The sequence below is a fragment of the Paenibacillus sp. 7541 genome, assembly GCF_002276395.1.
GTDB classification, from domain to species: domain Bacteria; phylum Bacillota; class Bacilli; order Paenibacillales; family Paenibacillaceae; genus Paenibacillus_AQ; species Paenibacillus_AQ campinasensis.
The window spans coordinates 115,344-160,670 of the sequence record NZ_NQLZ01000026.1 but is presented as its reverse complement, the minus strand read 5'-3'; the positions used below and the strand labels follow the sequence as shown (position 1 = coordinate 160,670).

48 protein-coding genes and 1 pseudogene (1 of these 49 cut by a window edge) are annotated in these 45,327 nt (G+C 52.3%); 7 read left to right on the top strand and 42 right to left on the bottom strand.

Annotated elements, in window-relative coordinates; all coding sequences use genetic code 11:
- Positions 1-360 precede the first annotated feature (360 nt).
- Positions 361-1,236, bottom strand: coding sequence for a nucleotidyltransferase-like protein (locus CHH75_RS16755; RefSeq protein WP_095266631.1), 876 nt, complete (start codon positions 1,234-1,236; stop codon positions 361-363).
- 181 nt (positions 1,237-1,417) lie between these two features.
- On the opposite strand from CHH75_RS16755, the gene CHH75_RS16750 reads away from it, so the two are divergent.
- Positions 1,418-1,804: a YgzB family protein gene (locus CHH75_RS16750; protein WP_095266630.1), complete on the top strand. Its 387-nt coding sequence runs from the start codon at positions 1,418-1,420 to the stop codon at positions 1,802-1,804.
- 208 nt (positions 1,805-2,012) lie between these two features.
- Here the strand turns inward: CHH75_RS16750 and CHH75_RS16745 are convergent, their stop codons facing one another.
- From CHH75_RS16745 to uptA, 20 genes and pseudogenes are all read right to left on the bottom strand, one after another.
- On the bottom strand, positions 2,013-3,674 hold the full coding sequence (locus CHH75_RS16745; RefSeq protein WP_255223049.1) for a glycosyl hydrolase family 18 protein: 1,662 nt from the start codon (positions 3,672-3,674) through the stop codon (positions 2,013-2,015).
- A 122-nt stretch (positions 3,675-3,796) separates the two neighbouring features.
- Positions 3,797-4,216, bottom strand: coding sequence for a Fur family transcriptional regulator (locus CHH75_RS16740; RefSeq protein ID WP_095266628.1), 420 nt, complete (start codon positions 4,214-4,216; stop codon positions 3,797-3,799).
- A gap of 100 nt (positions 4,217-4,316) precedes the next feature.
- A complete protein-coding gene (locus CHH75_RS16735; RefSeq protein ID WP_095266627.1) occupies positions 4,317-5,636 on the bottom strand; it encodes a DUF4097 family beta strand repeat-containing protein in 1,320 nt (439 codons plus the stop codon).
- A 16-nt stretch (positions 5,637-5,652) separates the two neighbouring features.
- The gene (locus CHH75_RS16730; RefSeq protein WP_255223048.1) at positions 5,653-6,261 is read right to left on the bottom strand and encodes a hypothetical protein; all 609 of its coding nucleotides are present in this window, start codon (positions 6,259-6,261) and stop codon (positions 5,653-5,655) included.
- A gap of 256 nt (positions 6,262-6,517) precedes the next feature.
- A complete protein-coding gene (locus tag CHH75_RS16725; RefSeq protein ID WP_095266626.1) occupies positions 6,518-7,231 on the bottom strand; it encodes an MgtC/SapB family protein in 714 nt (237 codons plus the stop codon).
- A gap of 49 nt (positions 7,232-7,280) precedes the next feature.
- On the bottom strand, positions 7,281-7,751 hold the full coding sequence (locus tag CHH75_RS16720; protein ID WP_095266625.1) for a GNAT family N-acetyltransferase: 471 nt from the start codon (positions 7,749-7,751) through the stop codon (positions 7,281-7,283).
- 102 nt (positions 7,752-7,853) lie between these two features.
- A complete protein-coding gene (gene gatB / locus CHH75_RS16715; protein WP_095266624.1) occupies positions 7,854-9,296 on the bottom strand; it encodes an Asp-tRNA(Asn)/Glu-tRNA(Gln) amidotransferase subunit GatB in 1,443 nt (480 codons plus the stop codon).
- Positions 9,297-9,326: 30 nt separating this feature from the next.
- Positions 9,327-10,784, bottom strand: a complete 1,458-nt coding sequence (gene gatA, locus CHH75_RS16710) for an Asp-tRNA(Asn)/Glu-tRNA(Gln) amidotransferase subunit GatA (protein ID WP_095398706.1) — start codon at positions 10,782-10,784, stop codon at positions 9,327-9,329.
- Positions 10,785-10,802: 18 nt separating this feature from the next.
- Entirely contained in the window at positions 10,803-11,090 is a 288-nt protein-coding gene (gene gatC, locus CHH75_RS16705; RefSeq protein ID WP_095266622.1) for an Asp-tRNA(Asn)/Glu-tRNA(Gln) amidotransferase subunit GatC, read from the bottom strand.
- A gap of 188 nt (positions 11,091-11,278) precedes the next feature.
- Positions 11,279-11,656, bottom strand: coding sequence for an ATPase (locus CHH75_RS16700; RefSeq protein WP_095266621.1), 378 nt, complete (start codon positions 11,654-11,656; stop codon positions 11,279-11,281).
- 97 nt (positions 11,657-11,753) lie between these two features.
- Positions 11,754-12,530: an ABC transporter permease subunit gene (locus tag CHH75_RS16695; RefSeq protein WP_095398705.1), complete on the bottom strand. Its 777-nt coding sequence runs from the start codon at positions 12,528-12,530 to the stop codon at positions 11,754-11,756.
- Positions 12,527-13,450 (bottom strand): ABC transporter ATP-binding protein, encoded by a 924-nt coding sequence (locus tag CHH75_RS16690; RefSeq protein WP_095398704.1) that lies wholly within the window; start codon positions 13,448-13,450, stop codon positions 12,527-12,529. The genes CHH75_RS16695 and CHH75_RS16690 overlap by 4 nt, the downstream gene beginning before the upstream one ends.
- A complete protein-coding gene (locus CHH75_RS16685) occupies positions 13,447-13,647 on the bottom strand; it encodes a PLDc N-terminal domain-containing protein (protein ID WP_095266618.1) in 201 nt (66 codons plus the stop codon). The genes CHH75_RS16690 and CHH75_RS16685 overlap by 4 nt, the downstream gene beginning before the upstream one ends.
- Before the next feature lie 52 nt (positions 13,648-13,699).
- Complete coding sequence (locus tag CHH75_RS16680; protein ID WP_095398703.1) at positions 13,700-13,903, bottom strand: hypothetical protein; 204 nt, start codon at positions 13,901-13,903, stop codon at positions 13,700-13,702.
- Positions 13,896-14,237 carry a YxlC family protein gene (locus tag CHH75_RS16675; protein ID WP_095266616.1) on the bottom strand — a complete coding sequence of 114 codons (342 nt, stop codon included), beginning with the start codon at positions 14,235-14,237 and terminating at the stop codon, positions 13,896-13,898. The genes CHH75_RS16680 and CHH75_RS16675 overlap by 8 nt, the downstream gene beginning before the upstream one ends.
- A complete protein-coding gene (sigY, locus tag CHH75_RS16670) occupies positions 14,221-14,766 on the bottom strand; it encodes an RNA polymerase sigma factor SigY (RefSeq protein ID WP_095398713.1) in 546 nt (181 codons plus the stop codon). Before sigY ends, CHH75_RS16675 begins: the two co-directional genes overlap by 17 nt.
- Before the next feature lie 613 nt (positions 14,767-15,379).
- Positions 15,380-15,586, bottom strand: coding sequence for a hypothetical protein (locus CHH75_RS16660; protein ID WP_095266614.1), 207 nt, complete (start codon positions 15,584-15,586; stop codon positions 15,380-15,382).
- Positions 15,587-15,832: 246 nt separating this feature from the next.
- A pseudogene (locus CHH75_RS16655) lies at positions 15,833-16,470 on the bottom strand (MBL fold metallo-hydrolase).
- A 2-nt stretch (positions 16,471-16,472) separates the two neighbouring features.
- Entirely contained in the window at positions 16,473-17,039 is a 567-nt protein-coding gene (locus tag CHH75_RS16650) for a thioredoxin family protein (protein WP_413773615.1), read from the bottom strand.
- A 3-nt stretch (positions 17,040-17,042) separates the two neighbouring features.
- Entirely contained in the window at positions 17,043-17,651 is a 609-nt protein-coding gene (gene uptA, locus CHH75_RS16645; RefSeq protein ID WP_095398701.1) for an undecaprenyl phosphate transporter UptA, read from the bottom strand.
- A 360-nt stretch (positions 17,652-18,011) separates the two neighbouring features.
- Here uptA and CHH75_RS16640 point away from each other — a divergent pair, with 360 nt between their 5' ends.
- Complete coding sequence (locus CHH75_RS16640) at positions 18,012-18,326, top strand: hypothetical protein (protein ID WP_095266610.1); 315 nt, start codon at positions 18,012-18,014, stop codon at positions 18,324-18,326.
- Here the strand turns inward: CHH75_RS16640 and CHH75_RS16635 are convergent.
- The 5 genes from CHH75_RS16635 to yyaC form a co-directional block, all read right to left on the bottom strand.
- Positions 18,300-20,630 (bottom strand): O-antigen ligase family protein, encoded by a 2,331-nt coding sequence (locus CHH75_RS16635; protein WP_095398700.1) that lies wholly within the window; start codon positions 20,628-20,630, stop codon positions 18,300-18,302. The genes CHH75_RS16640 and CHH75_RS16635 overlap by 27 nt on opposite strands.
- A gap of 1,328 nt (positions 20,631-21,958) precedes the next feature.
- Entirely contained in the window at positions 21,959-23,149 is a 1,191-nt protein-coding gene (locus CHH75_RS16630) for a class I SAM-dependent methyltransferase (RefSeq protein ID WP_176475597.1), read from the bottom strand.
- A gap of 220 nt (positions 23,150-23,369) precedes the next feature.
- Complete coding sequence (locus CHH75_RS16625; RefSeq protein WP_255223047.1) at positions 23,370-24,176, bottom strand: DUF6483 family protein; 807 nt, start codon at positions 24,174-24,176, stop codon at positions 23,370-23,372.
- Between the two features lie 340 nt (positions 24,177-24,516).
- Entirely contained in the window at positions 24,517-25,311 is a 795-nt protein-coding gene (locus CHH75_RS16620) for an alpha/beta fold hydrolase (RefSeq protein ID WP_095398699.1), read from the bottom strand.
- 71 nt (positions 25,312-25,382) lie between these two features.
- Complete coding sequence (yyaC, locus tag CHH75_RS16615) at positions 25,383-25,922, bottom strand: spore protease YyaC (RefSeq protein WP_095266601.1); 540 nt, start codon at positions 25,920-25,922, stop codon at positions 25,383-25,385.
- A gap of 176 nt (positions 25,923-26,098) precedes the next feature.
- Here yyaC and CHH75_RS16610 point away from each other — a divergent pair, with 176 nt between their 5' ends.
- Positions 26,099-26,320 (top strand): DUF1128 domain-containing protein, encoded by a 222-nt coding sequence (locus tag CHH75_RS16610; protein ID WP_095266600.1) that lies wholly within the window; start codon positions 26,099-26,101, stop codon positions 26,318-26,320.
- Between the two features lie 178 nt (positions 26,321-26,498).
- Here CHH75_RS16610 and CHH75_RS16605 read toward each other — a convergent pair whose 3' ends face one another.
- Positions 26,499-27,218: a pirin family protein gene (locus CHH75_RS16605; protein WP_095398698.1), complete on the bottom strand. Its 720-nt coding sequence runs from the start codon at positions 27,216-27,218 to the stop codon at positions 26,499-26,501.
- Between the two features lie 266 nt (positions 27,219-27,484).
- Here CHH75_RS16605 and CHH75_RS16600 point away from each other — a divergent pair, with 266 nt between their 5' ends.
- From CHH75_RS16600 to CHH75_RS25335, 3 genes are all read left to right on the top strand, one after another.
- Complete coding sequence (locus CHH75_RS16600; protein WP_095266598.1) at positions 27,485-27,742, top strand: GlsB/YeaQ/YmgE family stress response membrane protein; 258 nt, start codon at positions 27,485-27,487, stop codon at positions 27,740-27,742.
- A gap of 68 nt (positions 27,743-27,810) precedes the next feature.
- On the top strand, positions 27,811-28,218 hold the full coding sequence (locus tag CHH75_RS16595) for a YtxH domain-containing protein (RefSeq protein ID WP_095266597.1): 408 nt from the start codon (positions 27,811-27,813) through the stop codon (positions 28,216-28,218).
- Between the two features lie 123 nt (positions 28,219-28,341).
- Positions 28,342-28,791, top strand: coding sequence for a DUF5665 domain-containing protein (locus CHH75_RS25335; protein WP_244908246.1), 450 nt, complete (start codon positions 28,342-28,344; stop codon positions 28,789-28,791).
- Positions 28,792-28,886: 95 nt separating this feature from the next.
- On the opposite strand, the gene CHH75_RS16585 is transcribed toward CHH75_RS25335, so the two are convergent.
- From CHH75_RS16585 to CHH75_RS16520, 14 genes are all read right to left on the bottom strand, one after another.
- Positions 28,887-29,867: a magnesium transporter CorA family protein gene (locus CHH75_RS16585; RefSeq protein ID WP_095266596.1), complete on the bottom strand. Its 981-nt coding sequence runs from the start codon at positions 29,865-29,867 to the stop codon at positions 28,887-28,889.
- Between the two features lie 141 nt (positions 29,868-30,008).
- Entirely contained in the window at positions 30,009-30,779 is a 771-nt protein-coding gene (locus CHH75_RS16580; protein WP_095266595.1) for a sigma-70 family RNA polymerase sigma factor, read from the bottom strand.
- Positions 30,776-31,225 (bottom strand): anti-sigma B factor RsbW, encoded by a 450-nt coding sequence (rsbW, locus tag CHH75_RS16575; RefSeq protein WP_095266594.1) that lies wholly within the window; start codon positions 31,223-31,225, stop codon positions 30,776-30,778. The genes CHH75_RS16580 and rsbW overlap by 4 nt, the downstream gene beginning before the upstream one ends.
- Positions 31,226-31,241: 16 nt before the next feature.
- Positions 31,242-31,580 (bottom strand): STAS domain-containing protein, encoded by a 339-nt coding sequence (locus CHH75_RS16570; protein ID WP_095266593.1) that lies wholly within the window; start codon positions 31,578-31,580, stop codon positions 31,242-31,244.
- Positions 31,581-31,683: 103 nt separating this feature from the next.
- A complete protein-coding gene (locus tag CHH75_RS16565; protein WP_095266592.1) occupies positions 31,684-33,366 on the bottom strand; it encodes a response regulator in 1,683 nt (560 codons plus the stop codon).
- Positions 33,367-33,385: 19 nt separating this feature from the next.
- Positions 33,386-34,252 (bottom strand): CheR family methyltransferase, encoded by an 867-nt coding sequence (locus CHH75_RS16560; RefSeq protein ID WP_095266591.1) that lies wholly within the window; start codon positions 34,250-34,252, stop codon positions 33,386-33,388.
- A gap of 64 nt (positions 34,253-34,316) precedes the next feature.
- Positions 34,317-37,994 carry a response regulator gene (locus CHH75_RS16555; protein WP_095398697.1) on the bottom strand — a complete coding sequence of 1,226 codons (3,678 nt, stop codon included), beginning with the start codon at positions 37,992-37,994 and terminating at the stop codon, positions 34,317-34,319.
- Between the two features lie 18 nt (positions 37,995-38,012).
- Positions 38,013-39,167, bottom strand: coding sequence for a PP2C family protein-serine/threonine phosphatase (locus CHH75_RS16550; protein WP_095266589.1), 1,155 nt, complete (start codon positions 39,165-39,167; stop codon positions 38,013-38,015).
- 267 nt (positions 39,168-39,434) lie between these two features.
- Positions 39,435-39,782, bottom strand: coding sequence for a YflT domain-containing protein (locus tag CHH75_RS16545; RefSeq protein ID WP_095266588.1), 348 nt, complete (start codon positions 39,780-39,782; stop codon positions 39,435-39,437).
- A gap of 95 nt (positions 39,783-39,877) precedes the next feature.
- The gene (locus tag CHH75_RS16540; RefSeq protein WP_095266587.1) at positions 39,878-40,408 is read right to left on the bottom strand and encodes a hypothetical protein; all 531 of its coding nucleotides are present in this window, start codon (positions 40,406-40,408) and stop codon (positions 39,878-39,880) included.
- Positions 40,409-40,496: 88 nt separating this feature from the next.
- Positions 40,497-41,018: a DUF948 domain-containing protein gene (locus tag CHH75_RS16535; RefSeq protein WP_095266586.1), complete on the bottom strand. Its 522-nt coding sequence runs from the start codon at positions 41,016-41,018 to the stop codon at positions 40,497-40,499.
- A 158-nt stretch (positions 41,019-41,176) separates the two neighbouring features.
- On the bottom strand, positions 41,177-42,679 hold the full coding sequence (locus CHH75_RS16530; protein ID WP_095266585.1) for a DHA2 family efflux MFS transporter permease subunit: 1,503 nt from the start codon (positions 42,677-42,679) through the stop codon (positions 41,177-41,179).
- A gap of 93 nt (positions 42,680-42,772) precedes the next feature.
- Positions 42,773-43,228, bottom strand: coding sequence for a MarR family winged helix-turn-helix transcriptional regulator (locus tag CHH75_RS16525; RefSeq protein WP_095266584.1), 456 nt, complete (start codon positions 43,226-43,228; stop codon positions 42,773-42,775).
- A 263-nt stretch (positions 43,229-43,491) separates the two neighbouring features.
- Positions 43,492-44,070: a hypothetical protein gene (locus tag CHH75_RS16520; protein ID WP_095266583.1), complete on the bottom strand. Its 579-nt coding sequence runs from the start codon at positions 44,068-44,070 to the stop codon at positions 43,492-43,494.
- Between the two features lie 192 nt (positions 44,071-44,262).
- On the opposite strand from CHH75_RS16520, the gene CHH75_RS16515 reads away from it, so the two are divergent.
- Positions 44,263-44,610: a hypothetical protein gene (locus CHH75_RS16515; RefSeq protein ID WP_095266582.1), complete on the top strand. Its 348-nt coding sequence runs from the start codon at positions 44,263-44,265 to the stop codon at positions 44,608-44,610.
- A gap of 88 nt (positions 44,611-44,698) precedes the next feature.
- Here CHH75_RS16515 and CHH75_RS16510 read toward each other — a convergent pair whose 3' ends face one another.
- Positions 44,699-45,327 carry the 3' portion of a cation diffusion facilitator family transporter gene (locus CHH75_RS16510; RefSeq protein WP_176475596.1) on the bottom strand. The gene runs 283 nt beyond the window's last position, so only the last 629 of its 912 coding nucleotides appear in the window; its start codon lies beyond the right edge, outside the window; it ends in the stop codon at positions 44,699-44,701.

Sequence of the window (45,327 nt, the reverse complement as noted above, 5' to 3'; positions counted from 1 at the left end):
ATTCATAACCCCCCGCCGAAGCGGTTCGTTTTACCCACTCGTTGTTCAGTTTTCAAAGATCAACTTCATTCAAAGTCGTCTGCGCTGCATTTCAGCGGCGACTTTTATAATATATCATATCGCCCATCTTTTCGTCAAGAACTTTTTTTAGATAATTTCATGTTTCGACATGATCTTGATTCCAATGTTTAGGTCCCTTTCGAAAGGGGCGAGTTATAATTTATCACAAAATTCAGCGCCTCGTCAACACTCTTGCTTAAATATTTTCCTCACGTAACCTAACAACTCATTAACACCATACGTCGAATGTTGAGAGCTGTCCAGAGCCGAAAAAAGAAGAAGAACCTCAGCTCCTCTCCTTTATTCGGCATAATAACGAACAGGCTCATGATACGCGCGTGCTTCCTTCCAAACCGCCGCTTCCTTCACAATCGACCGATAAATCAGTTGCCGCAGCACAATCGGCATCACAGACCTCAGCGCTTCCAGCTCAGGATGAAGCATCAGCTCCTGCATCGTCCAGGGGCTTCGCCTGCTTCGAAGCAGCCTTAACAAAGGCGCGGCGCAGTGCTCCAATTTGGATACCATCGAGAAATCACACGCCAGAAGCACCAGCTCAATCCGTTGTCCCAGCGTCTCGTTACTGGCCGTCAATTCCTCGTACAGTTTGCGGACAGGAGTGTTCAGCCCCGTGACCTGATCCCAGACGGCAGTGTTCGGATGAATCCCTCTTTCAAGCAGTTCAAGCTCCGCCCAATGATGCAGCCCTTCCAATGTGCAGAAATATGCATCAAGCAGGCGCTCTTCCTTCATCAGCATTTTGGCATCCACATATTTTTGCAGAAAATTCGCGTACCCTATAAACAGCTTTCGCTCCCGGATCGGTTCTTCAAACGTTAAAAAATCTCGCCGCATGCTGTATAGGCGGTCATCGCTGTCCTTGATAATATCCCCTTCAAGCAGACATTTTAACAATACTTTATGCGTTCCGTTCAGAAGTTCCTTCCGGAAATCTTCCATGGCAACGTTCATGATCTGACAGTGCTCGCCTCTTACCATGAAATGCTGAATATAAGGCTCATCCACTTCACCCTCATACACAACAACAATGTTCGTCTGAAAATCATCGATGATCGATCCGTACACAGCTTGATCTTTGTTGCGGTAGGCTATCGCTCCGATTGCATCCTTATCAACCGAATTTCCATAGTATAAAGAAAAGTTGGTTAATTCCACGTTTCCCTCCATACGGTCCTTGGCGAATTTTCGCCAATTCAGTTATAATATAATTCTACATGTCAATGTAAGTTCCTTCTTCGTAACGGGAAGAAAACATCGCTTCCCTCACTCATGTTCGCTGAGCTCAGGAAGGGCTTTCAATTATACCAAAAAATCGAGTGACAGGAGCTTCTTACCGATGATCTTTAAAAATGCTAAAATCAACGCTTTCCGCACTTGGGGCTTGCTGCTGACCATGCTGGGCATGGGACTCATGGTTCTGGGAACGGCCGGCATCGTCTTTTGGGGACAAGCTGGCAAAATATTTGCCGGCATCGGACTTGTTATTGGCCTTATCTTCATGATGGGTAGTTTAGGCGTTTACTTTTGGGCAGGCATGCTCTCGACGACCGCCGTGCAAATCCAATGTCCCGAATGCGACAAACTGACCAAGATGCTGGGTAAAACCGACCGCTGCATGTTCTGTCATACCATTCTGACACTGGATCCATCCCAGGCAAATGTGACAGCCGAGGAGCTTCGCTCCGCTGACAATCATTCAGATTCCACAACGACTCACACTTAATCTCTCGTGTACCCTGTCAGGACGACGGGCGGAAGTGCGATCGACTCCGTGGAGATGTTTTCTCCGCCTTCAGCCGTCACAGTGACAAACTGTGAACATAAGCACCTGATCCGCTTTAATCACACAGCAAGGACCCGGCACTTCCCACAGTGCCGGGTCCTTTTTTCACAACAATATAAGAAATTGGATAAATACCACGTTAGGGCGTTTACTCATGAACCGACTTCAGAACATCCCATGCCTCCGGCAGGGCAAAGCTTCGGTTCCAGGTAGCAATGCCACCGAGTTCCAGCCTTTGAGCGAGATCAACACGCGACTGAAGGGACAGCTCATCCTCAAGCCATATTCTCATCGTGTCATCCCCGTCCTTGTACTCCACATAATTCTGACCTGCACGTTCGTCCAGAACACCCTCCAGCTTCTGCTCCTTCACAATTTCCTGCGCTCGCCGCATACCGACGGCACTGGACGATACTTTCGGCTCATCTCCGCCCGTCTCGGTCCATACCCTCGTATACAGTGGAATGCCAAGCACCAGCTTCGACGGCGGCACGCCATCCTCCTCTATAATGCGCCGGACTGAAACTTCCGTCCAGGGTAGTGACGCTACCGATCCGGCCCGAGGGCTGGAGGCCCAGTGTTCATCATATGCCATGACCATCATATAATCGACAGCCTCCCCCAGACGACTGCGATCCAGGAACACCGACCACATCTCGCTGTTGGACTTCGGAGTAACATCAATCGATAGAATGAGTCCGTTGGCTTTGGCATAAGGTCTGAACTCCCGCACGAATTGAACAACATGATCCTTGTCGGCTGTATACACATTTTCAAAATCAATATTGATTCCATCCAGCCTGTACTGCTTCGCATAAGCTATCATCTGCTGAATGATATGGGACCTGCGGTTATACGACGATAGCGCCTCGGTGGTCAGATCCGGATCAAAGCTGTTATCCAGCAAGCCCCACACTTCATATCCCCTCTGGTGGGCCCATGCAACATAAGCCGGAGCCGCTTTGGATTTCACCTCACCGGTACCGCTCGTTATGCTGAACCATGTCGGGCTGACCACATTCACACCGGGCATCGGGCCGATGTCTGCAGTGTTCGGATTGCGGCTGTACACCGCCTCCCATACCAGATTGACCTGCTTGTCCTTCCACTCCAGCTCCGCCCTTGAAGGAGTGAAGGCCTGAACAGGGATATCTTTAACGCCGCCCAGCTCGACCTGATCCTGCTTCACGTAGCCGGTATAACCGTTATCCGCCTGAACGTAGAACCATTCCCCCTCTTCTCTCCAAACCCTGAGCCGCTCTCCGGCTTTCATATCCAGTACAATCGGCGCTTTGTGAGAGCCTGATTCCCTGACCGCGATCGTTCCGTCGCGCTTCGCCGGAGCTGCTTCTGCCAGCTGAATCGAATCCCCTGCCCGCATTAAAATGACGGCGCCCGTGCTTCTGTCCTCATGGACCGCAATACCGAGATACTGCTGCAGCGGCTCCACAGGAATATACGGCGTTCCCTCGATCACTTCCGGGGCGTGTTTCAGGGTCAACGCCTTCCCGTCCAGTTCCGCATCCTCACGCTCCGCCCCCATTCGCATAACATGGTCGGGCGTCGTAATGATAACCGAAGCTGTCTCCTCCTCATACCAGATATGCGGATCAACCGCCTCCTGCACGGCAGGCAGAGGAAGCTTCAACGCTTCACCCTCTCCTAGCGCCGCATGGGACATCATCTCCCCCTGCACAAAAATCGGCTTCTCCATCCCCTTCCAGTCAGGGGTTATATGGGTGCGGTTTGGCAACCTTTCTGATACCGTCCACCCGATTAATACAGCAAGTATAATGACTACGATGTTCATAAAACCTCTTCCGCGACGTCGCTTCCTTCGTGCCAAACGAATTCCCCCCATTGCACCAGCTGTGAAAATAAAAAAACGTGTGGAATGTCATTCCGCACGTTTTTTTACTGTATAACCGGTATCTATTTGCAGGATTTGCATAACCCGTATAACTCCATCCTCAAGCCTTTGATTTCAAACCCCGTGCTTTTTTCAGCCTGACGCTGCACATCTTCCAGCGAAGAATAGCTGAAATCCTCAATTTTGCCGCACTGTTCGCAGATCACATGATAGTGCTCCGATACATTGGCGTCAAAGCGACTGGAATTATCGCCATAGGTCAGTTCCCGCACCATTCCAGCTTCAATGAACATTTTCAAATTGTTGTACACAGTAGCTACGCTCATACTTGGGAATTTGGGTTCCAGAGCCCGATAGATTTCATCGGCTGTCGGGTGCCCCATCGATTCTATTAAGTAAGATAAAATCGCATGACGTTGCGGCGTTATACGGACACCGGTCGTTTTTAGTTGCTCCAGCGCATGCTGTACGGACGTTGCCATGGTTGCCCACCGCCTTCATGTTAACTCTTTGCATTCCATTGTAAAACTTCCTTCAGAAATTTGTCAATGCAGGTGGAGGACCCGTCTGCCTGCTTCCTTGTCAATGCGGATGGGGGACCTGTCCGCCCGTTTCCGGCTTCTCCAGCGCATCCGGAAAACTGCGATAGACATTCAGACTGCTATTGCCCTCAATATGAATCACATGCTCGCCTGTTCCCGATTCACCGGTAATTGTTTTTTGCTCGATGCTCAGATTTGGAAGAGTCGTCCGGATCTCTCCATAGCTGATCACACCATCGAGCTTGTAATCAGCGCCAAGCGGTATGTGAAGGTTCAGCTCACCAACCGCGCTGTACACATTCCAGTCTCCACCGACCGTCGAGGAGCGAATCACAATCCCGCCATTGAGCGACTCGGCGTTCAGGTCCGCACGGACGCCGCTCACAACAATATTGCCATTGCGGGTATTCACTTGAATATCGTCGGTTGTTCTTTTGACAATCATGTGGCCGACCTGAGTTGTCAGCTGAACGGCTCCGAATATATCAACAGCCGTCATATCTCCCCGGTTTGTGGACAGTTTGACATCACCGAGTACACCCCGGACGGTCACCGCCCCGTTCAAGGTTTGTCCGGTTACGTTCCCGCCGATATTTTCAAGATAGATCGGCCCGTTCCCGCTCTCAACCGTAACGTACTCATTCGCCTGCACATCCGTCATGGCGACCGCTCCGTTCATCGTCCGGATCTCCATATCCATACGCCGCTCTTCCGGCACGGTGATGGTTACATTCATGCGCGGCTGCCTTTTGCCCGATTGTCCGTATGGTTTGCCCTGCGAGCGAATGACCAGCGTGTTGCCCGCGTCTGCCTCCATCGTGGACTGTTCGTTAATCAGCTCGGCCATGCCTGGCTCTTCCCGATCCACCCATACTTCCGTCTCTACAATGACATCATCCACATCCTCGCGATGGATCGATATATCGCCATTCACATGGTCAACCACCATTTTGGTTGTATCCTCCGTGACTGGCAGGTAAAGGGGCGGCTTTTCAAACCGGTTATCCGCGGCTTCACTATAATCAACGGCAGCCACGGTTAGATTCAAACTTACCCTGTTCCACAAATACAGGAAATGGTCATGCTGGGACACAACAAAGACGGAGGCCGAAACGAGCACCGCAAGCGTAATCCCGCGAATATCCGGCCGAAACCTGAAATCTTTGCGCTCTCCCCTCCGCTTAGAGAACATGTAGCGAAGCAAATATTCCACGCCCCATAGGACCAGAAGCAGCGGCCACCATTTCAGAAGAAGAAAAATCGCATCCGTGCCGCCCCATTCATCAATAAGGAGCAGAGCTCCTGTACTGATAAGCAGGAGAGCAGCCGTGTAGCGTCCAACTCTAATTTTATGCTTCAAAGGACTCCTCTCCCTGTTATATTTTTGGCTCCCGTTTAGAGGTTCGCAGGAGCTCACGTATAAATGCCCCGACGCCGATCAGAATCAGAACAACAGCGGCAATGACCGCTCCATAATCCCTGATACCAGTCTGAAGCCACACCGGTTTCTGGTGAAACAGGATCAGGAGCACGCCCGAGACGACCAGCAATAACCCGAAAGCCGCTCCCTGCTCGCCATGAAAAGGATTCTTGCTCCCCTTGCCAGGCGTCTGACTGAACTCGACCTCTTCGCGCTTGCGGCGGGATAACATATATTCAGCCGCCTGCAGCGCGTCATAGACATTATAGAAATAACCCACAGGAATCAGCAGTCCCAGTAAAATCAGCAGCGGTACATTGATCTGCATACCGATGGACGAAAAATATAACAGCGCAGAAATATCAAGCAGCAGCAGCATAATAAAGGTAATGCCTTTTCGATACAGGCCCAGATATAGATGACCCAGGCCTGGCAGAATCGCCGATAACAACAGTGCGTATAATTTACGCTTGCGCCGCCGCAGTCCAAGAGAGCGTCTGGCTCCCGAACTTCCAAGCAAGCTCTGGCCCGCTCTCGCACGCTGTTCTGGCTGCGGGTTGCTCATCGCTCCTCCCCCTTTCACCGTACAAAGGATTTCAGAGAATTTAGTATCATCAATGGCTGGTTGCCGTGTGCTGTAAAAAGCTTCGTTTTCTTTGATAGTACCCTAACCTCTGGTCAAAGTAACTGGCAAAAAACTGGATGATCCTCCTCCTACCATAGAATGCAGGAATAGCGAATCCCGCAAAACAGAACAAACAAAAAGGCTGTGCGGATGAATGATCCGGCACAACCTGAGGAACCTATTTCATGATGCCGAGTTATTCAACCGACACCATGGATACCTGTCCCAGCCCCTGAATCTGGCGGGTGATGTTCACAGGATCGAACTTTCGATCTGTAAGAACATGCACCATTATTTCCACCCCCGGCACCGCCGGCTGAGGCTCGCCATAGGGAACAGAGCTTCGCTCATTCACGACCAGCTTGGAAATGGCACAGCCCTCTTCCTTCAGCAGCGCTGACAGATGATCCAGCAAGCCCGGCGAATTGGCTGCATATAGCGTAATCAGATGCATTTTACTCCCGCGAATATACCGTTGTTCCAGCTTATTAAAGACAACCAGATTCAGCAGAATCAGCAGCGTAGACACAATGGCTGCAAAATAAAACCCTGCCCCAACAGCCAATCCGACCGCACCAACGACCCAGATCGAAGCCGCTGTCGTCAAACCCGTAATCGATTTCCCCGTGAACAGAATTGTCCCCGCACCGAGAAAGCCGATGCCCGTAATCACGGCCGTCGCCAGACGGGCCGGATCAATTCGTACATTAAACTCTCTTACAAAATCCGAAAAACCGTACACGGACAGCAGCATGATCAGTGCCGAACCCAGGCAGACCAGAATATGCGTCCGAAGGCCTGCGGCATGATTCGTACGCTCCCGCTCAAAGCCGATCAGCCCTCCAAGCAGCATAGCCAGCAGCAGCCGCAATAAAATATGGACATTATCAATCACCCAAGGATTGCTCAATCACTCATCGCCTCCCCGTCTATGAACCAACCTGACCCAAAGACCTAAACTAACCTCTATATCGGTCAGGCTTCAGGTGGAATTCAGTCAACTCCACCCCGGGAGCGACTTCAAACGCATGATCCCTAACAAAACCGAACTTCTCATACAGCGCCACCGCCGGTGAATTGCGCGTGCCCGTCGCCACGATAAACAATGGTGTTTCTCTATAAGTGTCCAACACATGCTCGATTAGCGAAGCGGCAATCCCTTTGCGAAAATGACCGGGATGCACCATCATACGCGATATCGTGACCTGATCCTCTCCCGGTTCAACGGCTATAGCACCGAGCAGATCCCCCTCTTCATCCATGTAACCATAGAAGGTTTCCCCGCTGCTCCGTATCGTATCAAAGGTATCCATCAGCGGAGGAATCTCCGAGAATCCAATCAGCTTCGCCTCAATCGGGTAGGCCATATGCTGAAGGCTCCAAATCTGCTGCACGGTTCCGTCATCACCGAGCGTCAACATCGTGATCATGTTAATCCACCTCCATTCAAGCGTTTCGATTAAAAAAGGAACCTGCCCATCACGGGCAAGTCCCTTTCCTCTAAAGGCAAACCGGTTCAGGGTCACAACGGGCTATTCACCGTTCAGCACTTCAACCAACAGCTTATTGACAAGCGCCGGATTCGCCTTCCCTTTGCTCTCTTTCATCACTTGTCCGACAAGGAAGCCGATCGCTTTCTGTTTGCCGGCCTTGTAGTCCTCCACAGACTGCGGGTTGTTCGCCACAACCTGCTCGACGATGCTCTTGATCGCACCTTCGTCACTGATCTGCACAAGACCTTTTTCCTCTACAATTTGCTGCGGATTCTTGCCGCTTTCCAGCATTTCCTTGAAGACGGTCTTGGCGATTTTACTGCTGATCGTGCCCTTCTCAATCAGGCCGATCATTTCGCCAAGTCCTTGACCGGTGATCTTCACATCAGACAGTTCCAGATTGTTGGAGTTCAGATATCCAAGCAAATCTCCCATAATCCAGTTGGCTACCGCCTTGGCATCCTTCGTATAGTTCAAGCTGTCCTCGAAGAAGTCTGCCAGCACCTTCGAAGAGGTGATCACGCCGGCATCATACTCCGGCAAGCCGTATTCGGAGGTGTACCGGGCCTTGCGGGCATCCGGAAGCTCGGGGATTGTTGCCCGGACCGCTTCCTTCCATTCTTCGCTGATATGAACCGTCACCAGATCCGGGTCCGGGAAATAACGGTAGTCATGCGCCTCTTCCTTGCCGCGCATCGAGAACGTTTTGCCCTGCGCCTCGTCCCAGCGGCGGGTCTCCTGGACAATGACGCCACCTTCGTCCAGAACCTCAGCCTGGCGGTATTGCTCATACTCCAGTCCGCGCTGCACACCGCGGAAGGAGTTCATATTCTTCAGCTCGGCCTTCGTGCCGAATTCCTTCTGTCCCCAAGGGCGAAGGCTGATGTTGGCATCGCAGCGCAGCGAGCCTTCCTCCATCTTCACATCGGACACTTCGCAATACTGCATGATGGCACGCATCTTCTCCAGATACGCCTTGGCTTCCTCTGGGGAGGAAATTTCCGGCTCGGAGACGATTTCGATCAGAGGCGTGCCGACACGGTTAAAGTCCACGAGAGACGCATATCCTCCGTCCACATGCGTCAGCTTGCCGGCATCTTCTTCCAGATGCAGACGTGTAATGCCGATGCGCTTCGTTTTGCCATCCACTTCGATATCAATCCAGCCGTTCAGCCCGATAGGCTGATCGTACTGTGAAATCTGATATGCTTTAGGAGAATCCGGGTAAAAATAGTTTTTGCGGTCGAATTTGCTCACGTCTCCAATGGTGCAGTTCAGCGCCATTGCCGCTTTCATGGCATACTCAACCGCCTGGCGGTTGAGCACCGGAAGCACGCCCGGATGCCCGAGACAGATAGGACATGTATGTGTATTCGGCGGCGCGCCGAACGAGGTGGAGCAGCCGCAAAATATTTTCGAGTTGGTATGAAGCTCAACATGCACTTCCAAACCGATGACCGTTTCATATTTTGATGTAGACATATTTCGTTTCCCTCCTTCTCTGCCGCCGTGTTACAGCTCCGGGCGCCGTTTATGATGTTCAGTATGCTGCTCGAACGCATGCGCCACGCGCAGTACCGTCGACTCGTCAAAGGCTTTTCCGATCACCTGCATGCCTACCGGAAGACCTTCGGCAAACCCGCATGGCACGCTGATCGCCGGCACTCCGGCCAGGCTGACCGGAATCGTCAATATATCATTCAAGTACATCGTAAGCGGATCATCTACCTGGGAACCGAGCTTGAATGCGGTCGTTGGCGCGGTCGGTCCGATAATGACATCATACTGCTCAAACACCTTGTCAAAATCCTGCTTGATCAGCGTGCGCGCCTTCTGCGCCTTCAAATAATAAGCGTCATAATATCCCGAGCTGAGCGCATATGTGCCCAGCATAATCCGCCGCTTCACCTCATCGCCAAAGCCCTTGCTCCGCGACTCATGGTACAGATCAATCAGGCTGCCCGCGTTATCCGCACGCACGCCATAACGCACCCCGTCAAAGCGGGCCAGGTTCGAGGACGCCTCCGAAGAAGCGAGCAGATAGTAAGTGGCCACCGCATATTCAGTATGCGGCAGGGACACCTCTTCCCAGACTGCGCCCAGGCTCTCAAGCACCTTCAAGGCGTTCAATACAGTCTCCCGCACTTCCGGCGCAACGCCCTCGCCCAAATATTCCTTCGGCACCGCAATGCGCAGACCCGACACATCCCCGGTCAATGCGCTGACATAATCCGGCACATCGACTTTGGCCGAGGTGGAGTCCATCTGGTCATAACCGGCAATGGCCTGAAGAACGTAAGCGGAGTCCTCTACATTCTTCGTAAGCGGTCCGATCTGATCCAGCGACGAAGCAAAGGCCACCAGCCCGAAGCGGGACACAAGCCCGTATGTCGGCTTCAGTCCGACAACGCCGCAGTAGGAAGCCGGCTGGCGAATGGAACCGCCCGTGTCCGAGCCCAGCGTGAAGTAGGCCTCTCCTGCAGCAACCGCCGCAGCCGAGCCCCCGCTGGAGCCTCCCGGAACGCGCTCTAGATCCCAAGGGTTGCGGACCGGATAGAAGCTGGAATTTTCATTCGAGCCGCCCATGGCGAATTCATCCATGTTCAGCTTACCGATCGTCACCGAATCAGCCTCACGCAATTTGTGCACAACCGTCGCGTCGTATACAGGCGTGAAGTTGGACAGAAACTGGCTGGCGCAAGTTGTGCGAAGCCCTTCAGTCACAATATTGTCCTTGATACCGGTCGGAAGTCCAAACAGAAGTCCGCGCGTCTGCCCGGCGGTCAGCTTCTCGTCCAGACGTTTGGCCACAGCGCGTGCGCCTTCCTCATCCAGCGTGATGAACGCCCGCACCTTCTCCTCGCGCTCGTGAATGCTGGCAAATGATTGATCCACCAGCTCCGAAACGGACAGCTCTTTATTGTGGAGCTTGTTATGTATCTCCGTTAACTTGTAATCAAACAGGCTCAAGTGTCTTCCCCCCTCTGTCTATTCCAGTACAGCCGGAACTTTGAATTGGTCGTCTTCTTCGTCAGGCGCATTCAGCAGCACCTTCTCAATCGGCAGACTTTCACGAACCTCGTCATCTCTCATCACATTGTTCAGGTGAAGGACATGCGTCGTTGGCTCGACACCTTCCGTATCCAGCTCATTGAGCTTCTCGGCATATTGTAAAATCGCGTTCAGTTGGCCGGTAAACATCTCTTCTTCCTCCGGCGTCAAGTTCAGACGGGCCAGCTTGGCGACATGCTGAACATCCTTGGCAGTAATGCTCATCGCTTTACTTCCTCCTTTAATGCCCTTTTCCTGTGCAGGGGCAAAGTCTCTCGATAACTTTCCTCATTATATTGTAGAAGGGTGGACAATTCAATCCGAAGCGCCCGCCCGCTTCGCGGGCTTCATAAGGCTTGCAGCTCCCTGCAGCTCCCGTCTCTACAAAAAAGAGTCGGCCAAGGCCGACTCTGCTAAATCCAAGCACGAAGATTCACTTGTTTGATAAAGTCCGCTTGGGACATCTGTTCCTTCGACTCTTCCTCTTCTTCACTTTGCTTGTCGCCGTTCATCACCTGATGAAACAGCTTCTCATTATATGTCGACAGGGCGAAATCGATGAGCGCTTCCCGCTCGATCCGCTCGGCTTCCTGCTTCAACACGACTGATTCCAGCTCCACATCGCTTGCCGGAACAAAGAAATTACGGTTGAGATTCGGAATCCGAATAACGTAATCAAACGCATTGTCCGGATTTCGGTCATAAGCGATCAAATATCCGTATTGACCGATTGGAAGATTTTGCTCAAAGGCGTCCGCGACGATTGTGATCTTTTCCCCTAAACGCAGCATCGTCTACCTCCTGAGTTGTCTATCCTTATCTCTATAGTCTACTAAAAAAAGATAGAGATGTCTATGCTCAAAAGGAAATCCATCCATCCCGGGCATGTTAGGCCTGTGCAGACAATGGACGACGTCTTAACAGCACGCTTGCCGCGACGGTGGACAAGATGATCAGCAGCACTGCCGCCAGAGCAGGTGCAAATGTAGGGCTGCTCTCGCCTGTTAATATGGCTGTTGCGATTGCGCTCAGCCTCCCCGGGCTCCATGGCAGCTGCGAAGGCAGCAAGGAAGCGAGCAGCGTAAGCGCCGCCGCGATGCCAAGCGACAGGAACGCCGCGGCTGGACCGCGAAGCACAGCGCCAAGCGGGAGCAGCAGCGTCACGATCCAGGCCAGCCACACGGCATATACCGCGCCGGCACCTGCTAGCGTCCCCCACTCCAGCGGTCCGATCAGCTGATACGTATAATAGACCGCCCCGGCATAACCAAGTGCAAAGGACAGCAGCAGCAAGCTCATCATCGCGGCCCACTTCGCTGTCATCATGGTCAGAACCGAAGACGAACGCGACAATATCATCTCTGTCGTACCGGATGTTCGTTCCCCTGCGACGATGTTCATCGCAGACAATACGAGCACCAGCAGCCCGATCGTACTGAACTGGCTGAGCGTGGAAGCGATAATCTCCTCGGGCGGCGGGGTCGTGATTAGCGCTGCGGCCTCTGGCGGAAGCTCGCCGGAGGCGCGCAGAATATCAGGCAAGTAATACATCATGACCGGCTGCATCACTCCTAGCAGCAGAAATACAGCCGGTACCCAGATCCATTTGTACGAACGGGCCGCTTCGATTACTTCTTTATGGAAAAACACCCAGAACAATCTCATCCCCCCACCACCTTCATGAACATATCCTCCAGAGAGGACGTGCCGGCTTCGATGCGCTGAAACCGAATCCGGCTATCGGACAGCTCGCGCATCAACGCATCTCTCGCCTGATCCAGATCACGAACGGCCAACGCTGCGGTCCGGCTCCGGATGTCCGCTGACTCCACGAAGGGTATCCCCGGCAGCGTGCGAAGCCACGCCTCCTCGCGTGCTCCCGGCTCCACCTCAAGCAGCAGCACAGGCTGACGATATTTCTCCCGCAGCTCAGTCCAACTGCCCTGCTCGGCAATCCGCCCCTCCACCATCACTACCATCCGGTCACACACTTCCTCCGCATCATGAAGCACATGGGTAGAGAACAGAATCGTCACCTCTCCCCGAAGGCGGGACAGCAGATCCATCACCTCGCGGCGGCCGATCGGATCAAGCGCAGACACCGGCTCATCCAGCATGATCAGCGATGGCTCGTGTACGAGCGACTGCGCGATACCAAGCCGCTGCTTCATCCCGCCGGAGTAACCTGCAATCCGGCGTTTGGCTGCTTCCCGTAGCCCGACGGTATCCAGCACCTCCAGACTGCGCTTCCTCGCCTGTGCACCACTCAATCCTGACAGCTTCGCGCTGAAGATCAAATACTCCATTCCGGTCATCCACCCGTAAAACTTCGGGTATTGCGGAAGATAACCGATCCGCTTCTGCCAGTCGCGGCCCGATTTGCCGCCGTCCTCATATTGAATTTCGCCCCCGCTCGGCGACAGAAGTCCGGCCAGCATGCGCAGCGTGGTTGTCTTGCCTGCGCCATTGGGACCCAGCAGAGCGGTGCAGCTGCCGCGCTCAAGCTCGAATGAAATGCCCTTCACGGGAGTGATGCTGCCGATGCTTTTGGACAGATTACGAATATACAGCAAGGAGTTGGTCATGCATCCCGCCTCCCGCCAACGAAATAAGCGATGCTGCCTGCAAGATTCCCTGCGATAATGACCAACACCCACATCCATTTCGGTCCGCGCACCGCTTCAGTCGCTGTCCTCGCCAGCGAGATCAGCGCCGTCACCGCAAGCACCGCTTGCAAAGCCAGAATCGGCCATACGATGCCCCAATTGATCTCAAAATTCATTCCGAATCCCCTCTTCCCCTAGGAATTAACCTGCTGCCATCCACTTCGCCCTTCAGCGGCGACGATGCCGAATGACCAGCAGCCAGTATAGGAGCGACGGCAAAGGAAGCGTGGTTGAGCCCCATATCCCCCAAAACCAAGCCCACTTGCCCAGCCCCTTTCTGCGAGCATCCAGAAACAGGAGGATGCCTTGAGTCAGAACAAGCAATATTAACAGGACGACCAGCCAAACCGGCTGTGTGCTTATATCATTCATGGAACCCCTTCTTCCCTGCGGTTCTCAGTTCCTTGGAGCTCGCCAGCACCGTTACACCAGCCAGCATTCCGATGACATGAATCAGGATCAGCACCGCTGGCACAGCCAGTGCGGCCATTAATATACCGCCTACAATGAGCAGCGCCGTCAGCACGAAGAGCATCAGCTCATATTTCATCCGCCGCCGCTGGCGACGCTGTGTGTGTGCTGCAAGCATTTGAAACTCCTCAACAGAAGGAGAGCGGCCCTCGCCCAGCGCCTGGTCCAAGCGCTGAAGATCCCGAGTCCATTCCTCCGGCCATTGTTCATCCCCATGATCAGGTCTGTTCGTCATGTGCGTTCAGCTCCTTTCGCAAATGTTTGATGCCATACGCAGTCCGCGATTTCACCGTGCCAGCCGGAATACCGAGCATGCTCCCGATTTCCTCATAGCTGTATCCGTAGTAATGCTTCAGCAGAATCGCGATGCGATGCTCGTCGGATAATTGAGCCAGCCCGTCCAGCAAATCGGTCCACTGCTCTCCCTGCCGCTCCATTTGCCAGCGCAGCTGTGTGACCGATCGCCGCTGCTCATTCTCCAGCCACTTCGTCTCCCGCTTATTCCTTCGGGTCCGGTCAATATATAGCCTCGTTGCTATGGTGATCATCCAAGAGGAAAAGGATGAAGTTCCGTTGTACCGCGCTATGTTCTCCATACATCGAATCACGGTGTCCTGGGCCGTATCCTCTGCCACACTGTGATTCATCGTGATCTTTAGCAAATACTTATATAGAAAGCTGTAATGGTGCTTAAACAGCGCCCCCATTGCATTCGTATCGCCTTGCTGTGCTTTGCGTATCCAGTCCTCTTCTTCCAGGATCATGGCGAGACCATCACCTTCTTTCATCTTCGGTCGTAATACGTCCGGCATGCGGGAATCGTTCAACGGGCCGTGAAAAAAATATACGAAATCCAAATCAGGCACCAAATCCCGCGATAGGAGGCACTATTTAGTGAACGAAACCTAAACCTAGTGTTGCTTCGTCGAACCGAAGGGATACTTGCTGTCTATCATGATAATCGGGGGGAAGGATGAGGAACAGCGAAGCGATAAAGATATGCAAACATGGAGCGAGCAGGACTGCGGCTTAGACATAATCACGGGAAGGCAGGCTTTAAGATCTGGGATGGTTTGGATTGGCGGGGCATAGCGGCTTTTGTTGGGTTGGATCGGGATGTGGTATTGGAGTGGATTGGAGCGCGTGTATTTGGAGGCTGCACACAGAGGTTTCCATGGGGATTACAATTAGGGATTACAATGGGGATTGCAATGGGGGCTACATACGAGGGCTGACATATAGAGGCTGATATAGGGCTGTTTGGTACAAAAAATGAACTTGCTGACATTGCTGCGATCAGGTGGAACTCCCGGTTCATCGAAACTCATACTGACACCAAGAGCTTAGAGGCACCGGAAACCTTGCCGCTCTCACCTGTTATTCAAGCCTTATCCACTGCAGACGCACATGCCATGGCTGGCAGGCAACGGCCTCTCCCTTCACCAGCCGGTCCCATACAACAGATGACGCTCCGCGGTGTTCAAGCCCTTGCCTGTCATACTGCTGGTTATCCTGCTCCTGCCGCGAATCTTCCTGTCCTCTGGCTGCACAGCTGTCCCAAAATGATAACTCATCTTTCCTCACTGCGACTCCTCCTCATCCGTTCCATGCATAAACGCCATAAACGCCGATCGCATACTCACCAAGAAGTCAGGACACACGCTAGTACTGCACGTATGCATGTATAAAAAGCCCCTGAAAAATAAAAGAACGCAAACCGGGATCTAAGCCTCAGTCTGCGTGCTTCGCAAAGGTAACATTTAATTAATCGTATTGTATCAATCTTGTATATGTTTGTCTATATAGTTTCGCGATTTTTGTCGGAAAATTTTATCGGTTGGCCGGGACATAAGGATTGCGCTGCTTCTCATAGCCGATAGCCGTGCGCGGACCATGCCCAGGATACACCGTCACCTCGTCCGGGAACGTATACAGCTTGTTCTGAATGGAATCGAACAGATCCCGCTCCCGGCCGCCCGGAAGATCAGTGCGGCCAACGCCCAGACGGAACAGCACATCCCGGAGAACAAGTCCGTACCGCACAAAAAGCTGACGCTTCCCGGTGAATGCCCTGGCGTATGATATACCTTGAAGCGATGCCCGACCAGCTCCAGCTCCATCCCCTCTGCCAGCTCATACTCCGCCGGCTCGGTGGACAGCGGCGGGCTTGCCTGCGGCCACATCAGGGAACCGTTCAGCTTCGGATCGGTCAGCCAGTCGCTTTCCAGTCCGTGTAAATATACCGGGCAGCCCTTAAGCTTGCGAATCTCATCCACGCCGCCCATATGATCAAAATGCGCATGTGTCAGCAAAATCGCTTCCACTTCCAAATCGGCAACTCGTTTAACGAGCGCTCCCGGGTTCATGCCAGGATCGATAATCACCGCTTTGTTCTTGTCTTCCCCGGTCAGCAAATATGCGTTCGTCTGCAAGGGCCCAAGTGAAAAAGTCTCAATATGCAGCGCCATGATCAGAACCCCGACATCAGTTCACGCAGTTCTCTGACAATGACCGCATGAACCTCGTACCCTTCCCCATATGCCTTGAGGATGTTCTGGCGCGTGGCGGCAAGCTTGTCCTGATAATCCGGCGCTTCGCGATCCGGGTTCTCCTGCTTGAACTCAACCATATATTTCTGCACATGCGCCGGACGCGGGCCCCATTTGCCCAGCACATGTCCGCCGGTATCCGCCACAATCACGACAGGAACCGAGCGGCCGCCCATCGTCAGGAACTGGTCCATGAAGTCCAGATGCTGCTCCAGAATGAACACCTCCGGCTCGATTCCGGCTGTCTCCATCACCCGGAATACCACCGGCACGTTACGGGCGACATCCCCGCACCAATCCGCCGCGAGAATCAGAACCCGCAGATCATCGCGAAAATTAAGACTCTCAAAAAACGCCCGGTCCTCCGGGTTGTCCCACGTAAACTGCTCGAATGCCGTTCGGAATACGTCCTGGTTCTTCTCCATCCCGTCCATGAACTGCTTCGGGGATATCCCTTTGCCAAAATACTGCGCAACATTAACACTCATCAACTATGACCTCACCTTCGTAGACTTCATCCACTTCACTATAAAATAAACAATCATGACTCCGACGGCAACGAGTAAAATTTCCTGGATGTACGGACCTGCTGCCTCGTCAATTCGCTCCCACTGATCGCCAAGCACATAACCCAGGTACAGAAACAAAGCTGTCCAAGGGATGACCGCCAGCGTCGTGAGCAGCGTGAACCGGCCAACACTCATCTTCGAAATGCCTGCCGGAATGGAGATGGCATGTCTCACAATCGGCACAAAACGGGCCGTGAAAATGACCCCTGTCCCGTACTTGTTAAACCATTCCTCGGCATAGTCGATATGATGCTTCCGGATCAATATGTACTTTCCGTATTTCTCGAGGAACGGCCGACCGCCGTAACGTCCGATCCAATAAATAAAGAGCTGGGCCAGCACACCGCCCGCCGTACCAAAAATCATGGCCCCCAAAAAATGAATGTCTCCCTCGGAAACCAGGTACCCGCCGTATGCGAGCACGATTTCGCTTGGTATGACCTCCATCATCAAGCCAAGCATAATGCCGAAATAACCAAGATCCTGAATCCATTCAAATAACCGTCCGACCCACTCGTAAAAGAACTCCACGCCCTCACCTCATCCTCGTGCGCTGATTTCTTTTACTAGCCTATTCTAACATACCCGCGGACATGCCTTCTAGCACGCCGCTCACGGCAATTATCTGCCGCCATATGCCGCTTATGAGGCTCGTGGAAGTCAGTCCTTCCTCGAACCTGAACTCGATCCACTCCCCCCGCCGCTACAATACCCCAGATCCGGAATCAACAAATACCTCGCTCCTTAATCCAATCAACAGGCCCATCTGCTAGTAATTAGTACATTCGGGTCGAACCCGATCAGGCCCCTCCATCCGCGCCCAATTCACGGCAAAGCCGTGGCTATCGCCCGCGCCCGGACATATGGTGTAGCAAAAGGAGTGAGTAGGCTATGTATTCTCCCCATCCGAAGCAACCGGGCGCCAAGCCCCCTTCGCCGCGAAGCATCCGCCGCGCATGCAGCAAAGAGCTGTACCGGACGGTCAAACGTCTCAAGCTGTACATCAGCCCTGAATTGATCAAGGAGGGTGAACAGCTCTATTACCGCAAAGTCATTGGCAATCTGATATGGATCTATGAAAATTACAGCAACAAAAAGCTGCTCTGTGACTGGTGGGAAAAGGAAGTGTGCAGCGAGCTTGCCGAACTGTGGCAGGTGCCAGAGAAACAGCTCGCAGCGTCATTCCGGGATGCCTTTGGCGGCTAACTCCGCAAGCCGTTTACGCTGATGCTCCGCCAGAGGCGAAAGCCGGAATTTCCTGTCGTTATGCAGCTTCGGCTGCTGCATAAGAGAATTTACGGCTGCCCGATACTGCGCCAGGAGCCCGAGCGCCGACCTCGCTGCCATTCTGGAGGGGCCTTCGAGCCCCTGCAGGCCTTGCCATTCCGCCAGCCAGGCCAGCCGGATAACGGCACGGGCCTGCTTGTCGGTGTGATAAGGATCAAGGTTCAGACTCTGCCGGAACCAGCGGACAGCTTCCTCGGCATCTCCCAGGAAAGAATAGGCTTCCGCCAGCTTCCAGCTTAGCTCGGGATGGCGCTGCGAATAGGCGTGGCTTGTCTCAAGCATTACAATTCGCTCCCTGAGCGGCAGCAGCTCGGCGAGCTGGAGCGCCGCCGCCTCGTTATATGGGTTCCAGCGCAGGGAGGATGCAAGCAGCTCTCTTTTATCTTGAATCGGCGCATCTAGCGACGCCTCGTACTTTACCTCGCTGACCCAGAGGAAAGCAGCCAGACTCCCCATCAGCAGCACGCCGGACAACCAGACTGCCCGCAGCATGATAGGAAGCGGCCCCGTATCTCCCATCCGATATTGTCCCTCACTCTGCCCGCTAGCGCCCGACCGGTTGGCTCCCGTCCTGTTTTCTCCGATCCGGGCTTCTCCCGCTTGAACCGTTCTAGGCTCCGCATACATCCCCATCGCGGCCAGCCATACAATCAGCAGCCACACGAGCCCGTAGCTCAGGTCAAAATCGATGAGCGCATGTCCGAGCAGCACGATCAGAGGCGGCAGCAGCCGCGGGCGGCATAGGGCAACCCGGTATAGCATCCCGCCTGTCATACAGAATATGAGCAGCAAGCCGATCCCCCCGGTATCAAGCAGCAGGTTCATGTAGCCGCTATGAACCTCGCTTCCCACATAGGGCTCGGATTGCACCGCGCGATAGGACAAGCGCCAGGTGTCACCGCCCTGGCCAAGCCATGGGCTTGTCTTGGCCAGCTCCCATGCGTCGCGGTACATCAGGCCCCGCGCGCCCAGCGTAGCTGCGCCGCCTGTGACGCGGGACCGTACCTGCAGCATGACCGCAGCGGCGGTAAGCGCGATGACCGCCGCCGCGATCGCCAGCGCGGCAAGCGGGCCCAAGCGGCGGCTGCGCCGGGCGAGTGCCCGTCGCCAGTCCGCGACGGGCTGTGCACCGGTCGGCGCGCGGCAAGGGCAAGGCTCGCGTGAATCGCCGCCAGGCGTACACGCTTCGCCCTGGCGCGCCTTGCCGGCGCCCGTGCGCTTGCGCATGGCTGTGCCTGCGCAAGCAGCCGCTGGCAGGCTGTCGCCACGCACCGCGGCGACAGCGCTCGTGCCGCCGCCTTGCAGCAGGCGGCACAACAGCCGGCCGGCCAGCACGCTGCCGGCCCACAGCCCGGCCAGCCACAGCAGGCCGGGCAGCACCACCGGCGCCAGCCTGGCATCTGCCAGCTGGCGATACAGCAGCGCCGCGCCCAGCATAGGCGCGGCTGCTGCGGCGAGGAGCGGCGCTAGCGCCCGCCGCTCCCGGGCCAGGCCGGCCGCGCCAGCAAGCGCGGCCGCAAGCCATGCGCCGCGCGACTCCGTCAGGAGCAGCGCGGCGGCATAGGGCAACAGCGGCAGCAGCGCAGCCGCTGGCAGCGGGCCCGTCCGCGATCGCAGGACGGGCAGGAGCGCGAACAGCCGCTCAAGCAGGTAGGCGGCCATCACCGCCCCGAATGTGTTCGGGTACTGGAGCAGGCCGCCCAGTCGCGCGCCAGTCGCGCTAATGTCCGCATTCGCCGTATGATAGATCGCATACGGCAGCTCCACCACCCCATATACGGCCAGCAATGCGCTGCCGCATAAGAGCACCCCTGCGGCATGCCATCCTGCCGCAATCACCTTCCGCCCCTCCGGATGGCGGACCAGCAGCCATAGAACAGCGGCACAGGAGCTGTACATGGCAAAACGAAGCAGCTCGCTAACCGTTCCGTTCACCGACAGCGGGCTCAGCAATAGATGCAGAGCGTACACCAGCATGATACCGGCAAGCCCAATAAGCCCCAGCATATCGCTTTGACCGGGATATAAGGCATTGCCTCCTCGGTTCAGGGCAGTTCCTGCCACACTCCAAATGAGCAGCATCCCGAACCAGATCATGCCGATGAAGTACATATCGCTATCAAAAAACAGTCCTGTATTTACACAAGCGGCAAGCATAAGCGCTGTCAGACACCAGCCCCCTGCCTGCCGCCATCCCTTTATCAGCTGATGCCTCGCATCCATTACTCAATGCCCCCATTGCACCATGATCTGATCTTCGATTTCATGCCTACAGCATCATTGTGAACGTCCAGGATCAGGCCTATACTTTCCCCCTCGACTGTTGCATCATTATCCCTTTCGTTCAGGGTGGTGATGCGTTGGAGCAGGAAAAGAACACCGTGTCGGGTTGGACTGCATGGTCGGTGGTTTGACGAGGTGCATTGTCGGCTCATCTCTTGCGTCATTATCCCTTTCGTTCAGGGTGATGATGCGTTGGAGCAGGAAAAGAACACCGTGTCGGGTTGGACTGCATGGTCGGCGGTTTGACGAGGTGCATTGTAGGCTCATCTCTTGCGTCATTATCCCTTTCGTTCAGGGTGGTGATGCGTTGGAGCACGGAAAAGAGCTCCATGACGGGTAGGGCCCTATGATCGGTGGTTTGACGAGGTGCATTGTCGGCTCATTTCTTGCATCATTATCCCTTTCGTTCAGGGTGGTGATGCATTGGAGCAGGAAAAGAGCTCCGTGACGCGTAGTGCTGCATGGTTGGTGGTTTGACGAAGTTCATCGTCGTCCCATCGGCGCTTCAATTCCCGGTCCAGCCCACGGTTCAGATACGATTTAATTAAATTACCTTTCAACCACGGTTCAAAGATCTTCACAGATCGTGCAAGGAGTGTTCAGAGACCGTTGAAAAGGAAATTTCAAGAGTCGGAGTAGGCCGAGGTTATGAAAAGGCGGTTTATGGTGGGTTAAGTAATTCAGATTAATTCATATTAATCCGGATTAATTTAGAGTAATACTGAGTAAATTAGATTAATACCGAGTAATTCATATTTATACTGATTAATTTAGATAAATACCGAATAATTCAGAGTTATACTGATTAATCTAGGGTAATTTGGATTTATTTAAGTTTATTTAGATTAATTCAAGTTGATTTGTAGTGATTTGTAGTGATTTGTAGTGATTTGTAGTGATTTATATACATTTATAGTTATTTATAGTTATTTATAGTTATTTATAGTTGTTTATAGTGATTTAAAGTACTTCAAAGTAGTGATTCTGAGTATTAAAGGGGTGTCAGTATGGCAAGGATTGCTCAGTAGTCCAAATACGGATACAAAACAGTTCAAAACTAGATCACATATCGTTCAAGCCCATATCGTTCAAATCCCACATTGTTTAAAACCCAATTCCCCTTCCTGAGCTAACGGGATAATGATGCAAGGCTCACGGGAAACATGTGCGAATCCGCCGCTGTAGACGGGAAAAACCGGCAAGCTTTACGCCTCCCGGTCCATCATTTATTTATCTGACTCATTCGCCTTCCTGTTGCGGCAAAAGCGCTATTTGGAATCCGGCACTTCTGCTGGCAGCAGGTCCTGGCAGGCCCGTTCAAGGTAGGGCTTCGCTCCGAGGAAATTCCGGAACGCGACATATTCCTGCCACAGCTTCTCCCGCTCGCCGGCGGAGCCGGTTACGGCACGGATCAAAATGTTTTTCGGCGTATGCTCCATGTCGATAAATTCCAGCAGCTGCGTCTTGTAGCCCATCAGATCCAGCAGCTTGGCGCGGATGGCGTCGGTTGCCAGTGCCGAGAAACGCTCCTTGAGTATGCCGTGGGACAACAGCGGCTCCATCACGGGACTGTTCACCTGCTGGAACAGCTCATGCTGGCAGCACGGAACCGACAGAATGACGGAGGCGCCCCAGCGCACCGCCTTTTCGAGTGCTGCATCCGTTGCCGTATCACAAGCATGCAGCGTGACGACCATGTCGACCTGCTCCAGTTCATCATATTCCGCAATGTCGCCGACAAGAAACTGCAAATTGTCATAGTTCAGCTTTTTCGCCAGCAGACTGCAGTGTTCGATTACATCCGCCTTGAGATCCAATCCGACAACATTCAGCGTCCGGCGAGACTGAATCGCCAAATAATGATAGAGGGCAAAGGTCAGGTACGATTTGCCGCAGCCGAAATCGACAATCGTGAGCGGACGATCCTCAGGCAGATGAGGAAGCACATCCTCAACCATCTCCAGAAAGCGATTGATTTGCTTGAACTTGTCGTACCGGCGGGCAAACACCTTGCCGTCCTCGTTCATAATGCCGAGCTCGACCAGGAATGGAACCGGCATGCCTTCCTCCAAAATATAAGTTTTCTTGCGGTTATGCGCCAAATCCGGCTTCGATTTGGTTGGTGATTTGGTCAAGATGGAGACTTTGTATTTTTTCGAGATCAGCACCTGGTAGTCCGCATCGGGAGTAAAAATGACCGCCTGACGGAATATGTTCTCGAACATGTCGATCAGAAGGCTTTCTGCCTCTTCACTGGCCACGTTCTGATGTGTCACCTTGTTCGCCGAGTAGTAGGCAAATTGGTAATGAAGCTTGTTTTTCAGCTCGACCGGCTTGACGGTCACCTTGGTATAATCAATTCCTTCGCGCTTGCGAAGCTGACTTAATGTTGCCGTAATCAACGCGTTGTCATTCATGATGTGATGGATAAGTTTTCTCAGTGATTCCAAGAGGTACATCTCGCTTTCTTCAATTGATAGTAAAACCAAGTGCAGTGGGTCACGTGCCAGTGTAGACCATTCTACAAACCTATAGACAATAGTGCTGTCCCGTAGACGATCTCCTATAGACTATAATCCCGTAGACAATATCCCATAGACGATATTCTACAGCGATGTTCTGCAGACGATATCCTACAGGCGGGCGATATTCTATACTGTATACTCTGTGCGCTACACACTATATGCTGTCCGCATACTGCCGATCCAACTCTGCCATCCCTTCATATACTTCATCAAGGGGCAAGCCACCCCGCTCCAGTTCTTCAGGCTCCAATTGAAGCAGCCGCTGGTAAAACTGACGCGCTTCATCAGGGGCCATCCCGTTCTGGTCAAGAAGGCGGTACAGTGTATTTTCCGCCTCGGCGAAGTCCCCCTCTTGCTCCGTATATGTAAAATACAGCCGTTCCACAGATACCGGCATGGCATAAGCACGCAGCTTGTCCCTTACATCCGCAATTCGTTGCGGCAGTCCAAGCAGCTTGCGGTCAGCACCGTGCAGAATCGCGGTCAAATACAGCTCCAGCACCTTGGTAAGATGAAGCACAGCCTCTTCTTCACGGCCCATGTCCATCAGAATATCCGCCTCTTCCTCCAGCATCCTTGCTGCACTTTGCAGACTGTCTGCATCCAGAAAGCCTTGATTATGGAAGAGCTTTTCAATATCGGAAGCCGACAGCGAACCAAGCAGCTTGGAATTGAGACGAAATTGCCGCCGGAGCAGATCCTCCACCTTCTGCAGAGCCTCGGTATGCTTGCGTTCCTGCTTGAGCCTGAATACATGTGCAATCAGCTTGGTCATGTCCTCAACGAGACGAACAAGATAATCCCTGCGATACATCCTCTTGTCCCCTTCCTCACCTAGCATGCTTTTTCTATGTTTAGATTGTAGGCGATTCAACACCATAATTCCAGTCGCCCCGTTCTGCGGAAGCGAGCCCCAGGCAGCACACCCCGGCGTTCTTCCGGGGGCGCTGTTAGCTTCCATCCAGCGATTTCCACCCACACACAGAAAAGATCAGCCAGAGCCTTCTGACTGATCTAATAAATACACGAGCTATGTTCTTCTACAACAAGCTACCTTCAGCTGCAACAAGCTACCTTAAGCTACAATAAGCTTCCTTAAGCTGCAACAAGCTTCCTTTAGCTGCAACAAGCTTCCTTTAGCTGCAACAAGCTTCCTTTAGCTGCAACAAGCTACCTACAGCTGCAACAAGCTTCCTTTAGCTGCAACAAGCTACCTACAGCTGCAACAAGCTATCTCTTATTTCCATCTGCAACGAACTATCTTCATTTAAGCTCTTGTGTTATTGCACCCAGGTCGCCGCTTATGTAGCTGCGGCAACCTTGTCCATAAACGACCGAATCGCGGTCGCCAGCTTCTCCGGCGCCTCCATCATGCTCATATGTCCCGCACCCTCGATGACCACTTGTGTCACGGGTTCATGATCTGCGGTGAAGGTGCGCTCGACCGGAACCAGTCCGTCCTTCTCGCCAGCTACCAGCAGAATCGGAAGCACTGAAGCATTCAGTACGGCCCGGCGATCCGGGCGCTCTCGCATCGCCATCGCCGCCCCAGCCGCTCCTTGCGGTGGCGTAAGGTATCCGATCTCCTTGGCGCGCTGAATGCATTCCGGCATCGTCTTCTCGGCACCTTCAGCAAACAGTCCGGGCACGAGCCCGTCGACAAACGCTGTAATGCCATCATTCTGAATGGTGCTGACAGCCTTCAATCTTTTCTCCTTCGCTTCCTCCGAGTCCGGATAAGCCGTGGAGTGGATAAGACCGAAGCCCTTCAGACGCGCAGCATAGCGCTGGGCAAAAGACAGCGCAATGTACCCGCCAAGCGAATGGCCCAGCAGTACCGCGGAAGGGATGCCAAGCTCATCCATCAAATGCAGAACATCATCTGCCATTTGCTCAATCGTATAAGGGCCGACAGGTGCATCCGAGCGCCCATGTCCCCGCAGATCCGGCACGATGACTCTGAAGCCGGCCAGATGCGGGAGAACCTGCTCCCAGTAAGCGGAGCTGCCGCAGAAGCCATGCAAAAGAATCAGCGGCTGGCCTTGGCCTTGATCTACATAACATATCGTGCTTCCGTTGCACTGTACTTTTTCCATAACGTTACCTTCTTTCTACCTGCGATAATAGAATGATGTCTATTAAACCGAAACAGCAATATTGAAACGCTTTAGTGCTCGCTTGCAAGCCCGAAAGCGGCGGCGGCCGACCTGGCAATCTCGGCGGCCATCGTCATCACCTGATGCAAGGACGTGACCTGAAGCGTCCAGTAAGGTTTCGGACCGTGAACGTTGACCACTGCCGCCAGGCTGTAATCTCCGACAGCCGGCAGCTTCTCGCCGACCGATTGACCTGGCCGGAGCGCCCCGTTCGAGACCAGATAATGCCCTACGGATGAAGGATGACCGAGACAGGCATCGATGGCAATCAGCACTTGTCCTTGAGGAACTGCCTTCAGCCGCGTCTCCAGATTGCGCGCATCACAAGGCTCCGGCATCGTCCCAATCACATGGGGAAACCCGCATTCCAGCAGCTTGCTTCCGGTAAGGGGCCCGAGTGCATCGCCGGTGGACCGGTCGGTTCCAATACAGACAAACGTGACTTGATCCGGCTTATAGCGACTGGAAATCTCCATAAAAAATTGCTGCAGACGAGCTCCTGACATTTTGACAGCAGCTTCTCCCCGAACAGCTTCCACAGATTGGCTCATTACGCCCTCCTCTCTCCATGTTCGCACTCATTATATTAAAATGTTCTGTAATAGAAATGGGATTCACCTGATTTTAACCTAAGGCTGCCCGATCTGGCAAAAATATTGGTCTGAGCGGCAAAGAGCATGGTACAATACATGAGGATAATCCGGGTAGAGAGGATGGTGGTACCCCAATGGATCTCAATGAGAAAAGCCAAGCAAACGTCGAATATATGATTGAATCGATCAAATCCAAGCTGCGGATGGCTTCAGCAGCAGCCATGCAGGCTTCAGCATTCTCTGTCAACCATTATGATGATATTCGCGATCTGTATGATATGGTGATTGGCAAGGACAATCTGAGCATATCGGAAGTGGAAGCTGTTGTATCTGAGCTCGGCCGACTTCGCGGATAGGCACACATCTGCAGCCCGGCATCCCTGACACCGATTCATAGCGAATAAGCGATGCCACACTGCATCATCAATGGCCTTCACAGGACAAAGCCCCCGAAGAGCTCTAGCGGAATCACCGCCTGAGCTCTTCGGGGGCTTATTGCACTCCTGTTCCGGTTAGCGATGAAGGCACATGAATCTAAGGCAAGTCAATCGCGATCCATTCAGAGGCACCTTCCGCAGCAATTCCCTTTACTTGAATCTCCTTGCATTGGTGTATGCGGGCGGTGTCCCCGGATGAAAGCTGATATACGCCTTCATCGGTCGTCACTTCGACGTTCCCGTTCACCACATATAAGTGCACTCTTCGTCCCTCCGCGACGGAGTGACTGACACGGCCTCCGGTTTCCAATATCGTGCTGTATAATCTGGCATCCAGTTGAAGGGTTGCTCCGGATTCCCCCTTGACGCCCGAGGCGACCGGAAACAGCTGATTCAGCCGCTGCTCTCTTGAGAACTCGGCGTAATGATGGGTCGGCTCCTGGCCAAGCTCTTCCGGCAAGAGCCACAGCTGAAGATAACGAACCGACCTGGTTTCGTCCTCATTTTTCTGCGTATGGGCTACCCCCGTACCGGTGTTGACCACGTAGACGGAGCCTGGCCCCAGTTCGATCCGCTCGCCTGTATCATCTTCATAGGAAAGCGTCCCGTCCAAAACAAAGTACACCATGATCAAATCATGATGGTAGCTGCGCTCCATCCGCTGCTTCGGTTCCAATACATATTCATTATGCGCGAGCAGACTGCCAAAAAACTCGTTATGCGGATCCTCATATTCCCCAAACGAAAAGCTGAATTCCCCGTGAATTCCTCCGTTATGCACAGTATGTCTCTCGGCAGATGTCATCACTTTAATCATGACCTTTCACCTCCGCGTTTTATGTACTACATACCCCTGCCCTTTTGCTTCTAATCAACATGATAGATATGCCCGTTCCCTGTACCGAATCGGGAGCGTTACCTTCCGAATTCAGTGGGACACAGCGCTGTGTCCGCCCTCAAAGAACCGCGCGGGACGGCGCTCATTCACGTAAAGGCTGTTGTTTCAGGACGATGTCATTCGTTTAAATACGAGATAAGCAAGCCCGCACGACAATCAAAGCTCTGAATAAGGAGGCGATAGAAATGTGGGGAGTTATAATCACCATCGTTATGGCCATCATTATCGGAATTATCGGCGACGCTCTGGCCGGTCATAATATGCCGGGCGGCATCATCGGTGCCATGATCGCCGGTTTCGTCGGCGCATGGGTCGGCACCTGGTTGTTCGGCGCGTGGGGGCCTGAGATTGGCGGATTCGCCATCCTTCCGGCGATTCTAGGAACTGCACTCTTCGTGTTCCTTCTTGGATTTGTCGCCCGAATGCTCAGACGTGCTGCTTAAATCGCAACCAAGTTACCCGAAGGAACAGCTTTCTTATCATGATATAAAAAATAAGGAGTGTGAACATTATGAGCAACATGGAACAGGAATACCAACAAGGCGGATCCTCTTTTCTGAAAGGAGCGTTTATCGGTGCGCTGGTCGGAGCGGCGGCGGCCCTGCTCTTTGCTCCTAAGCCGGGACGCGAGCTGCGCGGGGATCTGTCCGACAAGCTGGCGGTTGTGTCGGATAAAACGAAGGAGGTCTGCAGCACGGTCGGCACCAAAGCAACGGAGATTGCCAAAACCGTGTCCAACAAAGCCTCTGATGTTATGTCCACGGTCAGTGAGAGCCGGGATCAGATCATGTCCACTGTGAAGGAAGCGGCAGCTGATGTATCCCACGAGGCAACCCGAGCTTCGAAAGATGTGAAGGATCAAGCAGCTGACGCCACCACGGACGTTGCCCAAGAGTTGAAACAGACGCCTAACCATTAATTCGCTCAATTGAGGTATTAAACGACTCTAGCCAGCTTACTCAGCTGGCTATTTTCACGACTGTCAGATGATGGAACGATTTCGCAACCAACTTGACATTACAATAGAAAGAGGGGAATTGCCATGAGTAAGGTCAATCCTTATCCAGGCCATAGCGCGCCTTCCGATCGCGGAATGAAGCGGGATGACTCACGCTCTCGCCAGCTTCGCAGCCGTGAGCACACTGGTTCTGACACCGAGCAAGATCAGCGGAAGCTCGATGAACGAGAGGCCCAATTGAATGAGCATCCATTCGAGCTGCGGCATGAGGTGAGGCGGCTGAATACTCGCCTTGATTCCATAGCCGAAACGCTGGAGAAATCGCAGATGAAAGATATGATCGAAAACTACATGAATCCAAAAAAACGGATCATTGCCAATCTCACCGCCGGTCTCGCACGGGGACTTGGCCTGACCCTCGGTACGGCGCTCGTGCTCGGTCTGCTCGGTTACTTCCTCAGCCTGTTTGTGGATATGCCGATGATTGGTGACTTTATTTCCGATTTGCAGGGCTATGTCCAGCAGTCCAGATAATCGCGCATTCCTTGATCCGTCATTTGTCCTGATACACACGAGGCCCGAAATCTCTTTGACTGCATGTGAGATTCCGGGCCTTTTGTATGTATGGCCTATATATTTTTGTTCTTCGATTTGACTTTAAGCAAATCTCCTGTCCATCCCTTTGCCCTCATCCATAGATACGTTCCCGCTGTACATAACAGCGTAAAAATCATAACCGACGCGAAACCCCAACCGACATGAATGACCGGCAGATTCTCAAAGTTCATCCCCCAGATCGCCCCGACTACCGTCGCCGGCGTGAAAATGACGGTCATGATCGTCAACGTCTTCATAATCTCGTTGCCCCGGAATCCGGATATCGCATCATCGATCGATACAAGTGCTTCAATCTCGCGTTCATAATGGCGCAGCAGCTTCTCCATCCGCTCCACCCGATATAACAGATGATGAAACGGACGGCTTTGCTCCAGTTCGTCATGATAGCCTTCCTTCGCCGCAGCGATGAATTCCTGAAACGGAATGAACAGGTTGCTCCAATCCAGCAACTCATAGCGGGCTGTCAGGATTTGATCCATCAGGGTGCGCCGGTTCCTCGTCCGCATGTCTTCTTCAACCGCGCGCAGGTTCACTTCGAACCGATCCATTCCGGCATGATAATAATGCAGGATGGCTCTCGCCAGAACACACATCCCGTCAATCGGCCTCTGGCATTGATGAAGCATCGATATGCGGTCGGCTGCAAGCATCGTCCTGCGTGTATCCTCATCCAGATTCAGGGTAATCAGCACGTGTCGGTCCACGTGGAAATAAAACTGTTTCAGCTCCCTCTTCTCGGTATCCTCGGAAGTCACTCTGTATAGAAGAGCGCCGGCGATGACAGGCTCCACCCCTTCCTCGAACCGGACCGACAAATAATTCCGATCCAGCAGCGATGGCGCCTTATCCAGCCAGTCCTCCGTCGCCGGATAACGTGTACGCAGCTCGCCAAGGAGCGGAGAGTCCCATTTCCGGGCACGAATGTCATGCCATTCCCACCCTCCTGCGAGCGAATATATGTCCTGCCCTTCTTTCATATGAGGTTCAAGCATGGTGTTGTTCACTCCTTTCCTCGGCGGCGCACGGAATATCCCATGATTTGCCTTCAAAAAAAGCACGCCAATCCCTTATTATCGGAATAGCGTGCATATGTACCTCATGATCTCCTAGCAAGAAAGCTTGTCCGTTCCTGATTAATACAATGAGTTCGACATAATCTGTTTTAGTTTCTCGGTTGCCCGTTTCTGAATACGGGACACGCTCATCTGTGATACGCCGAGCTTTTGGGCGATGGCGCGTTGGGACTGTCCTTCCTGGAATGCGAGCAACAGCACTTTCTGCTCCTGTTCCTTCAACTGGCTCATCGCCTGCTGGAGGTCCATTCTCTTTTCGACAGAATCAAAATCGTCCACATCCGAGCTGATCAGTTCACCCAGCGTGGCCCCGGTCTCTTCCTGAGACAGCGGTGAATCCAGGGAGACATAATGGTAGCACTCGCGTCCGGCCAGCACTTCAACTGTCTCCTCCACGGACAGATCCAAATAATCGGCGATTTCCTTAACATCCGGGGACCGTTCAAGCTTGACCATTAGTTCGTCAATCGCTTGCTGTACTAGAGCGCCCTTCTCTTTAATCCGTCTTGGCACTTGAATGTACCAGGACTTGTCGCGGAGAAAATTTTTCATATGGCCGATCATGCTTTTCATCGCATACGGTTCAAACGGAATACCCAAGCTGATGTCGTATTGCTGAAGCAAACGAATCAATGCCATTTGCCCCACTTGATAAAGATCCTCATATAGATCCGGACGGTTTCGGGCAATTTTGCCCGCAGCCATCTTGACCATAGGCTCATATTTCTGGATGAGAACGGTAGCAATCTCATTGTCTTTCGTTTCCTGATACTGACGTATCAGACTAACCGCTTCATCTCTGGACTCTGGGGGAGTCACTTTATCATTCATACATGCTCCTCGCTTCTTGCAAGTCGCTTGATGAGCGTGACCACGGTTCCCTTTCCAGTCACATTGGTCACGTTGACCTCATCCATGAGAGCCTCCATCAAATAAAAGCCCAGGCCTCCAACTTGCACCTCATTGAGATCTTTATCATGGAGCGTTCGGTTTCCGGCCGTTCCCACACCGTCGAAACTCTCCCCTTCGTCTCTGACCGTAATGGACAATGACTCACCGGCTACTTCAAACACAACCTCGACCATTCCGCCTTTCTGTCCGTATGCATATAGCACCGAGTTGTTACAGGCTTCCGACACCGCCACCTTCATATCCTCAATCTCTTCATACGAGAAACCCATCTTCGAGGCAATCCCGTATAAATTCAACCTCACAATATCCACATATTCGGCACTGGCAGGCAAACTTAGCGTAACTCTTTGTACTTCTGAATTCATTCTTTTCGATCCTTTCCTATTGGGAATTCTTCTGTGCTTGAAAGAACTTCGCAATACCCGTCATATCAAACAGCTTTTGAATTTGCGCAGGAACCTCTTCCACAGCAAAATTTGCCTTCATCCCATGTCTGGCTTTCAAGATCGACAGAAGAATACCAATTCCTGTACTGTCAATGTATGTCAATTCCTTCATGTTGACGATCAGATCAATTTCCGAATTGCCGACCAAAGGCTCCATCACCAGGCGAAAATCAGGAGCAACGGACAAATCCAGTTCGCCGCTCAAATATACTGTGCTTCCACCTTCGCTCATCTTCGTTGTGGCATTGAATTTATCGTTGGTTTTTGTATTCATAGATACTCTCTCCCGAAATTTGTTTTCCCTACAAATTAACCCGTTATGGGGCAGATTGAAACAACTTAGCAACGAATCAGCCACTATCAATTATTGGCAATTCTCAACCATGGTTTATCCTGATCGCAGGGGCATCCTCCTGCCACTCCCGAAGCTTGGGATAACCGTAACGGGCCAGCATATGACGGACACCGCCAATATTGACCGGCTTGCTTATATAGTCGTTCATTCCCGCATCCAGACAGCGCTTCTGTATCCCTTCCATCACATTGGCTGTCATGGCGATGATCACGGGAGGATGATCCTGGAGTTCCGGCAACCTGCGAATGGAGCGTGTCGCTTCCAGCCCATCCATAACCGGCATTTGCAGGTCCATAAAAATAATATCATAGCGTTTCGAGCCCGAAACGAGGTCCACCGCTTCCTGGCCATCCTGGGCAACATCCGCCCCGAGACCCAGCCTGTCCATCATGCTGACCATCAGCTTCTGATTCACCGGATGGTCATCGACGACGAGAATGCTCGGGGTTTGGCCGCCATGGACACTGAATTTCTCCAGCTGCAGATCCTCCTGCGGGTGAATACTCTCCTCGGCATAAGCCTGAACCTGAATCGTAAAGACAAAGGTAGCTCCCTGCTCCTCCACCGATTCCACACTGATCTCCCCGCCCATCATCTGCACCAAGGATTTACAAATGGCAAGTCCCAGTCCGGTCCCCCCATACTTTCGTGTCATGGAGGAATCCAGCTGGGAGAACGGCTTGAACAGTCGGTCCAGCTTATCCGGCGATATGCCAATCCCCGTATCCTTCACGGTGAATTTAAGCGTAAGCCGCTCTTCTTCGCTGTCTGCAAGGGAGACGAGCAAATATACGCCGCCCTTGTTCGTAAATTTGACCGCATTGGATACAAGATTCATCAATACTTGGCGCAGTCGGCCCATATCGCCGTACAGCATGCTTGGAATTTGCTCTTCAATAGAATAGGAAAACTCCAGCTGTTTCTTGGAAGCCTCAGCCGAAAACAAGCCAAAGACCTCCTGGATGCAAGGCTTCAGTTCGAACGGATACTCTTCCAGCTCCATCTTGCCAGACTCCATCTTGGAGAAATCGAGGATGTCGTTAATGATGTTGACCAGCGCATCCGCGCTGCCCCGAATAATGCGGGCATACTCCCGCTGCTCCTCCTCCAGATCACTCTCCATCAGCAGGTCAATCATACCGATCACTCCATTCATGGGTGTCCGGATTTCATGACTCATCATGGCCAGGAATTCGGTCTTGGCCTTGGCGGCAATCTCGGCCGCTTCCTTGGCCTGAACCAACTCTTGGTTGATGCGCTCAAGCTCCAGTGTTTTTTGCTGAAGGAGCATCGACTGTGTCTTCAGTCTTTTATTCGTCTGATACATCGCTACAAATCCTTCAATCTTCGATTTCAGGATCTGTGGAATGAAAGGCTTGACCATATAATCGATCGCACCTGCTGAATATCCCGCAAATAAGTGCTCCGCCTCCTTGCTGTTAGCGGAGATGAAGATGATGGGAATATCCTTGGTTCTATCCCTTGCCTTAATCAGCCTTGCGGTTTCAATTCCGTCCATGCCAGGCATCTGTACGTCCAGTACAATGACTGCGAAATCATATTTCAAAATGCACCGCAGCGCTTCCTCCCCCGAGGTTGCCTTGACCAGCGTATAATCCTTGCTGTCCAGGACTGCTTCCAGCGCCAGCAGATTTTCAGGACGGTCATCTACCAACAAGATATGAATCGGTTCGTGAACCCCCATGGAATCCTCCTGTAAAATCCTATTTGATCTTCCGGTATATTTTCTCGGCCCGATCCAGTGTCTCATAGGAATCACTGTAACTGGTGAAGTGAATCGACTCTTTCGAGCCGAGAACCAGAATACCGAAGTGGCTCAGACTTTCATGAAATAGTCCATGTACGTGATCACGAAGCTCATCATTAAAATAGATCATTACATTCCGGCAAAAGATCACGTTAAATTCATTAAAAGAACCGTCTGTCGCCAGGTTGTGTTCCGCAAAAACCATATTCTTTTTCAGAAAAGGCTGAAAAATAACAGAGTTATACTTAGCTGTATAGTATTCGGAGAATGAGCGGGTGCCTCCGGCTTCCAAATAATTCTTGGTGTATTGCTTCATCCGCTTGATGTCGAACACGCCTTCCTTGGCCTGCTGCAGGGAACGGGCGTTCATATCGGTGGCATAAATTCTCGACTTCTCATAGAGGCCTTCCTCATGCAGCAGAATCGCCATCGAGTACACTTCTTCACCTGTCGAGCAGCCGGCGTGCCAAATACGGATGTAGGGATACGTCCGGAGCATCGGGACAACCTTCTGTCTGAACGTTAGGAACAGCTGGGGATCCCGGAACATTTCCGTAATCGGAATCGACAGATTGTAGATGAGCCGCTCGAAGCATGCGCGATCATGGAGCACTTTTTCCAGCAGCGCCGAGATCGTCTGCACACCCTCCGCATGGGCATGATGCCATATTCTCCGCCTCAGTGAAGGGAGCGCGTAATTGCGGAAGTCGTATCCGTAGAAGCGATGGACACCTTCCAGAAGCAGCTCAATTTCAATTTGCTCCAGCTCTTCCCCATGGCTGCCTTCCCACTCTTTCTCATCTGCTCGGCCACTTGATGACATTGTTCTTGCACCGCTTTCCTGAATATTTGATGACTAGATATATTATATTACCCAGATGCAAGAGCTACGAATACAGCCATACTCTCATAAGTGACAGCAGTTGCTCGGTCTGGATCGGCTTCTTCATGTAATCGGAAGCGCCCGCTTCAATACATTTCACCCGGTCTTCCTTCATCGCCTTGGCCGTCAACGCGATAATCGGCAGCTTCTCAAACTCCGGCATCTCGCGAATCCGGCGCATGGCTTCATAACCGTCCATTTCCGGCATCATCATATCCATCAGCACCAGATCGTAATCCGGATTCTTCTGGAGCATTTCGATCGCCTCGCGGCCATTCTCTGCAAACGTGACATCCATATTGTACCCTTCCAGCACGCTGGATAGTGCGAATACATTCCTTATATCGTCATCGACCAGCAGGATCTTCTTACCGTCGAACAGCTCTTCCTTGTTATGAAGCTTCTGCAGTATCTTCCGCTTGTCTTCCGGCAGATTCTCCTCTACCCGGTGCAGGAACAGCGTAGTCTCGTCCAGCAGCCGTTCAGGCGATTTCACGTCTTTGATGATGATCGATTCCGCGTATTTTCTAAGACGCGTCTCTTCCTTCGAATCAAGCTCCTTGCCGGTATAAATAATGATTGGCAGGTCCACCAAGTTCTCATCATCCCGGATCTGGTCAAGCAGATCGAAGCCGGTCATGTCGGTCAGCATTAAATCAAGAACCATACAATCATATCGTTGTTTGCGAAGCTCGATCAACGCCTCTCTGCCGGTCGATACAGCCGTAATGGAAACATCGTCGTGACCGATCAATTCAATAATGGAATGACGCTGAATATCGTCATCCTCCACTATCAGCAGATGCTTCACCGATTTTTCAGTATAGGAGGCGATATGGTTGAAGGCATTCTCCAGCGCCTCACGCGACGATGGCTTCTTCAAATAAGCGATCGCACCCATCATTAATCCCTGCTTCACTTCATCTACAACCGAAATGACATGAACCGGGATGTGCCGTGTGATTGCAGAGCTCTTCAGTTCGCCGAGCACCGACCAGCCATCAATGACCGGAAGCTGAATGTCCAGAATGATGGCATCCGGCTTGTACGTCTGCGCCATCTTCAGGCCGGTATCGCCCTGCAGGGCAACCAATGCCTTGAAGCCGCGGCCTCTGGCCATGTCCAGCAATATGCTGGCGAATTTAACATCATCCTCAATGATCAGAAGCACCTTGTCTGTCGGTCCAAGATCATTGCGGTCATCTTCAAGTTCAATCGGATGCTCCTCCGGCTTAGCCAGCACTCTTGGGGAGATCAATCTAGCCTTCGGCACAATAAGCTCCGCTCTGGCTGACTCCTCAGTTGTTGCAGCGGCTTCCTGAGCCGCGCTTGGTTCCGGAACGGCGGTGAGCGCTGGCAGGAACAGCGTAAAGCTGCTGCCCTTCCCTTCTTCTGTCTCCACCTGAATGCCGCCTCCGAGCAGACGGGACAGCTCACGGCTGATCGACAGGCCAAGCCCGGTTCCGCCGTACTTGCGGCTCGTCGTCCCATCCACCTGCTGGAAGGCCTCGAAGATCAGCTCGGTCTTGTCGGCAGGAATGCCGATGCCTGTATCGATTACCGAGAAGGCGATATAATCGGTATCCCGCTTGAGGAATGAAGGCAGTGCTGCCGGATTGGCCGATTTGACCGCCAGTTCCACAGAGCCGCTGTTCGTGAACTTGAAGGCATTGGACAGCAGGTTCCGCAAAATCTGCTTGATCCGGTGCCCATCGGTTACGATGCTTTCCGGAACACGGTCCTCGATGCGGACATGGAGCTCCAGCTGCTTCCGGGAAGCGACAGGACCAAAGTTCTGGAATACAAACCCTTTAATATCCCGGATATGAACTTCCTCATGATTGATCTCCATCTTGCCGGCATCCACTTTGGACAGGTCCAGAATCTCATCAATCATCTTCAGCAGATCCGCGCCCGACGTATGGATCGTCTGTGCATATTCAATCTGCTTCTGACTCAGATTACCTTCCTTATTCTCCGACAACAGCTGAGACAAAATCAGCAAGCTGTTGAGCGGAGTCCGAAGCTCATGCGACATATTGGCCATAAACTCGGATTTATACTTGGTGGTCATCGACAGCTGAAGTGCCTGTTGTTCCAATTGATGACGAGTACGTTCAAGCTCCTCGTTCTTCTCTTCAACCTCCTGCACCTGTTCTTCCAGCGCGCGGGTCTTGGCCTGCAGCTCGGTATTGTAATGCTCCAGTTCCTCCTGCTGACGCTGCAGCAATTCCTCGGAACGCTTGAGTGCTGCAGTCTGCTCCTCCAGATTTTCGTTGGAGCGACGAAGCTCTTCTTGCTGGGTCTGCAGCTCTTCGGATTGACACTGCAGCTCTTCCGTCAGCGCCTGGGATTCCCGCAGCAATCCTTCGACGCGCAGACGCCCTGTAATATTGTTAACGATAATGCCCAGCGATTGCGTCAGTTGCTGCAGCAGCTGCTCCTGAAGCGGGGAAATCGGCTCAAAGGAAGCAAATTCCACAACGCCCAGCACTTCGTTCTCAAACAGAATCGGATAAATCACAATCATGCCCGGCTTGGATGATCCCCATGCCGAGTGGATGTTCATATAGTCTTCCGGCGCACGTTCCAGCTTGATCGGCTTTTTGTCCAGCGCAGCTTGTCCGACAAGCCCTTCGCCAATCATAAACACATCCTTCGGCTCCTCGCCGCCCTCATGCGCATACGAGCCTTTCATTTCAAGCTTGTTCGGATGCTTGTCCTCCTGCCGGATATAGATAGCCCCGTATCGGCAGCCCAGCACCGGCGTGAACTCACTGATGAAGCGCTGGCCAACTTCTTCAAGCGAATTAATCCCTTCAAGCAGCTCGGTAATCCGGGCCATGTTGGAATTGATCCACGACTGATCTTTTTGCGCTTGGAGATAGGTTTCCTCCACCTTCTGTTTCTCCAGAATGTCCGCAGACAATTCCTTGAACACGCGCGCAACCTCGCCAAATTCATCCTTCGACGGCACCTTGATCCGGCTGATCGCCTTCAGCCTGCCCTCACCGAAGCTTTTCAGCATCAGAGATACCACGTTAATGCCGCGTGTAATGCTTGGCACGATCCACAGAATGACCAGGAATCCGAGCAGAAGACCGCCGCTCATTAAGTAAATGCTCATTTGGATCGAACGCTCATAAGCGGACTGGGCCAACTCAATATCCTCGGCAATTTTCTGATCCTCGTAATCCGCCAGCGCGTTCAGACTGCTCAGCATTTCCTCCTGAACCGCCTGCCCGCTGGTGATGCGAATCCGGTTGGCTTCCTGGATATCGCCAGCCTCCATCAGTTCCAATATGTGATTCTGATAGTCCACATAGCTTCCGACGGCATCATCAATTCGGGCCAAAAACTGCTGTTCCTCCGCACTTGTGACGCTCTGATGAAGTGTCCCATACAGCTCAAAAGCCCGGTCGGTCATACTTTGGATCTCATGTCTGCTCGCCTCGAAATTGTCGACCGTTCCTGTCGCAATCAGATTGGTGAGCGCGCGGGCCATGTTGTTCACTTCGCCCCGCATTTGGCTCGAATCCCTTACTTTCTGATAACGCTCTCCGTATATCGTATCCATCTGATCTCGCATGTAGCTTAATCTGTCGTAGCCGACCATAGTCAGAACGAGCATGAGACCAAGCAAGGTGGAAAAGCCGATGACTAGCTTGCTTCTTAATTTCATGACGCTTGTCCCTCTCCTTTATTTAAGACATACCCATACAAGACATTTATCATCTTCCCGCTCCTCGGACAAGTGGTCTACAAAAAATTGTGCCCTCATCTCCTCTTCTCTCCAGTCATGGGAACCGCCAAGCCGCTCCTGGAGGAAGCTTAGCTTCTCATCGTGTCCGCCGTCGACCAGCTCCAGCAAGCCATCCGTATACATCACCAAATGCCCCTGGCCTTCATAATGGAAGCTCCGCGGCTCCATCTCCTCAATCCGGTCAAACAAGCCGACAGGGCAGCAGCCCTGATCGAGTGTTACTACACTGCCATCCTCCTGGAAAAACAGCGCCGGCGGATGACCCGCATTGACATAATCGACCCGTTTCAATCGAGTATCTACTACTAAATAGATGGCGGTAAAATAATACTGAATGAGCTGCTCCTCAATATGCAGCTGATTAAACCGCCGATTCAATTCCTGGATCACCTTCTCCGGTTCCACGTAGGTCGTTACGGTGTCCTTCAATACCGAGGCGATAAACATGCAAAACAGGGATGAGGATATGCCGTGTCCCATCATATCCAGCAAGATGACACCATACCTGTCTTCACTGATCGGATACCAGGCGTACAAGTCCCCTGCCAGCTCCGCTGACGGCTGATACAGGGCATGAATTTCGACCTGATCGTTCACAATCGGGGAACTGAGCACCGCGTTTTGCACCATCGCCGCCAGCCTCAGCTCATCCTGAACCCGCTGCTCCCGCTCCTTGTGCCAATCTTTCTCATGCTTCAACCGCAGCGCCAGACGGATTCTGGCCATGAGCTCCACCTTGTTGATCGGTTTCGTAACATAGTCCATTGCCCCGGCATCCAGCGCTTCAGCCAGCTTCTTGGAATCGCCAACAGCCGTCACCATAATGATCGGAATATCCTTCAAATGCTCATACTGCTGGACGATCCGGCAAGCCTCGATCCCGTCCATCTCCGGCATCATCATATCCAGCAAAATCAGATCGATCCCGACTCTGCCCGGACGAAGCGCGTCCGTATGATCGCCGATCCCCAGATGCTCCAGCATATCAAGGGCGGAGGAAGCAGCCAGCGTATCCCGGAAGCCTTCCTTTTTCAAAATTTCGCGTATGATAATAACGTTAGTCGGATTGTCGTCTACGATTAATATTTTCATGTTCCGCTCCTTTAACGATGACTGATTCCCCGTAAGTGTCATTATGAATTTCATTATACTACAACCGAATTATGGGATCGGTTGTGCAATTTCAGGAATCTATGAAATCAATCAAGCAAGGGTATAACCCACTAAACCCACTACATGTTAAAAACATAGATAAGGAATGGGACAGATCAGGGTCCCATTCCTTATCTATGTCTTAGATTATATCTTCTGCCCATGGCACGACACCGGCATTTGTTCGAGTATGGGGCAGTATCGAATTCATTCATCATTCTTCACTGCAATAACAAGTACTTTGCCAATATCCAGCTGCTTTTCATAGAAAGCGGCCTCCGCTGCGGTGAAGCCCAGCGATTCGATCTTGGCGCGCAGCTCATCGCCTCTGGAACGAAACAGGTTCGCAAACGAGCCAAACAGCCCTTCCTCTTTCATTCCAACCTCGCGGCTTCCGGCCACCTCGGCGATTTTACTTGTTTTGTCGGAATCATGTGCAAGCACATAGATTTGATCTGTCGTGTAGCCGGATTGATGCAGATTCTCTATTTCCTGAGCGGCGAGGGTGCCGTTCTCTACAACTTTAGCATATGATTTCGTATTGGTGGATGACATATGTCGAAAACCTCCCCTAATAGCGCTCCATAATCACCTACAGGATATAGGTCCATTAGATATTAACCACTTTCAGTCGGTCTGAAACACTTTTTTTATTCTATATGTGAGAAAAATAAATCGATTCCTGTAATATGACCGCTATCCCGATTCATAAATACCTTCAGTGCTTCGTTTCCCCGAACGTACACATCCCCGTCCTCGGCTGCATGGTCGGGCTGCCCGAGAAAAGCATGAATATCACGGATTGTCATCGGAACAGGCTGCCCATTCAACTGAAACTCTCCCGCTGAAGGCTTGACATGTACATATTCCGTTCGGTCATGATCGATTCCGATTTCCATATGATCATAATGCAATACGGTAACATGCTGGATCGGGTCATCCTTTATCGCCGCAGGAGCACCCAGTTTGTGCACAATTTCAGTCTTGGTGTCGTTTAGGTCCACTCCGTTCAAGGACATGGGCTCATCCTGTACCACTTCGCGATCATTAAGGAGTCTGAATGGGCTGGCGGTATAAGCGGCATCGTTATCTGGTATGCCCGCCGAACTGACGACCGGCGCGTCAGCCTCTCCTCCTGTTGACAGCAGCATCGTCATGAGCAGCAGTACGATCGTCCGCATACTCCCTCCTCCTTCCTGTCCGAATCCGTGTGTCCGGTGCTAACGCACAAGCTGGCTTGTTGTTCTTTCTCCGTACGTGTACATCTTCTTATCTGGCTCTCTGGCGGCGGAAGCTGTTCCACAGTCCGACAGCCATATCGACATAGCTTAGCCAATTGCGGCCCTTGGTCGTTTCCCGAGACGCTTCATACACCGATTCGTAGGATTGAATGGTGCGATCCTGCTTCGTTCCAGGCTCAGGCAGCGAGCGCTCCCTGACCGCTTCCTGCTGAGGCTCGGCAGGCTTGTGCTTGAATCGGCTGACCATGCCAGCAGATACCTGCTTCACTGCATAGCTGACCTCGCTCAATGCCTCGCCCAAGTTTTTCACGGTATCCATAACCGGATTAATCTGCTGCATTTTATGTTGAATATCCACTGCAATATCATTGGTATTCCGAATCGTCTGTTTCACCTCATAACTTAATTCGTCCACCGTCTTCTGAACATCCTGGAGCGTCTGCGTTACTTTGTCGAGTGACTGGGTTGCTGCTTTAAGTGTTCTAATCAGGAAAAAAACGAGCACCGCAAAAGCGACAGCAATGACGGCTACGCTGATTTGGGTTAGCATTCTATCCAACCTCACTTTCAGTAATGTTGTCATCGGATACCCCATAGTTACCCTTTGGGGAGAAGCCCGAATCAGCGGCACAACAAAAAGAAGGGAGCTCCACCCGCAGCTTGCGGGGGAATTCCCTTCTTCGGATCACTTCGTATTTCAGGCGGTAATTACACAGCTGCTGGCGCCTCCGTGTTGCCCGCGGTTCTCGGCTCCTCGGCCGGCGTAGTCTTCTTAATAAAGAATGCCAGCAGCAAGGAAACAACGGTGATCCATGTCGCAATGACAAACGCATAGTTAATGCCGTAAATGGTCGATTCATGGGCAACCTGGAGCATATCGGCCTGATTCTGCGGATTAAATTGTCCGGACTGAACCATCGCTGCCCCGCGGCTTTCCGCCTGGGTAGCCATAATCGTTACCAGAATCGCGGTTCCGATCGAACCGGAAACCATGCGCAGCGTGTTGGACATTGCCGTGCCATGGGCGTTCATGCTCTGTGGCAATGCGTTCAAACCGGCGGTCTGGATCGGCATCATCAGCAGTGACATCCCGAACATCCGCGCGGTATAGATCATCATAATATGCCCATACGACAGCGTTTCGGTCAAATTACTGAACTCCCAGGTCGTAATCGCCGTAATCAGCAAGCCTGCAACCGCCAGCCACTTGGCGCCAACCTTGTCGAAAATCGCCCCTGTAATCGGGGACATAATGCCCATTAGAATCGCTCCTGGAAGCATCAACAGGCCGGATTCCACTGGTGTGAAGCCCCGGATTTGCTGAAGATATATCGGGAGCAGGATCATGCCTGCGAACATCGCCATGGTAACAATGACGTTGATCAAGGTCGTTAATGTAAACATGTTGTACTTGAATATTCGGAATTCCAGCATCGGTACCTTGACCGTCATCTGGCGCCATACAAACAGGACCAGCCCGATCACACCCGCAGTCAGCGTTGCAATGACGGTTGTGCTGGACCATCCGTTGTTGCCAGCGTCACTGAAGCCGTACAGCAAGCCGCCAAAGCCGATCGTCGACAAAATGATGCTGAGTGTGTCGAGCTTCGGCCGGCTTACTTCGGTCACGTTCTTCAGGAAGAACACACCGATCAAAGTTGCGATGATCGAAAACGGCAAAATCATGTAAAACAATACTCGCCATGTGGAGTGCTCAACGATATATCCCGATAACGTCGGGCCGATGGCCGGGGCAAAAATCATGGCGATCCCCATCATTCCCATCGCCTTGCCGCGGTTCTCAACAGGGAATATATTCAGAAATACGACGGTCATCAGCGGCATAATAATCCCTGCTCCCGCTGCCTGGACAAGGCGACCTGTCAGCAGAAAGCCGAAGTTCGGGCTGATCGCGCATATGAGCGTTCCAAGTGAAAACACGCTCATCGCCGTAATAAAAAGCTGCCGCGTTGAAAAACGGGCGATCAAAAACGCCGTGACCGGAATCAGAACCCCGTTCACCAGCATGAAGCCCGTGGTCAGCCACTGGGCAATGGTCGGTTTAATATCCAGACTGGTCATAATGCTCGGCAAAGCGACGTTCATTAGGGTCTGGTTCAGTATCGCTACGAAAGCACCGATCATCAATGCCGCGATGATCGGCCCTTTCTTGATGTTCTCACCCTTGTGAGCCGCAATAGGGGTGCTCATGCAAATATCACTCTCTTTCCTTCACGAAATGATGTTGAATAACTTCTGCTCATATCAGCCATAAATTCAGTAAAATCTTGTTCCCAAAAAAACTCAGTCATCGGAGCCGACTTGACCGTGAATCGTTTCAATGTTCTCGATAATCTTGCGGTATATGATCCGCAGCTGCCGAATCTCCTCCTCCGTCAAAAAACCGTACAGCAGTTCGGAAAGCTCGGCGCGCTTCTTATCCAGCTGCCGGATCAACTCACGCCCTTGATCCGTAATTTCCAGATACACAACTCTCCGATCCTGGGAATCACGAACCCGGCGAGCATATCCCCCTTCGATCAGCTTATCGGATATGCCGGTGACCGCGCCGCCCGTGACATGGATCGTATCCGCCACGTCAGACAGCCGCATCGCCCCAAGTTCATTCAGCTTCTCAAGCGTGGTAAATTGACTTCTTCCCAGCTTCGGGAAGCCCTCCTTCTGCCATTCGCTCTGGACGGTGCGCAGCATCTTCTTAAATAGCATCTCCACTTCCAGGATGTCGTTCTGGATGGACATTGTAAGATTACGCCCCTTTTCCTGCCCCAGCCTCGCTATTCATAAAGTTATGGTGACTCCTTTTTAAATAGTTTAGAACTAAAGCATTTATTACTAAACAAAATTGATTATAATCCTGCTATCGATCCATGTCAATGTTTACATAATTATAATTTTCATATTGTTTTCTGAAAATTGATGGAATAAAAAAAGACCCGGTCCGGTTGCCCTTCCCGAGTCTGCTTCATGATCTAATCCTTCGTTGTTGCGTGTGTGTACTTCCGTTATTTTAATAATAAAGGCAATGATGTCCAGTCCAGCTTAAAGGACAGCTTCATGCCATCCTGCAAAAATTCAACGTCCCTTACAGTAACAAGATCCGGCAAATGTTCTTTCAGCGATACTTGAATGTCAGAAAGATGGAACCACGACGTTGGGACATCGACCCCCCGAATCGTTGTAGCCTCATGCTTGAGATAAATAAAGCTCCCGTCAGCCGTCATATGAAACTGCAGCAGAGCCCCGAACGGAAGCAGCCCCCAGCGGCCATTAATATCGGCCAGCATCGTATCTCCATCCATTCTGAATGCAGCGCCGGTGATTTCTACGCCCAGGTCATGTTCTCTCAAATACTGAATCAAATTTTTCTTCGATAGGTTCCCTACCTCTTCGGGCGTCAAGATCATTTGTGCCTCTCGCGTCTCTACCATTTGCAGCAGCTTCGGTTTAAAATCGACAGCGCGGTATCCGAGATCCAGCTTCTGCGTCGGAGAGATAAACCACACTCCTGCCCCCAATATGGCGATGATCAGAATCAGCAATGTCAGCCAGATTCCACCTCGTCTTTTCCTCGGACGACTCATTGATTTCCCCTCCACAAAAGATACCGTTGTAGGACAACCTCTCTCTATGGTTTTCCTCCCAAAGTATATATGAAATGAGGAAGCTTGTCACATTTTCAGATCACTCTTCCCTGCTCCCTTGGTTCATGTCATCCATTTTGTGGTATTACGATACTGATCAGAATACTACAACGCTTACAAGGAGGATGTACCATGAACAAAAAGAACACTCTAGCCATCACCACCGCTTTGACGCTGGCCTTGTCGATGACTGCTGTTGCAAGCGCAGACCCGGTTACGGGCACCGTTACGGAGGCTACATATGAGCCAATCCAGAGCGAACCGATCATCAAGCCGGAACTGGTTGTGTTGTTCCCATCCGAGGATGTTATTTTGACGGAAGTTGCGTATTTCTACAATACGCCTAACGGAGTAAAAATCGGTGCCCTGGCCCCGCAAAAGGTGAAAACGACAGGAGAGCGCATCACGGTAGCTGGCGGTGAATGGGTAGAAATCTACACTTGGCTTGGCAAGGCCTGGCTCTTCGTGGATCAAACTTAATCTTCATGAATATAGTACATCCCGGATTCCATCAACTGGAGTCCGGGATGTTTGTCATGCGCTCGTGGCCCCCCTGTTCAGAGCGTTATCAAGATGGGGAACGATCGGCTTGGTCCGCCCCCAATTTCGGGTGGTCCGCCCTTGGCTCCACATGGATGTGGACGCTCATAATGTTATGCAGCTTCTCCATCTTCTCCTCGATCAGGTCACTGATATGATGGCCTTCGCGCACACTCAGCTCCGGATCAACCTCAATAACGACATCAACCAATACATGATTGCCGTGAATTCTGGCTTTCACATCTTTAATGCCTTCTACGCCCGGTGTGCGGGCAATGCTCTCTTTCAGGTCAGACAACCGGTTCTCATCAAATCCGTCAGTCAGGCTATGTGTGCTGTCCTTGAATATTTCCCATGCTGTTCTGCAAATAATGATCCCGACGGCAATCGCAGCGAGCGTATCCAGCCATGGGTATCCGAACTGGGAGCCGATGATGCCTACCGCTGCGCCCACACTGACCAGCGCATCCGACAGATTGTCCTTCGCAGCAGCCATCAATGCCTGACTATCAATTTGGCGTGCGAGATTGCGGTTGTAGCGATATACGCCGAGCATGGCCAGCGCACACACTGCAGCTACAGCAGCTGACATCAGATCCGGCGTGCCCTTGCCTCCGGTAAAGAAGGACCGGAAGCCCTCCACCAGCACCTGAATGC

What these genes read in the sequence shown, in the direction of transcription:
- CHH75_RS16560 (WP_095266591.1), bottom strand. Translation starts at nt 34,252, where the DNA reads ATGTCATCAAGTGGCCGAGCAGATGAGAAAGAGTGGGAAGGCAGCCAT.
- CHH75_RS16515 (WP_095266582.1), top strand. Translation starts at nt 44,263, where the DNA reads ATGAACAAAAAGAACACTCTAGCCATCACCACCGCTTTGACGCTGGCC.
- CHH75_RS16585 (WP_095266596.1), bottom strand. Translation starts at nt 29,867, where the DNA reads ATGCTTGAACCTCATATGAAAGAAGGGCAGGACATATATTCGCTCGCA.
- CHH75_RS16700 (WP_095266621.1), bottom strand. Translation starts at nt 11,656, where the DNA reads ATGCTGCGTTTAGGGGAAAAGATCACAATCGTCGCGGACGCCTTTGAG.
- CHH75_RS16695 (WP_095398705.1), bottom strand. Translation starts at nt 12,530, where the DNA reads ATGAGATTGTTCTGGGTGTTTTTCCATAAAGAAGTAATCGAAGCGGCC.
- CHH75_RS16570 (WP_095266593.1), bottom strand. Translation starts at nt 31,580, where the DNA reads ATGAATACAAAAACCAACGATAAATTCAATGCCACAACGAAGATGAGC.
- CHH75_RS16610 (WP_095266600.1), top strand. Translation starts at nt 26,099, where the DNA reads ATGGATCTCAATGAGAAAAGCCAAGCAAACGTCGAATATATGATTGAA.
- CHH75_RS16630 (WP_176475597.1), bottom strand. Translation starts at nt 23,149, where the DNA reads ATGTACCTCTTGGAATCACTGAGAAAACTTATCCATCACATCATGAAT.
- gatB (WP_095266624.1), bottom strand. Translation starts at nt 9,296, where the DNA reads ATGTCTACATCAAAATATGAAACGGTCATCGGTTTGGAAGTGCATGTT.
- CHH75_RS16730 (WP_255223048.1), bottom strand. Translation starts at nt 6,261, where the DNA reads ATGAGCAACCCGCAGCCAGAACAGCGTGCGAGAGCGGGCCAGAGCTTG.
- CHH75_RS16550 (WP_095266589.1), bottom strand. Translation starts at nt 39,167, where the DNA reads ATGAAAATATTAATCGTAGACGACAATCCGACTAACGTTATTATCATA.
- CHH75_RS16600 (WP_095266598.1), top strand. Translation starts at nt 27,485, where the DNA reads ATGTGGGGAGTTATAATCACCATCGTTATGGCCATCATTATCGGAATT.
- sigY (WP_095398713.1), bottom strand. Translation starts at nt 14,766, where the DNA reads ATGATCCTGGAAGAAGAGGACTGGATACGCAAAGCACAGCAAGGCGAT.
- CHH75_RS16555 (WP_095398697.1), bottom strand. Translation starts at nt 37,994, where the DNA reads ATGAAATTAAGAAGCAAGCTAGTCATCGGCTTTTCCACCTTGCTTGGT.
- CHH75_RS16690 (WP_095398704.1), bottom strand. Translation starts at nt 13,450, where the DNA reads ATGACCAACTCCTTGCTGTATATTCGTAATCTGTCCAAAAGCATCGGC.
- CHH75_RS16635 (WP_095398700.1), bottom strand. Translation starts at nt 20,630, where the DNA reads ATGGATGCGAGGCATCAGCTGATAAAGGGATGGCGGCAGGCAGGGGGC.
- CHH75_RS16745 (WP_255223049.1), bottom strand. Translation starts at nt 3,674, where the DNA reads ATGAACATCGTAGTCATTATACTTGCTGTATTAATCGGGTGGACGGTA.
- CHH75_RS25335 (WP_244908246.1), top strand. Translation starts at nt 28,342, where the DNA reads ATGAGTAAGGTCAATCCTTATCCAGGCCATAGCGCGCCTTCCGATCGC.
- CHH75_RS16625 (WP_255223047.1), bottom strand. Translation starts at nt 24,176, where the DNA reads ATGGAAGCTAACAGCGCCCCCGGAAGAACGCCGGGGTGTGCTGCCTGG.
- CHH75_RS16650 (WP_413773615.1), bottom strand. Translation starts at nt 17,039, where the DNA reads ATGAGTGTTAATGTTGCGCAGTATTTTGGCAAAGGGATATCCCCGAAG.
- CHH75_RS16540 (WP_095266587.1), bottom strand. Translation starts at nt 40,408, where the DNA reads ATGCGGACGATCGTACTGCTGCTCATGACGATGCTGCTGTCAACAGGA.
- CHH75_RS16685 (WP_095266618.1), bottom strand. Translation starts at nt 13,647, where the DNA reads ATGAATTTTGAGATCAATTGGGGCATCGTATGGCCGATTCTGGCTTTG.
- CHH75_RS16750 (WP_095266630.1), top strand. Translation starts at nt 1,418, where the DNA reads ATGATCTTTAAAAATGCTAAAATCAACGCTTTCCGCACTTGGGGCTTG.
- CHH75_RS16530 (WP_095266585.1), bottom strand. Translation starts at nt 42,679, where the DNA reads ATGAGCACCCCTATTGCGGCTCACAAGGGTGAGAACATCAAGAAAGGG.
- yyaC (WP_095266601.1), bottom strand. Translation starts at nt 25,922, where the DNA reads ATGAGCCAATCTGTGGAAGCTGTTCGGGGAGAAGCTGCTGTCAAAATG.
- CHH75_RS16525 (WP_095266584.1), bottom strand. Translation starts at nt 43,228, where the DNA reads ATGTCCATCCAGAACGACATCCTGGAAGTGGAGATGCTATTTAAGAAG.
- CHH75_RS16675 (WP_095266616.1), bottom strand. Translation starts at nt 14,237, where the DNA reads ATGACGAACAGACCTGATCATGGGGATGAACAATGGCCGGAGGAATGG.
- CHH75_RS16620 (WP_095398699.1), bottom strand. Translation starts at nt 25,311, where the DNA reads ATGGAAAAAGTACAGTGCAACGGAAGCACGATATGTTATGTAGATCAA.
- CHH75_RS16680 (WP_095398703.1), bottom strand. Translation starts at nt 13,903, where the DNA reads ATGAATGATATAAGCACACAGCCGGTTTGGCTGGTCGTCCTGTTAATA.
- CHH75_RS16605 (WP_095398698.1), bottom strand. Translation starts at nt 27,218, where the DNA reads ATGATTAAAGTGATGACATCTGCCGAGAGACATACTGTGCATAACGGA.
- CHH75_RS16740 (WP_095266628.1), bottom strand. Translation starts at nt 4,216, where the DNA reads ATGGCAACGTCCGTACAGCATGCGCTGGAGCAACTAAAAACGACCGGT.
- rsbW (WP_095266594.1), bottom strand. Translation starts at nt 31,225, where the DNA reads ATGAATTCAGAAGTACAAAGAGTTACGCTAAGTTTGCCTGCCAGTGCC.
- CHH75_RS16535 (WP_095266586.1), bottom strand. Translation starts at nt 41,018, where the DNA reads ATGCTAACCCAAATCAGCGTAGCCGTCATTGCTGTCGCTTTTGCGGTG.
- CHH75_RS16595 (WP_095266597.1), top strand. Translation starts at nt 27,811, where the DNA reads ATGAGCAACATGGAACAGGAATACCAACAAGGCGGATCCTCTTTTCTG.
- CHH75_RS16565 (WP_095266592.1), bottom strand. Translation starts at nt 33,366, where the DNA reads ATGGGGGTTCACGAACCGATTCATATCTTGTTGGTAGATGACCGTCCT.
- CHH75_RS16520 (WP_095266583.1), bottom strand. Translation starts at nt 44,070, where the DNA reads ATGAGTCGTCCGAGGAAAAGACGAGGTGGAATCTGGCTGACATTGCTG.
- CHH75_RS16640 (WP_095266610.1), top strand. Translation starts at nt 18,012, where the DNA reads ATGTATTCTCCCCATCCGAAGCAACCGGGCGCCAAGCCCCCTTCGCCG.
- gatC (WP_095266622.1), bottom strand. Translation starts at nt 11,090, where the DNA reads ATGAGCATTACTGCCAAGGATGTTCAGCATGTCGCCAAGCTGGCCCGT.
- CHH75_RS16720 (WP_095266625.1), bottom strand. Translation starts at nt 7,751, where the DNA reads ATGATCACGATGTTGACGCTCGGTGATGACGGAACCGTGCAGCAGATT.
- CHH75_RS16545 (WP_095266588.1), bottom strand. Translation starts at nt 39,782, where the DNA reads ATGTCATCCACCAATACGAAATCATATGCTAAAGTTGTAGAGAACGGC.
- CHH75_RS16580 (WP_095266595.1), bottom strand. Translation starts at nt 30,779, where the DNA reads ATGAATGATAAAGTGACTCCCCCAGAGTCCAGAGATGAAGCGGTTAGT.